The organism is Rummeliibacillus sp. POC4 (assembly GCF_003576525.1).
GTDB lineage: Bacteria > Bacillota > Bacilli > Bacillales_A > Planococcaceae > Rummeliibacillus.
In genome coordinates this window covers 1-47365 of record NZ_QWUA01000031.1, presented here as the reverse complement: position 1 = coordinate 47365, position 47365 = coordinate 1, and the positions used below count along the sequence as shown (strand labels likewise).

Sequence of the window (47365 nt, the reverse complement as noted above, 5' to 3'; positions counted from 1 at the left end):
GCCTAATTTTCTTTATGGACAATTGCCTTACTACTTTAAAATGAAATACAAGAAATGTTTTATTGATTAAATTATCATTCCTCCTTCTTGAGGTCCTCCTGTTTTATCCTATATTAATTCATGCTAAGCAAAAGATGAAAATATAATAATATCAAGATAGATAGCGAGAATTGAATAGAAGGAGGGAAAATACTGAAGTACGATGTAATCATAATAGGTTCGGGTCTTGCAGGTTTAACAGCAGCTAGTGAATTAGTGGATGCTGGAAAGAAGGTGTTATTGGTTGATCAGGAAGGAGAACAATCACTAGGTGGTCAAGCTTTTTGGTCATTTGGGGGATTATTTTTGGTTGATACACCGGAGCAACGCCGATTAGGTGTGAAGGATAGTTTTGAACTTGCTTGGCAAGATTGGCAAGGTACAGCAGGATTTGATCGCTTAGAAGACGAAGATGCTTTTGCATATCGATGGGCAAAAGCATATGTCGAATTTGCAGCAGGTGAAAAGTATAGTTGGCTTAAAGAAAAAGGTATCAAGCTATTTCCAGTCGTTGGTTGGGCAGAAAGAGGAGGTTCCTTTGCAGATGGACATGGAAATTCAGTGCCAAGATTTCATATTACTTGGGGGACAGGTCCAGGATTATTAGAACCTTTTTTAAAGCGAGTACAAAGTGCAAGAGTTGCAGGATTACTCGATTTTAAACCGCGCCATCAAGTAACTGAACTCATTGCAAAGAATGGCACCGTTGTAGGAATAGCAGGTACAATACTAGCTGAAGATAATACCCCACGTGGTCAAGAAACGTCACGAGAGATAGTAGGGGAATTTTATCATTACGCTGATGCTGTGATTGTGGCAAGTGGAGGTATCGGAGCGAACCTAGAACTCGTACGTCAAAATTGGCCCTCACGTCTTAGCTCCCCACCTCAAAATATGATTGCTGGAGTTCCTGCGTTTGTGGATGGGAAAATGTTGGCCGTATCAGAGAAGGTAGGAGGGGCATCGTTAATCGTGATCGCATGTGGCATTATACGGAAGGGTTGAAGAATTGGAATCCAATTTGGAAAAACCATGGTATACGTATATTGCCAGGACCGTCTTCTCTTTGGATTGATGCAAAAGGAAATCGCTTCCATGCTCCTAATTTCCCAGGATTTGATACGTTGAGTACACTAGAAGCAATTCAAAAGACAGGCTATGATTATTCCTGGTTTATCCTAACAGAAAAAATTATTGAAAAGGAATTTGCGTTATCTGGATCTGAACAGAATCCAGACTTAACAAATAAAAGTATTAAGCAGGTATTAAAACGAATATTACCAGGACCACCAGCACCAGTACAAGCGTTTAAAGAACGAGGAGAAGATTTTGTCGTTGCCAATAATGTTAAAGAACTAGTTGAAGGTATGAATAAACTAGTAGGTAATAATCTTCTAGATTTTATCAATATTAAAGAACAGATTATAGCACGTGATAGAGAACTAGATAATCCATTTACAAAAGATGCACAAATCAATGCCATCTTCTGTGCACGTAAATATATAGGAGACAAATTAATACGTGTTTCGAAACCGCACAAACTATTAGATCCTTCTTGTGGACCGTTAATAGCCGTACGACTGAATATTTTAACCCGTAAAACTCTAGGTGGATTGCAAACAGATTTAAATGGGGCAGTACTTAATCATGCAGGAGAACCCATTCCTGGACTATTTGCTGCAGGAGAAGTTGCTGGCTTTGGTGGTGGAGGGGTACATGGATATCGTTCGTTAGAGGGTACTTTCTTAGGTGGATGTCTTTTTACAGGATTGAGAGTAGGAAGGTATTTAGCAAAGTAGATATTTTATAAATAGCTTTGCTATAATAATAAATATATGAAAATAGGTAAGAAAATATAATAAAAGTTATTGGTAAAATACTAGAAAGTAGATGAATATTTTGGAAAATAAATTTCGTGTTAGCCAAATTCTTATTGCAAGAGATACTCAAAAAGTAGAAAAAATTTATGCAGTAAATGAAAAAGGAGAACCATTCGACTTGCTTGAAATTGGGGTTCTAGAGCATTTCCATATCCTTACGAAAGAGCAGCTACAAGAAAAATTAGATCAGTATAATATTGGAGCAACACTTAAGGTGGATGGGTATCGTACACTTTTAACCTTAAATTCAAAACAGGACGCAAATCTCTATATCGAACATATAGGACCTTATTTTAATGAAATATTATTATAACTTTCATATTTAAATCAAATCACTCTATTAAAATATATTGCTGCAAGGAGAGAAAATAGAATTAATGAACCAGCCTCAAGAAAAGCGAACAGATTATAAGATTCAGCCCTTTTTCTCAATTTGGCTTCATCCTAAAAAAACTGCCCAATTCATACTAGAACATAAAAATTGGACATATACAATTGGATTTATTTTATTGGGTGGAATTGCTACGGGAATTTCAGAATTAGAAGATACAAAGCTCTATCCCTCTTTTCAAACATGGTTATTGCTTTTGGCATGTATTATTACAGGACCTTTTATAGGTGCAGTTAGTGTTGCCATTGGTACAGCTGTTACTTGGATCGTAGGTAAAATCTTCGGTGGTAAGGGTAGTTTTGAGGATATTTGGAAAGTAACAAGTGTTTCCTCTATTCCATCAATAGCGATAACTCCATTTCTGATTGTTTGGATGGCAAATTCGCCTCAAACCTTTTTTGATACAAACTATGAATCATCAACGATTATATTAAATATTGCCGCTTTTGCTTCACTTCTAATCAGCACAATTGTTTCAGTCTGGTCATTAGTGATTAATATAGCTGGTATTGCTGTTGCACATCGATTTTCGAATTGGAAAGCATTTTTTACAATTTTTATCCCGACTTTCTTGCTAATAGTAGTAATAGGTATTTTGGGTTTATTGTTGTATAGTGCATTTTCAGGAATATCTATTTAAAGGACCAAAAGAGATATCTCACTATTTATTGAGATATCTTTTTTATTAAAGTTATCAATAACAGTATAACTAGAAATAAATATGAAAATATGAATTTTCAAAAGACATAAAAAATTTACAAATTAACGTCTTTTCAGTATGATTAAATTTGTCTCTAGTAAATTTTTGATACGCTTTTTGTTAAGATGGAGGTATTTTTTTATACATGGAACATATTGAAAAGGGCAATAAATGGGCGTTACTTCCTTTTGTTGTATTTGTACTTTTATTTATAGGAACAGGTATAGTAACAAAAGATTTTACGGCTATGCCATTAAATGTTGCCGTAGGAGTTAGTTGTATACTATCATTTATGATGAATCGTCAAGAGAAGATGACGAAAAAAATTGAAATTTTCACAAAAGGAGCAGGCAATGCAAATGTAATGCTAATGGTCGTTATATTTGTATTAGCAGGAGCCTTTTCAAGCGTAGCTAAAGAAATGGGAGCAGTAGAGTCAACTGTAAATTTAGGGTTGTCATATTTGCCAGAGAACTTCTTATTAGTTGGCTTATTTATCATTGGATGTTTTATCTCACTTTCAATGGGGACATCAATGGGAACAGTAGTTGCATTAGCGCCAATTGGTGTTGGAATTGCTGATGCTACTGGTATATCAATGGGACTAGCTATGGCAACTGTTGTTGGAGGAGCGATGTTTGGCGATAATTTATCCATTATTTCAGACACCACCATTGCTGCAGTTCGTACACAGGGAACAGATATGAAGGATAAATTTAAAGTGAATTTACGTATCGTCCTACCGGCAGCCATGGTTACTGCAATCATAATAGCTTTAATGACTATGGGAAAGAGTCAATCCTTACAAGGAAATTATGATTATTCCATTATTTCTGTCATACCTTACCTGTTTGTATTGATCGTTGCATTAATCGGTGTTGATGTATTAAAAGTTTTAATCGGAGGTATTATCGCTTCAGCTATTGTTGGTTTTATCAATGGTAAGTTAACGTTCCTTTCATTCATCAAAGCAGTAAGTGAGGGAATGATAGGAATGGAGGATATTGCAATTATTGCTATTCTAATTAGTGGTTTAGTTGCATTAATACAACATAATGGTGGTATTCAATATTTACTTTATACGATTTCAACACGTATTCGTTCGAAAAAGGGAGCAGAGTTTGGAATTGCCTCACTGGTTAGTGTGACAGATATTTCAACAGTAAATAATACAATTTCAATCTTAATGACTGGTCCAATTGCCAAAAATATTGCTGATCAATATCAAGTTGATCATCGAAAATCAGCCAGCTTATTAGATATTTTTGCGAGTGTTTGGCAAGGATTTTTACCTTATTCGCCACAATTATTAGCAGCTGCAAGTGTAGCAGGGATTTCAACTATTGATATGTTGCAATATTCATATTATCCAATTTTAATGGGGATTTGCGCAATTGTAGCGATACTAATTGGTTATCCTAAATTCAAAAAATAGTAAAAAGGTCAAGTTACTACTGTATAGTCGTAGTACTTGACCTTTTACTTCCATCATCGGTGTTAATGAAGATATTATGCTCCGAAAATATTGTCTTCAGTGACAACTTCTCTTGAGATAGCTATGGCACCTTTTTTTCTTAAATGCAAGATGCACTCTTCGTTTGATTTTAGAATTTTTTCAAGGTAATATTCCTGCTTTTCAGGAGGAATGTGCATACCATTAAATTCATCTCGAAGTGCAAATTCATATACTGCTAATTCATCTTCAGTTAATTTTCCTGGATTTTTTGCTTCCATATATACAAACTTCCTTTACTTTAAAAACTAATAAGAACTTCTTTTAATTATACACTACAATTTAGTGTATTGAAGATATCAAACTCCTCTTGATAAATCCTACACTTATTTTAAAAGCATTTGAAGCTCAGGCACCACATTTTGCATTTTTCCGTTAATTAAGACCTCTATCGTATTTTCTATAGCTAGTTTTGTCATGGCGTTTCTAGTTTCTTGCGTAGCGGAACCTATATGTGGGGTTGCTGTAAAGTTATCTAATTCAAGCAATGGGTTATCATTGTTTATAGGTTCATGAACAAATACGTCCGAAGCAGCTGCGTAAATATCATGATTTTTTAACGCATTATACAGTGCTTTTTCGTCTACCGTCGCACCTCTTGACATATTAATGAATATCGCTGTTTTTTTCATCTTTTCAAACTTAGAAGCATTCATTAAATTCCTTGTTTCTTCAGTAAGTGGTGTTAGTAGAACAACAAAATCAGATTCTTCTAGAAGTTGATCTAGTGGTTTCCATAAAATATTTTCATTCTCTAATTCACTCTTTTTACGACGATTATAATAACTAACATCCATTGAAAACCCAAGTTTAGCACGTCTAGCTAGTTCTTCACCAATACGTCCCAGTCCAATAATGCCTAATTTTTTGTGGTGTACATCAAGTCCATAATAATTTACATCATCTTTTATAATCCACTTTTTCCTTTTAATAGTAGAGGCAAGTTCACTGATTCTTCTAGAGGTATTTAACATAAGACCAAATGTTAAATCTACCACACAGTCATTTAATACATTAGGTGTATGTGTACCAATTATTCCAGCTTTCTTCATTGCAGCAATATCAAAATTATCATATCCAACACTTATGTTACTAACTAGTTTTAATCGAGGAGCATGTTGAATGAGTTCTTCATCAATTTTAATACCATAATTTAAGATAGCTTGTGCACTTTCTAGTGAAGTTAGAAATTGTTCTCTAGAAAAAGATGGTTGGTAGTCTGTTTCAAAATAATTAGATAAATAATCTAGAAAATGATGGTCTATCTCTCTCATAACTAAAAGTCTTGGTTTCACCCTAAACACTCCTTCAACGCATAATATAAATACATAATTAATAATATATGAAAAATGAGTGAAAAATCCAAATATTCTTATTTTTTATAGTAGTTTATATAAGGTGAAACTAAATACAAGTAAGATACTTGGAAAGTACGATAGCTTCTTTATTTTGATATTTTGATGTGATAACCATTATTTATCACGGTGATTGAATATAATTGCTACAGTTTATAAAATATCAGTAGTGGTATGAATGAGGAACTTTATATAAGTAATAATCGTAAATATTTGAGATTTTTAACAAATACTGAAGTTAATTATCACGAATGGAAGAATAAAATTGATAGCTCAATCGTAAACTGTTTTAGAGTAAGAAAGTATAAATATGTTCCAAAAAACAATAGATTTTCCTTTTCATTTCTGTTGAAAAGAGTAGAATAGTACAAGATAGGATTTTAGAAAGTGGGAGAATAAATGGAAGCAGCATTCCTAGCAAAAATAGCTTCAATTATTTTGTTAGATATCGTTTTGAGTGGGGATAATGCAGTCGTAATTGCACTCGCTTGCCGAAATTTAGCAAAAGAACAACGTAAAAAGGCAATTTTACTTGGTACAGGTGGCGCCATTGGTTTACGGATTGTCTTAACATTTGTAGCCGTTTGGCTTTTACAAATACCGTTAGTAAAAGTAGTCGGTGGCTTATTGCTACTTTACATTGCATTTGACTTATTAAGATCTGGAGATGAAGATCCAGATGTTAAAAGTGGTAATAACTTATTTGCAGCAGTTCGAACAATTATTGTTGCGGACTTTGTGATGAGTTTAGATAATGTACTTGCCATCGCTGGAGTTGCGAATGGTCACATTGGCCTTGTCGCATTAGGATTACTTGTTAGTATTCCTTTAATCGTCTTTGGTAGCCAAATTATTATTAAGTTAATGGAGAAATTTCCAATTCTTATTTGGATTGGTGCATTATTAATTGCTTACACTGCAGGCACAATGGTTGTAGATGATAAGTATGGTCATCAACTTGTTGAAGCTACTTTCCCTATGATGGAACATCTTATACCAATTATTAGTATGGTATTATTAATCATCATCGGTGTATGGACAAAAAATCGTCAAGTTAGAAATATAAGAAGATAAATGTTTGAAAATAGAAAGAGATGGCACCAGTAATTTGGTAGCCATCTCTTTCTGTTTTAATAATTTATAGTAGTGAGTATAATTCTTATTTAGCTTGATGGATTTCCTCTGTCAACGCTTCTAATTGATCAATTAATGAGCCGATAAAGGCAATTGTATCTTGTAGAGGTTTATCGGTTGTAATGTCCACACCAGCCATTTGTGCTAATTCAACAGGTGACTTAGTACCACCAGCTTGTAAGACTTTCAACCAATCATCTACCGCTGGTTGACCTTCATGTAAAATACGTTGTGATACTTGTGTAGAAATTGTTAACCCTGCGCTGTAAGTGTAAGGATATAACCCCATATAATAATGTGGTTGGCGCATCCAAGTTAGTTCAGCCCCCTTATTAAGTTCTACATCGTCTCCCCAGAACTCTTCTAAAACGGAGCGTTTTAAATCGTTTAAAATGGTTGCATTAACACTTTCACCAGCATCCACTAATTCATAAACTTTTCGTTGATATGCAGCTTCTAAAAGGTGAGTAACAAAGTTATGATAGTAAGTACGAGCGACTATGGTTGAAATTACCCAACGTTTAAAACGTGGATCATTCGAATTTTTAAGTAAATAATTGGCCATTAACATTTCATTCATAGTTGATGGTGATTCTACGAAATAAGTAGAAGATTCACTGTTGAAATAAGATTGATGTTTATGCGCATTTTTAAAATGTCCAGCATGGCCTAGTTCATGGGCTAATACAAAAACCTCATTCATACGTTGAGTCCAAGAAATTAAAATATATGAGTGGGATCCATATGGACTAGAACAAAATGCACCAGTAGATTTTCCTTCGTTGTTCGCAAAATCTATCCAGCGATCCTCAAATGCACTATCAATCATTTTTACATAATCTTCTCCCATAACTCCAAGTGCTTTTTTCATATAATCACGTGACTCTGGGATAGTGATAGATGGCTCATAATCAGGATCTAGGGAGATTTTTAAATCAGCAAAAGTCATCTTATCTAAGCCATGTTCTTTTTGTAGAAGTTTTGCATAACGGCGCATATGTGGTGCTAATTCCTTCATAATTACATCAATTTGACGATTGTATAAATCACGATCTACCTCTTGGTCAAATAGGAGATAATCGATTACCGATTCGTAGCCACGTAAATTAGCAATTGTTTTTTCAGTTTGTACATGTGTGTTGTATGCTTTAGCTGTTGTATGTTGATAGTCAGCTAGTTTTTCAGAAAATGCTTTGAATGCTTCACGACGGATATTCTTATCAGACTCTAGTTCCCAATCTCCTTCGAAAAGGTTATAGCTCAGTGGATAACTTTTATCACCAACAGTGAAGTTTTTGAATTTCATATCAACTAGTTTAGTAGTATTGTATATACCATATGCAGCATCAAAAGTAGAACCAAGTGCAGCTAAAGCTTTTTCCGCTTCAGGATGTAATTGATGTTCTTTTTTTGCAATAAGGCGTTTAATATAGTGTGTATAATTTGGTGCTAGTTGAATAGCTTCTTCTAGTAATTCCGTCGGTAAGGCAAGTATTTCACTATCTACAAATGATACTAAACTAGCAATTTGAGATGAAATATTTCCAAAGTTGTTAGCACGCATTTGAGCAAAGTCATTTGTTTGATCTGTTTCAAGATCTAATGACATAAATGCACCATAAGGAATTATAGCTTCTACTAAAGCTTCATAATCGGTAATAACATTAGCTACTTGCTTTGCATCCGTAATATGCCCTTGATATTGAAGATTGAATTTTTTTGCATCTTCAAATACTTTTTTTACACCTTCATTGTATGCTTCTTCATTTGTTACAAGATCCGTTAAATCCCAAGTTTCAGAAACGGGAACATCCTTGCGTTTAAGAATATTATCAATCATTTATAGCACTCCCTTTTATTACGTAATACGAATTATTTTCATTATAAAACGTATATTTAGTAAAGTAAAACATTTCAGAAAAAACAAGAAATTAAAAAACCTAACACTAAGGTTAGGCTACATGTATTATTTGTTTAATATTATCTTGTCTAGTAACAGAGGGGTAATATATTTGGTATCCTGGTAAGCAATAATATTCTGGCCTGAAATTTCATCGATTAAAAGCAAATCACCATTTTGAGTTTCACGGCCAAATTTTAACTTTATCTCATGAAGTTTTAGACCTTTTTTGGCCAATTCAGTTCTTACAAAATTCGAAATATCAATAGAAAGTAATTCTAATGATCGTTCTTCATCTTTGGATAAAATTCCTTTTTCAAATAAAATCGATTTAGCAATAGAATCATTTTGATGTTCATCTTCAAAATATGAAATAGATACAACATCTTCAAGTTCATGACCATCTTGGTCATAATGCCAAAGCGTATTAGCACTTGGAAACTGACATAATACTATAAGGCCATTGCCTATAAGAGTAGTTGGCTTTACAGTAATTGTTGCCTCTTCCATATTTGAAGATAGATAATATGTCGGAATATCGATTGCTTTTAATCTTTTATAAAAGTATGTTGTTAAACTATGACTTGCGTTCATGATTTCAGTAGTTGTTCCAACATTATTGTGACTTGTCACCCCTTGGTCACTTAAAACATGTTTAAATTGTAAAACAAAATGATTTTCATCAATTTTATAAACATCTTTGGTTGTACCTTTATAAATCAGTTCCATTTTCCATACCCCCTTTCATGTTATTGTAAGTTATTGTAATTCATAATAGTAAAAAATAGCCTAAAGAGAGGAGAAAAGTGTTGAAATGGACAAATATGGCGAAAAAAGCAGTAAACCCATTAGGATTTACCGCTTTACTATACTAAAGAGAAAAACATTATTAATGATTAGATAACACCTTGTGCAATCATTGCATCTGCAACTTTTAAGAATCCTGCGATGTTGGCACCGATTAATAAGTTACCTTCATGACCAAATTCTTTTGCAGCTTGGACACTATTTTTGTATATAGATGTCATGATGTCATGCAATTTTTGATCTACTTCTTCAAATGTCCAGAATAGACGCATACTGTTTTGTGCCATTTCAAGAGCAGAAACAGCTACACCACCAGCGTTTGCAGCTTTAGCAGGTGCGAACAATACATTATTTTCAAAGTAAACATCGATGGCTTTAAGAGTAGAAGGCATATTCGCACCTTCACCAACAGCTTTTACGCCATTTTTAACAAGTGTCTTAGCAGATTCCTCATCTATTTCATTTTGTGTTGCACATGGAAGGGCAATATCACATGGAATAGACCAAATACCATGACAATCTTCTGTATAAGTTGCATTTGGGTGAGTTTCAACATATTCTTTAATACGACCATGTCGCACTTCTTTAATTTCTTTAACTGTATCTAAATCGATGCCATTTGAATCAAATATATAACCGTTTGAATCAGAACATGCAACAACTTTTGCACCTAATTGTTGTGCTTTTTCAATCGCATATGTTGAAACATTTCCTGAACCTGAAACGACAACAGTTGCACCATCAAATGTCATGTTTATTTCTTTTAGCATTTCTTGTACGAAGTAAACACATCCATAACCAGTTGCTTCTTTTCGAGCTAAAGAACCTCCAAAACGTGGTAACTTACCAGTAATAACACCTGGTTCATATGCTCCACGGATACGGTTATACTGACCAAATAAGAAACCAATTTCACGAGCTCCTACACCAATATCACCAGCTGGCACGTCAACGTCAGGTCCAATATATTTATGTAATTCGGTCATAAATGCTTGACAAAAACGCATGATTTCAGCATCTGATTTACCTTTTGGATCGAAGTCTGAACCGCCTTTTGCACCACCAATTGGTTGACCTGTTAATGAGTTTTTGAAAATTTGCTCAAAACCTAAGAATTTGATAATACTTTCGTTAACAGATGGATGGAAGCGTAGGCCACCTTTGTAAGGTCCGATTGCTGAGCTATATTGAACTCGATAGCCACGGTTAACTTGAATTTTACCATGATCATCTTCCCAAGATACACGGAATTTTACTACACGTTCTGGTTCAACGATTCTTTCTAAAAGACTTGCTTTCATATACTCAGGACGTTGTGCAAATACGGGTGTTAAAGAATATAGAATTTCTTTAACTGCTTGTAAAAATTCTGGTTCATGCCCGTGTTTTTCTTTAAGGTTGTTATACACTGAATCAATATATTCAGTTGCTACTTTTTGTGAATCTGACATTGTTGTGACCATTTTGAAAACCCCCATGAAGTATTAGTAAAGTATATTTGTATTTTAGACTTAATCATATGAATTTTCAATCACTTAATATTATAAAAATACGAAATTAACTGAATTTTTAACCGGAAAGCGCTAACAATTGTGGCAATTAAGCATTATTATGTACGATTAAATAAGGTAAACTATATATAGGAGGTACGACAAATGTCAAAAATATGTATAGATGCCGATGGGTGTCCTGTCGTTAAAGAGGCCATTCAAATTGCAAAAGAGTTCCAATTAGAAGTAATTATTTTTTGTGATACCTCACATCGATTTGAAATAGAAGGTATTAAAACGGTAATAGTTTCTAAAGGTGCAGATGCAGTTGACTTTGCACTAGTTAATCAACTACAAAAAGGGGATATTTCAATAACACAGGATTATGGTCTTGCCGCTATGGTGTTAGCAAAAGGTGGCTATGTTATGAATCAAAATGGTCTACAATATACGTCTGAAAATATAGATCAACTTCTATATTCGCGTCATATCAACCAAAAAATTCGTCAGGCTGGTGGAAGAACAAAAGGGCCGAAAAAAAGGTCAAAAGAGTCAAATGAAAGATTTATCACTAACTTCCGTAAATTATGTGATTATGTAGTAACCAATATCAAATAGTAAATTTAAAAGACAAAAGAAAACAGACCGGTTAGAGTCAGTTTTCTTTTGTCTTAAAATCTAAGTTATTCAGCGGTTAGTTCCTCAACAGTTTGTTCGACTTCCTTACGCGTCATTTTTTTATTTCCTTTTCGCATTGTGTCGAGTGTTTTATGTGCTAATGCAAGAGGAATTTTACAAAACATTAAAATACTGCGTTTTGAAATACTTTTATTGTATTCATCCGCTTTAGCTAAATTTTCTTCTGCATAATTGAACAAATCTTCTCTTGTCCATCCTTCTGGGACAAAGCTTACTCCACGTTCTTGATCTTCAGATTGATTGCGTAAAATATTGACAGCTTGTAATCCTCGGCCATAGCCTATCGCAAGTTCTCGATTTGTTTCGATACCAGCACCCCAGCACCAAATATCTGATAGCATAACACCAACAAGACCAGCAACATAATAGGTGTATTCATCTAAATCTTCTTTCGTTTTGACAATCCATTCTTTAGACGCCCATTTCGCCATTCCTTCTGCCATTTCACTAGTTGAAGCTGCAACAGTTTCACGAATTTCCTCAGGGCATAGAGTTAACCAATCACTCAGCCGTAATGTTACTTCCGGTAATTGATCTTTGTAAGGTTCTAATAATTTCATGTAAGCATCATTGTCAAAAGGCTTTAACAATAATTTACTTGTTTCGTTTAATAGCTCTGTTTTAATATGGTTAGGCAATTCCTCATGATCTTCTATTTCATCGATGGCTCTCATGCATAAATAAGCTGTTCCTACAGTAGTTTTTAGGTCTTTTTCTAAAAATGTAATGGGGATGAAGAAAGTTCGACTAGTCTTTTTTAAAACTGCCATTGCTTCTTTATAAAGTTCTTTTTGTTGTGTCACTTGCAATTTCCTCCGTTTAATAAATAAAACATTATCTATATCGTATATCAAAATTACTAAAATAGAAAATCAAATCATTATAAAAACTAATTTCTTTTGATAAAAAGACTCAAATGCTCGAATATTTTATGTAATAAAATATGAATTGTTGGCAACAAGTCAGTACAATTTTACATTAATAAAAGCCCGCTCTTATAATGAGGGGCTTTTAATAGGAATAAGAGTGGAAATCAACTATATCATAGGAAATTCGATTAAAATTTCTATTCCTAAATGTTTAATGGTCTTTTCTTGTCCATTTTCTATAATAGTAGATGTTTGAAAATCAGTACCATCTCTACCGAGAATACTTAAGATAATAGCATTGTAACTACGTCTTTCTGACATTAATTGATTAATTTCTTTTGCTGCATTTTCTGGAATGCTGCCGACAATATGAAAACCAGATTTCACTTCAATTTCATCGTGGTGTTTGTTTAACTCTAACTTAGCACCTCTTTGCAGTGTACGAATAATACGTTCATACTTAAAAGTATGTTCTAAGTTAAGACAAAAAACAGTGGATAAATTTTTATTTGCTTTAGAAAGAATTAGTTCCCTTTCTTGAGCAATCCTTTTATACTTTTCTTCGTTTTTTAAGCTATTCTATAGTTGCATTGAAAAAGTTCACCCCAAAAAGAAAATAATTACACATATCTTATTATTCTGCAAAAATAATTAGATGTCTATTATTTTATCATTTACATCTATGAAAGCATTTTCAAAACAAAGCCAATGTGCTATAATAGGTAAATAATTTTGTCTAAAATGTGAATTTTTTATTTGAGAAATAAATTAAACGATAACAGTTTAATGGATGTGTAATGATAGATTTGTTCATTGTTTATAGTTTGATTAGAACAAGAATATTAATTAGAATTTAGAAATTCAAACTATTATTTATAAATGTGTAGATAGAAACTTCTCTTTTAAATAGTAAAAACTATAAATGTAAAATTGACTCAATTAGCATTTTCAATATATAGAATGGTGCATTGCTTAAAAAGTAATAACCGAGTAAAGTATTAATGGGCGATTAAGAAGGGGCAGATTTTGATGACAAATACAATAGGCATTGACGCTGGGGGAACACTTACTAAACTAGCATATATGAACGATCAGCACGAGATTCAATTGCAACATTTCCCATCGAATGATTTACCAAATGTATTAGATTGGATTAACCAACATGATATTGATGAAATTGGTTTAACAGGTGGACGTACAGAACAAGTTAAAGTTCTACTTGATAAGGTCAATTCTATCCATTATATAGTGGAGTTTGAGGCAACATTAAAAGGAGTTCGATATCAATTAGAAAAAGAAGGCTATTCTTTTGATAAAAGTATTATTACGAATATCGGTACAGGAACCTCAATCCATTATATGGATGCTGAAAAACATATGCGAATTGGTGGTACTGGCGTTGGTGGTGGGACACTAATTGGACTTGCATCGCTAACAACAGGCGTTCACAATTATGAGGAAGTTTTGCATCTTGCTAAAAAAGGCAATCGACAAGGGATTGATTTATTAGTTCAAGATATTTACCAGGGGATGGATTCACCAACTGAGCTTCAACCTACTTTAACTGCAAGTAATTTTGGAAAAGTCGGCATTAATGATGAAACAAATTACGAAACAGAAGATGTGTTAGCAACAGTTCAAGGTTTAGTAGGCGAAGTTATTACGACATTAAGTATTCAATTAGCAGAACAAATGGATACAGAACATATAATATATATTGGTACTACACTAGATAACAATGAAAAACTTCGAGATATCATTGCAAATTATACTATTCTAAAAAAGAAAACACCTATTTTCTTACAGGATCATGGATTTAGCGGAGCGATAGGTGCATTAATGAATATTATTGAATAAGTAAAAGGCTTAATAGCTAATGGGCGCTATTAAGTCTTTTTATATCTTATTGCTTTTTCGTTTTTTGAATGCCTTGTCGAGCAAGGGCATCTGCTGCTTTGTTTTGGGAATCAGGTATCCATTTTATAAAGAATAACTCGAATCGCTCTATAAGTGTTAATGCTTGTTGTAAATAGGGCTTATATTCGTCATTCTTTACAAATTCTTTTTCGATTGATGATACAACAATTTTGGAGTCGGAACGCACTGAAATAATGCCTTTAGATAATTTAGCTGCTTCTTGCAATCCTCGGATAAGAGCCATAAATTCAGCTATGTGGTTATTCGTAATACCAACAGACTCACTAATTTTCACTTGGTGACCTTCGCCTTTTATATAAATGCCAATAGCACTAGGTCCGGGATTTCCTGCACTAGCTGCGTCGATATATACTTCTAACATTTTATCACCACTTCCAAGTTCTATACTTGAATATTAACACATAGAAAGTAAAATTGATGTAAATTTGAAAACGGTGCATAGTAATGGCTTACTTGCTTATATTATTTACTATATCACTTGACTTTCAAAATTTCGGTAGTAGAATAGAAAAATACTGCAAAATGAGGTGATTCCATTTGATCGAGCAGAGCACCATAGTAAAAGAAATCGATGAATTATTAGAAAACTATTGCGAAGGCTGTTTAGCAAAAAAACAAATGCGAAAAGAGCGGGGAAAATCCGGTGCTCATAAATTTTGTATTGAATCATGTACTGTTGGCGAACAGTTACAATTTTTAGGTGAAGAATTACTAAAAGTATATACTAAAGCATAATTAATATAAAAATATATGTTGATAAAGACACCATAAGAATGTTAATCTTATGGTGTTTTTATTAAATGGAAAATTGCGTCATTTTAGAATATACAGAACTTTATGTTTTTTATTTAATCAGTTTAATAAGAATTTTTGAAAAAGTATTGACTATTATTAGGATAATTTGTACACTGTGAAAAAACAAATGTTTTTTATAGAAATACAAAAACAAAATTTTTAAATAAATTGTAAGGATCTGATGAGATGAAAGTATGTAAATTTGGTGGGACTTCAGTCGCTAGTGCAGAACAAGTTAAGAAAGTTGCAGCCATCGTGAAATCGGATGCTACACGAAGAATAATAGTTGTTTCTGCTCCCGGCAAACGTTTTAGTAATGATATAAAAGTGACAGATTTACTTATCCAGTTAGCAAATGCAGTAATTGAGGGAAAAGAATATCAAGCTGAATTACAACAGGTAGTTTCTAGATATAAAGAGAATGCAGAAGGTTTGAATCTTGACGACAAAATAACTGAAGCCATTGCTACAGATTTACATGCTCGTATAGAAGAAGCTTCTAAAATTAGTGATGATTTTTTATTGGATACATTAAAAGCAAGTGGTGAAGATAATAACGCGAAGATGATTGCTGCTTACTTTAAAAGCATTGGTATGAATGCAAAATATGTTAATCCAAAAGAAGCAGGTTTAATCGTGAATGATGGTCCAGAACGAGCTATGGCGGTGGCAGAAGCCTATGCGAAATTAAATAGCTTAAAAAATTCAAAAGAAATTATTGTTTTTCCCGGCTTTTTTGGATTTACAAAGGCAGGAGTACTAAGAACTTTTGACCGTGGTGGTTCTGATATTACAGGTTCTATTTTAGCTGCTGCTGTTCAAGCTGATTTGTATGAAAACTTCACAGATGTAGATTGTGTATTTAGTGCAAATCCAAAAGTGGTCAATAACCCAGCAGAAATTCAAGAAATTACATACAGAGAAATGCGAGAGTTATCCTATGCAGGTTTTTCTGTATTTCATGATGAAGCATTAATGCCTGTTGTAAAATTGGGCATTCCAGTGAATATCAAAAATACAAATAATCCGAAGGTGGAGGGTACGAAAATAGTTTCTAAACGTAAGGAGAATCATCGCCCAGTGACAGGGATTTCTGCTGATTCAGGATTTTCAATTTTATATGTAAGTAAATATCTAATGAATAGAGAAATTGGATTTGGACGTAAATTGTTGCAAATTTTAGAAGAAGAGCATATCTCTTATGAACATACACCGTCAGGCTTAGATGATATTTCAGTCATTATTCGCAGTCATCAACTATCGCCAGAAAAGGAAGAGCGTATTATAAAACGTGTTTATGACGAATTACATGCAGATGATGCATATTTCCGTCACGGTTTCTCAATGATTGTTATTGTCGGAGAAGGTATGAATAATAATACTGGTTTGGCAGCTCGAGCAACGAATGCTATAGCAACAACTGGTGCTAATATCGAAATGATTAACCAAGGTTCATCAGAAGTAAGTTTATCCTTCGGCGTACAAGAAAAATTTGAAAATGTAATTTTACAAGCGTTATACCAAGAATTTTTTGCAGTTGCCGCAGTTAGATAAAGGGATGAATACGATAAAGTGAAACAAGCTCTTTTTTGCAGCTTTGCAGTTTAATACAAAATTAATCATAAAACAGCTGGTTTAGAAAACATTTTCCTACCAGTTGTTTTTTTATTTTTACTCTTTTATTCTTTTAATCTTTAAATGTGAAATTATTTATAATTTTTAGTTTAAATTAATAAATTAATAATAGCTTTAATTTGCTTTTTTTATAGGATTTCCTATAAATTTAGAATAGTAAGATAACAGGAGGTGAATTCTCTGCGTTGATCAATATTCAGCGTAGAGAGACCATATTTGGACATTGAGATAGCCAGTAATTTAGTTCTGTTTGTAATTTTAATTGCAATGACTGGATTTTTTGTTGCAACTGAATTTGCTATTGTGAAAGTAAGATCTACACGAGTGGATCAGTTGCTGGCAGAAGGAAATAAAAAGGCGAAGAGGGCCAAAAAGGTAATTACTCATCTAGATGAATATTTATCTGCTTGCCAGCTTGGTATAACAATAACAGCTTTGGGATTAGGGTGGATTGGTGAGCCAACTGCAGAAAAATTATTACATCCAATTTTTGAAGCATTTAATATTGAAGGCAATACAGCTTCTATATTATCGTTTATTGTTGCATTCTCTGTTGTTACCTTTTTACATGTTGTAGTTGGTGAGTTAGCGCCTAAGACGTTAGCTATCCAACAAGCGGAAATGATTACCTTGAATTTTTCAGGTGCCATCATTCTTTTCCATAACATCATGTATCCAGCTATAAAATTATTAAACGGATCAGCAAGAATATTAACAAGTATTTTTGGCTTAAAAATGCAATCTGAAGGAGAAGAAGTTCATAGCGAGGAAGAATTACGAATGATTTTATCTGATAGCTATGAGAATGGTGAAATTAATCCTTCTGAGTATAAATTAGTGAATCGAATCTTTGAATTTGACGAACGGATTGCAAAAGAAATTATGGTGCCTCGTACGGAAATTGTAAGTTTTGATAAGGAAACAACTTTAAGTGAAGTTTTTGAGCTGATGAATGTAGAGCAATATACTCGATATCCAGTTATAGATGGTGATAAAGACCATGTAATTGGAATTGTTAATATGAAACAACTTTTATCAGCATTGATAATAGATGAAAACAGTAAAACAAAAAAAGTTCAAGATTTTATGCAACCCGTAATTCGTATTATTGAAACAGTTCCCATCAGTAGCCTACTCATTAAATTTCAAAAAGAAAGAATTCATATGGCTGTTTTACTCGATGAGTATGGCGGAACATCTGGAATTGTGACAATTGAAGATATTATTGAAGAAATTGTAGGAGAAATACGTGACGAATTTGATGAAGATGAATTACCGGAGATTCAAAAAGTAAGCGAAGGTCATTTTAGTTTTGATGGTAAAGTGTTACTTGATCAAGTAAACAGTATGTTAGGCGTACAAATTGTTGAGGAAGATATTGATACAATTGGTGGATGGTTTATGTCACATCAAGATAATGCAAAAGAGGGAGATTGTTTCGAAAGAGACGGATTTAAGTTTATCGTAAACCAAGTCAATAAACATCAAATTGTCAGGATAGAAGCGATAAGAATAAGTGCATAATATAAAAAAGCTACTCACAGTAAGAGTGAGGAGCTTTACTATTTAAATTTATAATTTAATCACATTGGCAGCCTGAGGTCCGCGATTTCCTTCAATAATATCAAAACTTACATTTTGTCCTTCTTCTAATGTACGAAAACCTTCTTGTTGAATTCCTGTGAAATGGACAAAAACGTCATCACCATTATTGTACTCAATAAAACCATAGCCTTTTTCGTTATCGAACCATTTTACTTTTCCTTGGGGCATTCGCGTTCCTCCCAACAACAAATTAAGTTTTCAGATTTATAAAAAAATAAAGGATGGATAAACTATACATGAATGTATAAAATATGTCAATTGATTGTCGAGGTTTGAATCATATTGATGAAAATTCTATTCTATAGTATGGTTATTGTATCAAAAGAGTGAGTATAGCTTTTACGCTCCTTTTAAATTTTTTAATGAAAGAAGGCTTTACTGTGTCAAAAACTACTCAACCATTATCAGATTTAGAAATTGCTCGAAATGCGACATTGCAACCAATTACAGAAATCGCGGAAGCTGCAGGGATTCCTGAAGAAGCATTGGAACTCTATGGGAAATTTAAAGCTAAAATTGATGTAAATCAATTATCTCACTTAACACCAGATGCAAAAGTGGTCTTAGTTACAGCTATCAATCCAACACCAGCAGGGGAAGGTAAATCTACTGTAACAGTAGGATTATCTGATGCGCTTCATCAATTACATAAAAAAGTGGTTGTAGCTCTTCGTGAACCGTCATTAGGACCTGTAATGGGTATAAAGGGAGGAGCAACTGGTGGTGGATATGCACAAGTATTGCCAATGGATGAAATAAATCTTCACTTTACTGGAGATTTACATGCAATTACAACAGCTAATAATGCTCTTGCTGCTCTAATTGATAATCATATACACCAGGGGAATAAGCTAGGAATCGATCCTCGTCGTATTATCTGGAAAAGAGTTCTAGATATGAATGATCGAGCATTACGTAATATTGTAATCGGTCTAGGCGGCCCAGGACAAGGAACACCTCGTGAAGATGGATTTGATATTACAGTAGCATCAGAAATTATGGCAATTTTCTGTTTAGCTACTGACTTACAAGACCTGAAAAAAAGACTTTCAGATATAGTAATAGGCTATACTTTTGAGAAAGAACCAGTATTTGTTCGTGATTTGGGTGTTGAAGGGGCATTGACATTATTATTGAAGGATGCTTTCAAACCTAATCTTGTTCAAACTATGGAAGGAACTCCAGCAATTATTCATGGAGGACCTTTTGCAAATATTGCACACGGCTGTAACTCTATTCAAGCAACACAAACTGCGCGTAAGTTAGCTGATATTGTCGTTACAGAAGCAGGTTTTGGTGCAGATTTAGGTGCTGAAAAATTCATGGATATTAAAGCAGTACAAGGTGAGTTTAAGCCAAGTGCTGTAGTAATTGTAGCAACTGCAAGAGCATTAAAAATGCATGGTGGAGTAGATAAATCAAGTTTACAACTTGAAAATGTACCTGCTATTAAAAAAGGGATAAAAAATCTCGAAAAACATATAGATACAATCCGTCAATATGGCGTAGAACCTATTGTAGCATTAAACCGATTTATTACAGATACTGAAAAAGAAATCGCAGAGATTATTAGTTGGTGTGACTCTCATCAGGTTAAAATTGCTCGTACAAATGTATGGGAAGATGGTGGAGCAGGTGGTATCGAGCTTGCAAATAAAGTTTTAGAAGTAATCGACAAAGAAAATCATTTTAAACCTATATATGATGTAACTGATTCAATTGAACAAAAAGTACGTTCAATTGTTCAAAAAGTGTATGGTGGACTAGATGTAGAATTTACAGATAAAGCACGTAAACAAATGATTGAAATTGAAAAGTTTGGTTGGGACTCAATGCCGGTTTGTATGGCAAAAACACAATACTCATTGTCAGATCAACCAAAACTATTAGGACGACCAGAAGATTTTACAATTACAGTACGAGAAATCATTCCAAAGTTAGGTGCTAAATTTTTGGTGTGCTTAACAGGTAATATTATGACAATGCCTGGACTCCCTAAAGAACCAGCAGCATTGAAAATGGATGTAGACGAAAATGGTAAAGCAGTAGGATTGTTTTAAGGGAGACATTAAATAGAGTATCGTTTTATCTATAGGATAAAAATAATTTATTTTTAACAAAAAAGAACAAAAAGAGGCTTTCAAAAGTGAGATTGAATTTCCCATTTTGATAGCCTCTTTTTGTATGAATGCATTATTTTTAAAAAACTATAATATTAAAACAGGAATTTTTAAAAATAAATTGAATATATAATAAAATGATTTTTTATAGAATATAAATGTTGTAATGTAGAATATATACGAATAAATGATTTGCTCAAAAATGAATAAGTCAAGAAAAATATTTTTGTGCAAGCGCTTGCATTTATAATTACAAAATATTAAAATTATTCCATAAAGTTCATGTTAGGAGGTGCGTTAATGGTTCCTTTGAGCGAACCTTGGTGGAAAAAAAGTGTTGTTTACCAGATTTATCCGAGAAGTTTTATGGATTCAAATGGGGATGGAATTGGTGATTTACAAGGAATTATTTCCAAGATTCCTTATTTGCAAAAGTTAGGAATAGATGTAATTTGGCTAAGTCCAATTTATGATTCTCCAAATGATGATAATGGTTATGATATTCGAAATTATAGTTCAATTATGAGTGAGTTTGGTACAATGGAAGACTTTGATCAATTGTTAGAAGAGGCCAAAAAAGTAGGGATTCGAATTGTAATGGACCTTGTTGTTAATCATACGTCAGATGAACATCATTGGTTCATAGAATCTCGTTCCTCTAAGGACTCACAATATAGAGATTATTATATTTGGCGTGAAGGAAATGGTGAATTACCACCAAATAATTGGGGATCTGTATTTTCAGGTAGCGCTTGGGAGAAGGAAAAAAACACAAATTCGTATTATCTACACCTTTTTTCAAAAAAACAACCTGATTTAAATTGGGAACATCAACCTCTAAGAGATGACATTTATAAAATGATGTCCTATTGGCTTGATAAAGGAATTGGCGGTTTTCGAATGGATGTGATCAATTTTATCTCAAAGGATAGTAAATTACTAGATGGGAAAGTTTATGCTGGTCAGTTGTATGGAGATGGAAGTCCATATTATATTAATGGGCCTAATATTCATACATATTTACAAGAAATGAATGCTAAGGTATTAAGCCATTATGACGTGATGACAGTAGGTGAAATGCCTGGTACTTCTACAGATGAAGCGAAAATTTATACGGATCCTTCAAATCAAGAAGTTAACATGATCTTTACTTTTGAACATATGGATATCGATCATGGACCTTTTGAAAAATGGGATATTCAACCTTTCAATTTAGTAAAGCTAAAAAAAGTTTTAGAAAAATGGCAAACAGCACTTTATAACAAAGGTTGGAATAGTCTTTATTGGAATAATCATGATCAACCTCGAGTTGTTTCACGTTTTGGATGTGATGACGAAAAGTATCGAGAAAAATCTGCTAAAATGCTAGCAATCTGTCTTCATATGTTACAAGGAACGCCATATATTTATCAGGGCGAAGAATTTGGTATGACGAATGTAAAATTTAAATCGATAGAAGATTATCGTGATATTGAAACTTTGAATATGTATAAGGAAAAAAGCAATCAAGGAATTCCACATAAAGAAATACTAGACAGTATTTACGCAGCAGGTCGTGATAATGCAAGAACTCCGATGCAATGGAGTACAGATGGAGGATTTTCAACAGGAACTCCGTGGATTAACATGAATCCCAACACACCGAAAATCAATGCTGAACTTGCGCTTGAAGACACATCATCTATTTTTTATACGTATCAAAAGCTTATTCAGCTAAGAAAAGAACACGATATTATCACATATGGACGATTTCAATTATTGTTAGCTAATCATGTCAATCTATTTGTCTATAAACGTATTTTTGAAAAGCAAGAGTGGTTAGTCATCAGTAACTTTTCTAAAGAAACTGAATTATTAGACCTGTCATGTTGCAAAATTCAAGATTATAAATTTAAAGTAATTATTGCTAATTATGAGGATATAAAAATTGAAGGAAATACGCTTAAAGTTCGGCCGTATGAAGCGTTTGTTCTTTCTTTTGGGAGGGGATAACTAGAATGAGCCTAGTACTAGGTGTTGATATTGGTGGAACTAAAATACGTATAGGTGTTGTAAGTGAGACTGGTGAAGTTATAGCTGATACGACGATTCCAACAAAATTACCTTTATACCCTTATTTAGAAGAGAAAATTCTCGAGGTACAAAAACAATTTCCTAATTTAATAGGGATTGGTATAGGAACGAGAGGGATGGTAGATAGTGAAGAAGGAATAGTCACTTTTGAAACCGAATTACCCGGCTGGAAAGGGACTCATGTAAAGAAACAATTACAAGCTGCTACAGGAATTCGTGTAGAAATAAATAACGATGCAAATTGTGCAGCACTAGCTGAGTCATATCTTGGCTCTGCAAAGGATTATCGTCGAGTGGTTTGTTTAACAGTAGGAACTAAATTGGGTGGCGGAATAATTATTGATGGAAATGTTATGAATGGTGCGCACGGTGGTGGTGGAGAAATTGGTCATATGATTTTGTATCCTAATGGTATTCTTTGTGGCTGTGGACGATATGGTTGCAGTGAAGAATATGTTTCTGGGACTGCTTTAAGAAGGTTAATATTAAATAATAATGTTATAGATCCCAAAACTGAGGAATTGGTAACTCCACATGAATTATTTAAGATGGCAGCAAATGGCCACAAAGGTGCAATAGCTGTTCGCAATGCTTTCCTTACCGATTTCGCTATTGTCATATCTAATTTACAGGCAATTTTAGATATGGATTGTGTTGTTATAGGTGGAGGAGTTTCTGAATCATCTGATGATTGGTGGAGTTTTCTTCTTACTGAAGTAGAACCATTAAAATTAAAACCTTTAGAAATTAAAAAAGCAGTCTTTGGAAATGAGGCAGGAATGCTTGGTGCTGCATTATTAGTCATTGATCGCTCAAAACTCTTGCAATACAGAAAAGGGAGTGTAAAGACATGGCAACTTTAAAATTAAAAGGAATTTCGAAAATATATGATAATAAGACAAAGCTAAAGGCCGTATCAGATTTTAATCTAGATGTAGAAGATGAAGAATTCATCGTTTTTGTTGGACCATCTGGCTGTGGAAAAAGTACAACTTTAAGAATGATCGCTGGTTTAGAAGAAATCTCAGAAGGAGAGTTTTTAATCGATGGGAAGCGTATGAATGAAGTTCCACCAAAAGATCGTGATATTGCAATGGTATTTCAAAATTATGCTTTATATCCACATTTGACAGTGTTTGATAACATGGCTTTTGGATTGAAAATGCGTAAAGTCCCAAAAAAGGAAATTGAAAAAAGAGTGAAAGAAGTTGCAGCAATTTTAGATTTAGAACCATATTTAAACAGAAAACCAAAAGCATTATCAGGTGGTCAACGTCAGCGTGTTGCATTAGGTCGTGCAATAGCTCGTGATGCTAAAATATTTTTAATGGATGAACCATTATCCAATTTAGATTCAAAATTACGTGTACAAATGCGCACAGAAATTATTAAGCTACATAACCGATTAAAGCCGACAACCATTTATGTTACACATGACCAAACAGAAGCAATGACAATGGCAACAAGAATTGTCATCATGAAGGATGGGGTTATCCAACAAATTGGTACGCCAAAGGAAGTGTATGATGCACCTGCAAATGTTTTTGTCGGAGGATTTATTGGTTCACCTGCTATGAACTTTTTTACAGGAGTTTATCAATCAGGTTCTATTCAAATTGGTGAAAAAACTATACCATTGCCAACAGAATTTCAGTCAATATTACAAAATTACAATGGTGAAGAAGTTTTCATGGGGATTCGTTCAGAACATATAAGCAATGAGAAAAACAACTCTGTAAGTAATGATGATTATATTGTTGAAACACAAATTGAAGTAGCTGAACTAACAGGAGCGGAACAAATGATATATGCAAACTTGGAAGGACAGAATTTTGTAGGAAAAATTGACTCTGCTAAAACAGTTCATCCTGGGGATTATATTAATCTAGTATTCCAACTAAAATATGCACATTTCTTTGATAAAAAAACAGAATTGCGCATAAATTAGATATTGTTATATAAATAGCAATATGTTAGGATTTAAATAATTCATTATGTGCAAACGTTTTCGCATTTTGAATTATTTTTTTATATTAATTATGCAAACGCTTGCAAATGAAAATTTATCACAAAGGGGTAGAGAAAAAGTGAAAAACAAATGGCGTGCAGGGCTCTTAGCTATGTCACTAGGGATTACGGGGATTTTAACGGGGTGTGGTTCTAACGAAGATTCATCAAATGAGGGGACATCAGGATCAAAAAATAAGCAAGTCACGATTGACGTGTTCCAGTTTAAAGTGGAGTTTAAAGATCAATTTGAAAAAGTAGCGAAAGATTATGAAAACGAACATAAAGATGTAAAAATTAACATTACAACTGTTGGTGGAGGAGAGGATTACGGCGCAGCTCTTCGCTCAAAATTTGCTTCGGGTAAGGAACCATCCATTTATAATATCGGTGGACCACAAGATGTGGCAGATTGGCAGGATAAGCTAGCGGATCTATCGGATTCAGGAGCTGCAGGTGCTGCATTAGAAGGAACACTTGATGGAGTAACATTAGATGGGAAAGTGCTAGGTGTTCCATACAATCAAGAAGGTTACGGATTTATATACAATAAAAATATCTTCAAAAAAGCAGGAATTGATCCGACGACAATTACGGATTACGCTTCGTTAGAAAAAGCTGTAAAAGAATTAGATAGCAAGAAAAAAGAATTAGGAATTCAATCTGTATTTGCATTACCTGGTAAAGAAACATGGGTAACGGGTCTACATTTATCAAATACATTTCTTGCTCCGGAGTTCGATAATAATGTTTTAACTGCTTATGATGCTAAAAAGGTTGATTTTAAGTATGGTGATGCATTCAAGAAAATATTAGATTTGCAAAATCAATACTCCGTTCAACCTACTGTAAGCTTGGACTATTCAAAACAAGTTGAAGAATTATTCTCTCTTCAAAAAGTAGCAATTATTCAACAAGGAAACTGGATATATGGATCAATCGCTGGAATCGATGAAGAATTTGCAAACAATGGTATTGGAATTTTACCAATTCCTGTAGAAGGGTATAAAGAAGACAGTATTCCAGTAGGGATTCCAATGTACTGGGGTGTTAACAATAATGCTGAAAAAGAAGTAATCGAGGCATCTAAAGAATTCTTAGATTGGTTATATACTTCTGAAAAAGGTAAAGAAACAGTTATCAATGATTTTAAGTTTATTCCAGCCTATAGTGGATACGATGCTTCTAAAATCTCAGATCCACTATCTAAAGCCGTTTATGAATATGCAAATGAAGGTAAAACAATTGGTTGGACGTTTATGGGTTATCCAACAGGTTGGGGACAAGACGAGTTGGGTGTGCAAATTCAAAAATACTTAAGCAAAAAAGCATCATGGGATGAAGTTGTAAACACAACTAAAAAATCATGGGAAGATAATCGTAAATAAAAAATTATTCAACATTAATAGGTAGTAAAGTCCATTATAGAAATTATCTTTTTGGAAAAGGATGACCTTTCATCAATATTCATTTAGGATGAAAGGTCATTCATTGATATATCGGAGGTGAAAAGATGCGTAAAAAGGACTTAACTTATTGGTTCTTCTTATTCCCAGCGTTACTCGCATTAGCAGTAGTTGTTGTAGCACCGTTAGTCGTAGGCGTTTATTATTCTTTTACAGATTGGAATGGAATACAAGTAAAAGAATATGTAGGATTTAAGCATTACATAGAGCTTTTTCATGATAAAGAATTTATAAATTCTCTTTGGTTTACAACCAAGTTTTCAATTGTTTCAATCATATTAATTAATACGTTTGGTTTATCTTTAGCTCTTATTGTTACAACAAAGTTAAAGACAAATAAAATACTAAGAACTATATTTTTTATGCCAAATCTGATAGGGGGATTAATCCTCGGGTTTATCTGGCAGTTTATTTTCACGAAAGCCTTTGCTAGCTTCGGGTCAATAATCGGCAGTGAAAAATTACAAGGTTGGCTATCAACTCCTGAGACAGGTTTCTGGGGTTTAGTGATTTTAATGAGTTGGCAAATGTCTGGATATATAATGGTTATTTATGTGTCGTATCTAGAGGGTGTGTCAAAAGAATTAGTAGAAGCAGCTGAAATAGATGGTGCTAACGTTTTCCAAAGATTTTGGTATGTTGTTTTCCCATTAGTAGCACCGGCATTCACAGTTAGTTTGTTTTTGACACTATCAAATACGTTTAAACTTTACGATCAAAATCTATCACTCACTGGTGGCGGACCTTACAATTCTACTCAAATGGTCGCTATGGAAATCTTCAATACCGCATTTTCACAATACAATATGGCATATGCTCAAGCTAAAGCAGTTATATTCTTTATCATTGTAGCAGCAATTGCGTTATTGCAAGTATATTTAAACAAGAAACGTGAGGTGGAGATGTGATGAAAAAGGCTTATTTAATACCAATTGAAATATTAGGGATTCTACTGGCGCTAATTTGGTTATCGCCTTTCTATTTGATGATTGTCAACTCATTTAAAACTAAGAAAGAAATATTTTCAGACACATTAAAACCACCAAGCACTTTTTCTTTTGATAATTACATTCAGGCATTTAAGGAATTAGACTTTTTAAGAACATTTGGAAACTCACTGCTAATTACAATTTGTAGTTTAGTAGTAATTATTGTCTTTTCTGCAATGGCTGCCTATGCATTGTCGCGTATGAAAAGTAAGGTTGCAACAGTAATTTTCTTTATTTTTGTAGCAGCTATGTTAATTCCTTTCCAATCTGTTATGATACCACTTGTAACGATTTTCGGAAAATTCGAAATGCTGAATCGTTTCGGAATCATCATTATGTATTTAGGTTTTGGTACAAGTTTATCAATCTTTTTATATCATGGAGCGTTAAATTCTATTCCAAAATCATTAGATGAGGCAGCAACTATTGATGGAGCAAATAGGTTTCAAATTTTTTGGCACATTATTTTCCCAATGCTAAAGCCAATAACAGTTACAGTAGCCATTTTAAATACGATTTGGATTTGGAATGATTATTTATTACCATCATTAGTGATAAACCAACAAGGAATGGAGACGATACCATTGAAGATGTTCTTCTTCTTTGGGGAATATACAAAACAATGGCATTTAGCATTAGCAGGTCTCACTTTAGCCATAATACCGGTAATAGTCGGTTATTTCATAGCACAAAGAGAAATTATTAAAGGAGTTTCAGAAGGTGCAGTTAAGTAATATTGAAAGGAAGATGTTCCATTGGCAGTAACAATTATTGATGTAGCGAAAGAAGCAAATGTCTCGCCTTCTACGGTTTCTCGTGTCATTGCGGATAGTCCAAGGATTAGCGTACAAACAAAACGCAGGGTAAGGGAAGTGATGGAACGCTTAAAGTATTATCCCAACTTTCAAGCAAGAAATTTAGCTGCGAAAAGGACAAATACAATAGGTGTAATTATGTCCCATTCGACATCTCTTGCTTTTCAGAATCCATTCTTCCCAGAAGTAATAAGAGGTATTTGCTCAAGCGCTCATTCAAACCAATATGGAATTTATTTGTCTACTGGTGGTACAGAAGAAGAGATATATAAGGAAGTAGTGTCGATGGTACAAGGGAAAAAAGTAGATGGAATCATCTTGCTCTATTCTCGAGTCAATGATCGTACGATGGCATATTTAAAAGAAGTAAAATTTCCATTCACAATGGTAGGGCGTCCATATGAAAACGAAAAGGAAATTTCATATATAGATAATGATAATAAAACAATCTCCAAGAATATGGTGAATTATCTTGAAAAATTAGGGCACCAACATATTGCATTTGTTGGTGGGGATATCGATTTTGTTGTTTCTTTAGATCGTTTAGAGGGATATAAACAGGGTTTAAAGGAAAAGAATCTATACTTTATTGATGAGTATTTTATTAGAGATGAAGACTTTAAAACAAAAGGCATTAAAAGTATCCAAGAATTAATGAAGCTAGATATGCCACCAACAGCCATTATCGCTCATGATGATTTAGTTGCATATGAAATTATTCGCTATTTAGAGGATTTATCTATAAATGTTCCAGAAGACATTTCAATTGTAAGTTTTAATAACCATGCTCTCTCTGAGTATGTAAAGCCTCCATTAACGACAGTGGATATCTCGATATTTGAATTGGGTTTTGAGGCAGCAAATTATTTATATGAACAAGTTGGATCTGATCAAATAACGATAAAACATCATTTTGTGCCAACAACCCTAATTGAACGTAATTCATGTAAAAGTATTAAGTTTGAAAAATAGACATTAAATGAGGTGACCTATGAAAAGAGCTTGGTGGAAAGAAGCGGTCGCTTATCAAGTATATCCGCGGAGTTTCCAAGATTCGAATAATGATGGCATAGGAGATTTAAGAGGGTTACTTTCAAGACTAGATTACTTACAAGATTTAGGTATAGATGTAATATGGATTTGTCCCGTTTATCAATCTCCAAATGATGATAATGGGTATGATATTAGTAGTTATGTAGATATTATGGAAGAGTACGGAACAATGGAAGACTTTAATAGGTTATTAGATGAAATCCATAAACGTAAGATGAAACTCATTATTGACCTTGTCATTAATCATACAAGCGATGAACATCCCTGGTTTATAGAGTCAAGATCTTCCAAACAAAATGACAAAAGAAATTGGTATATTTGGCGAGATTCAGTTAATGGAAAGGAGCCAAATAACTGGGAGAGTATTTTTGGTGGTTCTGCATGGGAATTCGATCAAAAGACAGAACAATATTATTTACACTTATTTTCTAAAAAACAACCTGACTTAAATTGGGAAAATGAAGATGTCCGACAATCATTGTATACAATGATTAAGTGGTGGCTAGATAGAGGAATCGATGGATTTAGAGTTGATGCGATTAGTCATATCAAAAAGGACACGACTTTCTCTAATATGCCAAATCCAACAAATCTACCTTATGTACCTGCATGGGAAAAATATATGAATGTCGAAGGGATTTTAACATTTCTAAATGAATTAAAGAAAGAAACATTTGCAAAATATGACATTATGACAGTAGCTGAAGCAAATGGAGTAGGTATTGATGAAATCCGTGAATGGGTAGATGAAAATGAAGGGAAATTCAATATGATTTTCCAATTTGAGCATCTCTCACTTTGGGATGCGAATGCTGAAATTCAATTAGATATTCCAGGATTAAAAAGAGTACTGACTAACTGGCAAAAGGCATTAGAAGGTAGTGGCTGGAATGCCTTATTTATAGAAAATCATGATATTGCTAGAAGTGTGTCCACTTGGGGGAATGATCAGGAATATTGGAAGGAAAGTGCTACTTCTATAGCCATTATGTATTTCTTTATGCAGGGAACACCGTTTATATACCAAGGTCAAGAGCTTGGTATGACCAATGTGAAATTTTCATCTATTGAAGAGTATGATGACGTGAAAGATAAAAACTTTTATGCTGAACGTATAGCGATGGGTGATACGCATGAGCAAGTGATGAATATCATTTGGTCATCCAGTCGCGATAACGCTCGTACTCCAATGCAATGGTCAGACAAAGCGAATGCAGGATTTACAGATGGAAAACCATGGATAGGTGTAAATCCAAACTATACCGAAATCAATGTCGAAAAACAGAAGGTAGATCCGAATTCAATCCTCAACTTTTACAAAGAAATGATTCGTTTGCGCAAGGAAAATGAGGTTTTTATATATGGTGAATACAATTTAGTATTGGGTGAACACAAACGTATTTTTGCATATACACGTACGCTCAATAATGAAAAAGTAATGATTGTAAGCAATTTATCACCACAAACAGTTAATACAGATGAAATCGACGGTATTATTTTTGAAAGAAAGAATCTATTGCTATCAAATAAAGAAGTAGAGAATCATGATCCATTAAAAGCCCTAAAATTAAAGCCTTATGAAGCTAGAATTTATCGAATATAAAATAAAACTCATTCATGACGTATTATTTTCATCAATGAGAAATAAAAAAGACGTATTGTCTAAGGACAATACGCCTTTTTATATGTTTTGTAATCCGTTGCCTTTCAGTTAACGCGGATACTAGAATATTAAAAGATCAGCAGACTTAATACACTGGCTTTTTTAACATTTTAAATATATTGGTTTTATATGCTTCTACACCAGGTTGGTCGAAAGGATTAATTTCAAGTAGATAAGCACTATATGCACAAGCCATCATATAAAAGTATAATAGATGACCAATATGCATTTCATCAATTTGGTCGATAGTAATCGTTATATGGGGAACCCCGCCATCTAAATGCGCATTGGCTGTAGCTTCATGGCATACTTTATTAAATGCATGCAAGGATAAGCCACTCAAATAGTTTAACTCATCACCATTATTGTTAGATTCTAAAATTGTTAAATCTTCATCTATATTCTTCACCATTAAAAATGTTTCAAATAAGTTTCTTTGCCCATCTTGAATATATTGCCCTAAAGAGTGTAAGTCTGTTGAGTATTGAACAGATGAAGGAAATATTCCTTTTTTATTTTTTCCTTCACTTTCACCAAATAATTGTTTCCACCATTCTTGTAGATATTTCAATCTTTCCTCAAATGACGCCATAATTTCAATTAAATAGCCATTATCATGCAAGCGCTTGCGCAAAACTGCATACTGAATAGCAGGATTATTATACATGTCAAAGTGACCGAATTGTTCTTCTGCTTTTTTGGCCCCTGCAATAAGCTCAATGATATTGAATCCAGCTGCTGCAATTGGCAATAATCCAACGGCAGTAAAAACAGAATAACGACCACCTATATCATTAGGAACAACAAAACGTTTATAACCTTGCTCAATGGCAAGTGAACGGAGAGCGCCTTTTTCCTGATCTGTTGTTACGATAATTCGTGATGCCGCTGATGACCCATAACGATTTTCCATATACTGACGTAAAAATCGAAACGCAATAGCAGGTTCAGTTGTCGTTCCGGATTTTGAAATAACATTAACTGTTACTTCTTTGCCATCAATGTACTTCAATAATTTTTTTAAGTAACTACCATTGACAGAATGACCGGCAAATATGACTTCTAAGCTATCATTCTTTTCAAATGGAATAGATAGAGCTTCAATGACTGCTTTGGAACCGAGATAGGAGCCTCCAATACCAATTACGATTAAGACATCAGAAGTGGAACGGATATGATTAGCAGTAGTTTTAATTTCTTCTAATAATTCTTGACTTATAGAACTTGGCCAATTTAGCCAACCTAAATAATCTGAACCAAAAGCTGTCTTGGATTTCATGTCGGTATAAATTGTTTCTAATCTTTTTTCAAGTTCTGGTGAAAGAAGTTGTGTATAATCATCTGAAAAACCGATTGTAATATCCATTGAATCCCCCTTTTTAGAAAAATCCTTCTAATGTTATTTTACCATTATTGGCAAAAAAGTCACTATCTATTATTTAGAAAAAAACATCAATATGTAGAAAAAAAACAATTTTAAAAGAATAATATGCATTTTATACATTTTAAATTTTAGCGAGGAGTTTAAGTTAAAATGACAGAAAATGGGAATGATAAACCAAATTCTTATAATTGGCCGTTAAAGAATTCCATCCCTTATAAAGTTTCTCTTAAAATGATTGGATAAAATGATCTGTAAAATAACTATGATACGTGAAATACCGTTATAATAATATCATTGGGCAAAAAAGGAGTTTTTTAGATGAACAAAGTGAAACAATGTGAACAACTTGTAAAATCTATTTATGATCAATTTGACGCAAGTCATGATTATCAACATATTGAACGAGTAATGATGAATGCAAAAACAATTTTAGAAACAGAGCCAACAGCAAATGGAGAATTAGTTCAATTAGCTGTGCTTTTACATGATGTAAGTGATCCTAAGTATACAACTGGTAAAGAAAACGAATCGACCATTCTAAACCAACTTGATTTAAAACAAGATGAAATTCAAAAAATACAAGAAATCATTGCCTCTGTATCTTTTAGAGGAGGAAACGAACTGGAAGCTAAATCTATTGAAGCGAAAATTGTTCGCGATGCAGATCGACTAGATGCTATCGGTGCGGTAGGGATTGCGAGAACATTTGCTTATGGTGGTGCCAAAGGAAGAAAGTTGTATGATGAAAAGGAAGAAGTTCGAGTTCAAATGACGGAGGCAGAATACCGTAAAAAAGAAACAGCTTCTGTAACTCATTTTTATGAAAAGCTATTATTACTAAAAGATTTAATGACCACAACAAAGGGTAAGCAAATGGCTGAAGCTCGCCATCAATTTATGGTAGACTTTTTACAACAATTGAAGTTAGAAAGAGAAGGGAAACTATGAGTCATTTAATCGTTTCGAATTGCACAAAAACTGTTGGCGATAAAACGCTATTTGAAAATATCGAATTTACAATTGTAGAAGGGGAGAGAGCAGGGTTAATCGGGATTAATGGTACAGGAAAATCTACATTAATGTCCATTTTAGCAGGAGAGTTGGAAGCAGATTCACTTGATTTAGACCATCCAAACAAATACCGAATAGCATATCTTCCACAAAATCCGGTTTTCGAACCTGGTGAAACAGTACTACAGGCCGTATTCGCAGGAGACTCACCAATATTACGTTTAAATCGCCAGTATGAAGAAACTGTAGCATTGCTAAGTAGTCAACCAGAGTCTGTAACTTTGCAAGATCAGCTTTTTCGATTACAACAACAAATGGATCAACTACATGCTTGGGATGTCAATGCTCTGGCCAAAACGGCTTTAACAAAGCTAGGTATTGAAACATTTGAAGAACAAGTTGTTAATCTCTCAGGTGGACAGCAAAAACGTGTTGCTTTAGCAAAGGTTTTAATTGAGCCAGCAGATTTATATTTATTAGATGAACCTACCAACCATTTAGATGTACAATCGACAGAATGGCTTCAAGAAATGGTATTACGATTAAAAGGAGCAGTTATTTTTATCACACATGATCGCTACTTCCTTGATGCAGTTTCTACCCATATCTATGAACTAGCAAATCAAACATTGTACAAGCATAATGGTAACTATGCAGCATATCTGGAAGCTAAAGCGATTCGAGAAGAAATGGCAGTAGCAACAATGGCGAAAATGAGAAATCGATATCGTTCTGAACTTAAATGGATTCGTCGTGGTGCACAAGCAAGATCAACAAAACAAAAAGCGCGTATTCAACGTTTTGAAGACCTTGAAGAAAATCTAGAACATAAAACAGATGATACAAATTTAGAACTAGGCTTAGCCACTTCTCGATTAGGCAAAAAAGTTATTGAAGCAAAGGATATTTCCAAGGGATATCAAGATAAGCACCTTATCAAGAACTTCTCTTTTCTATTACAGCAAGGTGATCGAATTGGTATTATTGGTGCAAATGGAGCAGGGAAAAGTACATTATTGAATATACTAGCTGGAGATATCCAACCTGATGAAGGAATAATTGATGTAGGTTCGACTGTTCGTATAGCACATTTCACGCAACATCTTCCGGATATGAATACAAACCAGAGAATGATTGAGTATATACGTGAAACAGCAAATGATATTGAAGATGCTACAGGTGAACATCACTCAGCAGCAAATATGTTAGAACGATTTTTATTTCCGCTACATACTCATGGAACACCTATTGGTAAATTATCTGGTGGAGAAAGAAAACGTTTATATCTTTTGAAATTATTAATGGAACAACCAAATGTTTTATTATTAGACGAACCGACAAATGACTTAGATATTGAAACACTTTCTGTATTGGAAGATTTCATCGAACAATTCCAAGGTGTTGTTGTCACTATTTCTCATGATCGTTTCTTCCTCGACCGAATTGCTAAAAAGTTATGGGTGTTAAATGGACATGGTGGTGTTGAAGAAAGCCTGGACATTTATAGTGATTATCTTGCGAATCATGAACAAACTCAACCTGTATCTACTGTTAAACAAGAAAAAGTAGAAAAAACTATTGAAAAAAAGATGAAACCACAAAAGAAAAAATTATCATTTAAAGAGAAAAAAGAATGGGAAACAATTGAAGCTGATATTGCGAAAGTAGAGGAAGCAATTATGATTGCTGAAGAAGGTATTGCTGGAGCAGGATCTGATTTCACTTTACTACAAAATTTGACTTCCGAATTAGAAGAACTCAATGCAAAATATGAACATCTTATCGAACGTTGGGAATATTTACAAGATATTGTAAATGGGTAAAGCTTTTCTTCTACAATCTCATTTCACAAATTTAGCGATAAATATTAAAAGGGGAAAATTAGATGAAAATTGTTGCAATTGAACCGACTCCAAGTCCAAATACGATGAAGGTAATCCTTGACCAAGAATTACCTTTTGGTACTGCCAATAATTATAATGATAAAAACAAACAAGATGCTCCAAAAGAAATTCAAGAAATTCTTTCCATTGAGGGTGTGAAAGGTGTATATCATGTTGCAGATTTTTTAGCAGTTGAACGCATTTCAAAATATGATTGGGAAAATATTTTAGCAGCTGTTCGTAATGCTTTTGGAGAACAACATGAAGCCTCAGTTGGTGAACAAATAGATGAGCATTATGGCGAAGTTTATGTGCATGTTCAAATGTTCAAAGGTATTCCGCTCCAAGTGAAAATTTTCGATAGCATATCTGAACAACGTTTTGGATTAGAAAAGCGTTTTATAGATGCATTTAACAAAGCTATGCAAGGTGATGAAAACTATATATTACAACGTAAATGGGTAGATTATGGTGTTCGATATGGAGATAAAGAAGAAATTGGAAAGAGTATCGTGGATGAGTTAGAAGCTGCGTATCCAGAAAGTCGATTAGCAGAATTGATAACAGCTAACAACGAGAAAAAGACAGTAGTTGAACAACGTAAACGAAAAGTGAATATAGAAGAATTCGAAAAAGAGGATTGGGAAAAACGTTTCCAATTACTCGATCAAATGGCTGACCCGGAAGTTAGTGATTTACCATTGTTAGAAAAGGCATTAGAAGATGAGAAAATGTCAATTCGTCGTCTTGCAACAGTATATCTTGGAATGATTGAAGATAAAAAAGTTGTACCAAGTTTAGTTCGAGCATTACAAGATAGAAGCGCATCCGTTCGTCGTACTGCTGGTGATTGCATAAGTGACTTAGGATTTGAAGAGTTTGAACCAGCGATGATGGAAGCTCTCAAAGATCGTAACAAACTAGTTCGTTGGAGAGCGGCTATGTTCTTGTATGAAACAGGTACTGAGGCATCTTTGAAAGCTTTAGAGGAAGCAAGTAGTGATTCAGAGTTTGAAGTTAAATTACAAGTGAAGATGGCAATTGCCCGTATTTCTCAAGGCAAAGAAGCAATGGGATCTGTTTGGAAACAAATGACAGAAGCACGTGCTAAAGAAAAAGAGTAATTTATAGAAATCCATATATTATGAACGGGCAACTGATAGTTATTATAATTTTAGTTGCTCGTTCATTATTTTAATAGATATTGCTTTAAAATTTAGAAACGGACGTTGTAATTTTTTTGACGTCTATTTTTTGTTGTAATCATAGTATAGCTTGTGTAAAAAGAAGATACGCTTAATATTCCTAATAACCATCGAATGCCGAGACTATAAATTGGTGCGAAAATTCCAGAAACTAATAATATTAATCCTAAAACAGAAAGAAAAACTCCAGTATTTATGTCCTTCATATAAGTCATCTCCTTATGCTTTGGTAAAACTATTATTTCTATACTTATAACTCAAACCCTCTTTTTTATCTGAATTTTCCCAAAATAATATAATTTTATAGTGATTTAAATTCTATGTTTATGATGCCCGTAAAGAATATTCATATAATTTTATAGAAATAATTTGAAAATGTGTCTATTTTATGTCTATAATTATAGCAATCTTATTTAATATGGTTGCAATATTCGAACAACGTAGGATCGAAATACAAGCAACCTTGGAGGAAGTAGTACTTCAGGGAGGTTTTTAAATGGTATGTATTCGTTTAGTTCCACATGATGTAAGCTATGCTGAAGAAATTTCTAAATTGACGAGTGTCTCGGATGTGCGAAATGCTCTTGGTATGACAAATGTACAATGTTCTGTTCCTGGTACAAGAGATTTTATAAGACTGATGCAATTAGAGGAAAAGTTAGGACATCATATTTCCCGTGTGATTCTTGACGAGGGGAATAATATTATTGGTGTTATTTCATTAAAAAACATAGACGAAATGCAAAAGTCATGTCACGTTGGTACGTGGCTGGGGCGCGAATATTGGGGGAAAGGATACAATGAAATTGCTAAAATAGAAATACTTAAAATAGCATTTGAGAAATTGCACTTAAATTATGTTTTTGCTGGGGCTCGACTTGAAAATATTCGTTCACAAAAAGCTCAAGCAAAATTACCGTACATGACGCTTAATGTTGAACAACAATTCCACTATGAATGGAAAAAACTCGAATGGTTAGAACAGACCCCATGTGTACTAAACATGGTTAGGAAGGAAGATTTTTTAAATTGGTATTATCAAGATATAGCTGTTAGTTAAGCCGATTCGAACAAGTGGAATCGGCTTTTTAAATTAATTTATTACGGAAATGATTTTTAAAACTATTCAAAATTTTTCCTGGATTATGGTAATATAGAAACATATTTGGAATATTAAGAGATGAAGGTATTTACTTTCATTAAATTATACAAAATGTGTAGAATGCTTGGAGGAATCATGAAATACAAAAAACAGATTATGTTAGTTTCATTTATTATATTTATAATTATTGGAACTTTCGCGTTTGAAGGCTTAAAAAAAACATCAAAAACAAATGGAGTAGAGCTATCATTTTCAGAGTTGACACAACCAAATTTTTTGAATCAGCAACTAGCGGTTCTATATGCATCATCTACTACAGATGTGTTACAAAAAGGAAAAGGAAATAGCAAAGCGATATTTATCAATCAAAAAGGAGAATTGCATGCATTAAAACTGTCCGGTTTGGAAAGTGGAAGTACATATTTTAATAAAAAAGTTCTTTTCATTGAGGATTCTAAAAAGGTAATAATGCTAGGGAATTCAGTGGAAAATTATGATATGCTTACAGAAGAATTAAGAGGAATTAGAACCGGATATCTATCTAAAACGAGACAGTTTTATAGCTTATATAATACTGGGTTCAGTAAAAAGGATGATTATATAACGACTATTCGTTACGGCGGAGAGGAAAAAATTCAATCAGCACATATTCCTTTTTTTATATCAACTGTCGGGCAATTATCCGATCGCCTCATTATTGTCACTCAAGATTTAATAACAGGGGAGTTCGCTTTGCGACAAGTACAATTGAAGTCTAAAGTATTGACTAAAAAGCTAATTGATTTGCACTTGGAAAATGCGGGAGAATTAGATGCTATTACACCAGTAGTAGCAGATAATCATAACTTATATTTTGTTATGACACATTATCAATCTGAAAAAAGTGAGGATTTAAATTTAGTTATCGTTAATCGTAGTACGAAAAAAGTAAAGACAATCCCATTCATACAATATCGATCCGAGGATGAAGTTGAGAACGGTCTACCATTTAACTTTAACAATTCAGCTTACATAAAAAATGGCCATTTCTTTTATGTAAACGGTTTAGGTGAAGTTTACGATTATCAAGTTACTTCAGGAGATATTAAGAAAATTGTACAACTTAGCCGTGAAGAGAAAGGAAATAGTCGGCTAGAACAAATAACTTTTAAAAACAATAAAATTTATCATATATATTCAAATGAAGACCAACAATTTTTCCTCGAAACATTTGATTTGTTTTCAAGGGTAAAGGAAAAGACTATAGAAATTAAACATTTAAAATCTATTTTACCGATGGATGATCAGAATTACTATTTATCGAGTTTAGAAATACTACAATAGGTGTGATCCCCCCTAACTATTTTAAAGATAGGGGGGATTTTTTCTTTTAGACATATATTAACGGTATTTTAGTAAAGGTTTTCTAAATCATATGTCGAATTATAATTACGTATGATACTTTGATGGAGGGATGATGAGATGACGAAGAAGATCTTGATATTAACAGGAGATGCAGTTGAGGCATTAGAAGTATATTACCCATATTATCGTTGTTTAGAAGAAGGATTTGATGTAACAATTGCTGCTCCAAGCGTTAAAAAAATTCAAACGGTTGTCCATGATTTTATAGATGGTGTTGATACTTATACTGAAAAGCCTGGTTATGGCTTACAAGCAAACGCTAGTTTTGAAGAGATAAAACCGGAGAAATATGATGGTTTGATCATTCCTGGTGGGCGTGCTCCAGAATATATTCGGTTAAATGAGCATATTCCAGGTATTGTAGCCCATTTCTTTGAAGCAAATAAACCAATCGCTGCAGTTTGTCATGCGGCTCAAATTTTTGCAGTTATACCTGAGGTGATTAAAGGAAGAGAGCTTACCGCATATATAGCTTGCAAACCTGAAGTACAAGTTGCTGGTGGCACATACATCGATGAAACGCTTCATAAAGATGGCAATTTAATAAGTGGTCACGCTTGGCCAGATTTGCCAGGATTGATGAAAGAATTTTTGGTGAAACTACAAGAAGAATCTGTAAAGCTTTCTTAATTTTAAATAGTGAAAGTAAAAACAAGGATGCCATATCAATCGGCATTCTTGTTTTTATTTGCTGAATGATAGGATTTTAACCATTTAATAGAGAAATAGATAATAAAGTATCAATTTATGGGTTCTACTACACTTAATAAATTTATGTATTTTTATACATAGTTGAATTTTTTTAATGATAATTTTTAGAAAATTATAAATATGGGGTGTTCCTTCATGGAAAAAATCGACCAATCATTAGATAAAATACCGATTTCAATATTCGATAATACTGTTCAGCAAGTACATTTAAGGAAAACAATGCGTGATATAGTGTCACTTTCAGGGGTTTTAAATGACTTGCATTCACAACAAATCTATCAAACTCCGATTGAAATTCTTCGTTTCTTAAAAATCCTTAAATTATTAAATGAAGAAGCTTTAGGTTTAACTCGAACAATTGAAACAGAGGAAGAATTATTTTATCGCTATATCCACTATTTTCATGACGGAGAACCTCCATCTTTGGAAAAGGTAATTCAAATTTGCAATACTTTAGCAAAGCATAACTGGATATCTAAGCAGAAGAAAAAGTTAAAGCTGCTTGATAGAGGTAAGCGAATGATTGACATGCTCATAAGAATGGCAAATGATTCTCTGGCCTATCATATGCAAGATGATCTTTTTCGACCATTATTCCAAGCAATCCGTGATGCAGAGTTAAGTGAAGCCTATGATGATTGTGGCATTTCAGGTGAACACAAAATTGCTTCTATGATTAGAAATGTCGAAGTAGCGATCGAACAAATTGAATTACATCAATTAGAGTTATTAGCGGAAAAAAATGCATTACCGAGGATTGAAAAATTGTATTCTTTAATGCGAGAAATAGATGACAAGATGAATGCGCGTTTAAAACAATGTAAGTCAGTTGATGAAGCTATGCAATCTTTAATGAAAAGAGGAGCAGCTGCTTTTACAAAAGGAACAGATTTGAGTTTAGGACTTTTAAACAAATACAATCGTTTTGTTATGATGAAAAATTCACCTATAACGACCAGTATTTCTCCAGAAAAGGTACGGCAATTCATCGTCAATATGTATGAGCCTCCTGTAGATTCAAATATTCCAAATGGACATGAAATTTTTAGCTTTATGGAACAACAAGAATATGATGATGAAGGAATTGATGGACTGTGGATACCTATCAAATTTACATCTCCAATTAGTAGACTAGATATTGAAGAGGGAATTGATTATTTAGAAAACTATGAACCCCAAGCAAATGTGGAAGATATTGAAAAAGTGCCTATCCAGTATGTAGAAGAAATAATTGAAAAAGCCAATGCTCGCGATATATTTTCTGAAGTTTCATGGCAAATGACCAAATCAGATATTAAAACGGAAGAAGTAGAAGAATTTCTGGAAGGAAAAAAGGATGTTGAATTGGAACAGCTAATTGTTCAATCAGGTTCCAATAATTGGGGAGACAGTATTCGAACATTACTAGCGGTATCAGCTTTAATAGGAAATCAGAATGTAGAGGAAAATCGTAAGGAAGATGTACAAACCATCGAAAAAGAGTGGGAGTGGAGCAATGATGATGATAGAAAATATAGTATACGACAACGAACAGCAAAACCTAAATCCTTTGATGGTGATGCAGAATCTTAAAGCTTTTTTATCTACAGAAGAAGAATTAGTCTTCATGCAATTACTCTTCTCTTCTTCATCAGCAATCAAAGGACAGAATTATGGGCTAAAACGAAAAGAAGTAGAAAAACTGTTGAATATTAAAAATGATGAACAGGCATTTTATTCTTATATTAATCGATTGAATCAGGCAATCGCAAGATATTTTAAAGTAATCTACGATGAAAAACGGGATCAACTAATTGTGATGATGAGAGTCCCAGCAAAACAAGCAAAATCGACATTAAACAAAGAAGCATTAGCGATATTATTATACATGTTCTATCAGCAAGAAGTATTGAATCATGAATATACATTGTTACAGCAATTGCTAATGGATTTTGGACATGAAATGCAGCATGCAAGTAGAAAATTACAAAATAATATTGAGATATTAAAGAAAATCGGTGCCGTAGAAGATATTAAACTTTCCCAATCGGAGCAAGCATACAAGATAACTGCGATTGGCGCACATATGTTTTCAAATTCTTTTCTAAGAAGAATGACTGAATTTGCTCAATCGGCACAGTTAAGTAAGGAAGAAGTTGTGAAATTTTTTAAACGCCATAATTTGTATAGGCAGGAGGAAGAACTATGATTCCATATAGCTTACAATTTAGTGGTATTCGAGACTATAAACCAGTGAAACTAACATTTGGAGAAGATGGTGAACATATTTTAATATCAGGGCCAAACGGAGCAGGAAAATCAACAATCACCTTTGCTATTGGAGCAGTTTTGTATTCCGCAAAAGTTGATATTGAAGGTTTACGCTCAGCCAATTTACGCTCTGGTCAAACATGGAATGCCGAAGTGTTCTTAACTTTTCATAATACAGGCGTTTCCAAAATTGATGGCGCTCCTTTTATCGCTTTTCAGCTATTGATTAAAAAAGAACCAAATGAGGTTATTCAACGACAATTTAAGATTTATACAGGAGATTCACCAGATGATTTAAAACAAATTGCAACATATCGTTCAGGTGACCATTTTTCGAATCTTTCGATGTATCGAGATGATTTAATATACAAATATAAAATTCATCCGGATATGTTCTACTTAATTTGGTATCAAAAAGAGGTCAATCAATTCGCTACTATGACACCAGAAGAACGCTTCCGACGTTTTAGCGAAATGTATCATATTGAAGAAATTCAAAAGGAATGGGAAATTAGTGTTGAACATTTAAAAGATTTAGAAGCAGAATTACAAGTTACAAAAAGTAATATCAAGATGATTGAAACGCAGATGAAAATTGCCTACGAAGCATACAATCGTTTCAAAAATAATGAAAGAAGTCTACGTATACATGGGAAAAATCATGTTTGGTTGACTTTAAGCATAAAAGCAAAATTGGAACAAGAACTTAAAAATTTGGAGCTCGAATTCCAAAAGACACAACAACAATTACAAGGATTACAAAATAAGAGTACAGTCATTCTTAATCAAATATCCGAATTAAAAGAACGGAAAAAACAAAAGGAACAACAAAGTCATCAATTAGATAAAGCTATTCGCCAACTAAAACATAAAGAACTAACATTGCACAACCAACACGTTCGATTAAAAGCAGAAATTGAGCATCTCAATAAAAAGCTTGAAAATACCCAAGAACTTCGAAAAAAGATCCAATATAGTGAGGAAGATGCAAGAAAACTTGTAGTTGAAAATACAGTAAAAATGGAAGAATTAAAAAAAGAACTTGAACTATACAAATATAAGATTATAGAAAATTCTAGAAGAATAGAAGAATGGCAATATAAAAAGATAAAAGAAGAATTTGCACTAAATAAGATCATTGCTCAAGAAGATGACTTCAAAAAGCTGTTGTCTATATATACGAGCAGTTATCATGTTGAAAAAAGCTTACAACAAAATAAGCAGGCGTATAATCACCTTGCAAAAAAAATTCCTTTAGCAGAAGAAAAATGCGGACAATTAAAATTAGAAATTACCATGTTACAACAAAACAAGATTATGTCCATCCGCCAAAAAGAGGCAATCCAACATCTAAAAAAGCAAGGAATTCAAGCATATACACTACGCGATTTTGTGGAACTAGAAGCAAGTGCAACGTTCAAGGATGAAAAACGAATAGATCCGATTAAGTATACAATTTTTTATAAAGCCCGTTCATGCGAACCAGCCAATGACCTTTATCATGTGGCATTGTCAGGCATTGTACCGACAAAATTTTTGAATCATTTACCCCAGCTAAAATTAAAAATTAGAGAACAACTATCCGAAGAACAAATAATTTTAGCAACCAAAGTATTGTTTTGGATTGAGCAATTCTTTGAAAAGCAACCAAGACTTGAACAAGGGGTATTAATGGATGAACGAGGAATACGAGGACCACAAGAAAAAGATAGTTTTATATTAAGTAGTCAGGCAGTAGAAAAACGTTTAATACAATTGCAAACAGACCTTTCTGATACTGAAAAACAACTTCAAGAAGATATCCAATCTAATGCTGAATATGAACAGCAAATAAATAGTTTACAAAGTGTGATAAAAGATGTAAAAAAGGCGGAAGCATTTTTATTAGAAATGGATAAAAAGAGCGAGCATACAAAGCTTATCCAACAATTACAAGAAAAAATCTCAGATGTACAACAAGAAAATTTAAATCTTCAAGAACAGTTAATAGAGATCCAAGCACAACAGGCAATGGAACAACTGCAAAAGCAAGTACTGCAAGAACAACTTGAAGTTTATAAAAAATTGGGAGAATTAAAAGCAGAACAACAAAAATTATTGCAATATGAGAAAGAAGAAAAACAACTCATTCACAATATAAGAGACAATGAAAAGACAAAAAGAGAGAAACAACTTCGATTTGACGATATCCAGGATTTACTGAATACTTTATCGCGTAATATTGGGCGATTGGTAAATGACAAAGAAAATAATGAACATGCTATCCAACATATTGATAAAAAACAAATGGAAATTAATGATCAAATACTAACAATCAAAGCAGAAATAACAAGAAATGAAATAATCCTAAAGGATTTAGAAATAGTCATTCCCGAATTATTTGAAGAGGCACTTCAGGAACAAGTTGTTCAAGATGAATCAATGTCGAGCTTACTATCGCAAAATGAACAATCAAAAATTGCCTTTGAAACAGCTAGAAATGCAGGAGTAGATCCACATGCTGAAGAAAATTATAAAATACGTAAATCAGAATATGATAAAAAACAACTCGATATTTGGAAGATTGAAGAACGTTTAGATAAAGTTAAAGATCTTGTTTTAGAAAATGATGATAAATTAGAAACAACGATTAATACGCACGTATTAAAACTTAATAAGCGATTTCAACAATATATGGGGCAATTTAACTTTGAAAGTGAAATTTCATGGGAACGCTTTGAAAATCACCGTGGACAAGTAATCTTCAAGTTATATGTAAAAGTACACAAAGATGGGCATGGTAGCAAATTAGAAGATGTAAGTATAAAAGCAAGAAACGGTAAACATGGGCGAGGAGTATCTGGAGGAGAAGAGTCACTAAGCTCTCTCTTATTTGCACTTGCTTTACTACAGCATTTAGAAACGACACCCGGTTACATTATTTTAGATGAATTCGATAGTGCATTAGATGAAATTCGCAAAGAAAAAGTATTTGAATTATATGCAACCGAACTGAATCGTAAGCTAATTATCTTATCCCCGAAAGCCCATGATGATCAGTACTATGCAAAGTATAGTAAAGTCTTTATCGTCCAACACGATCCAACAAAAGTAGAAAGCACGATTAAAGGTATTCAGATGAAGAATAAGAAAGAGACCTTAGAAATATAATTCAATTAATCTCTCACTAGTTTTTTATTTTACAAAGATTAAATTGTCCTGTATGATAAATGTAAATCAAATAGTTAAACGTAACACATGGTGGAGTCAGTCAACCTGGCCCCACCATGTGTTTTTTTATTTCAAAAAAGGGGGAAATGATTTGTTTATTCTTCAAATTGTAATTATTTTATTGGCCACAAAATTAGCTGGTCACTTAAGTGTTAGGCTTGGTCAGCCATCCGTATTAGGGAAGATTATGATTGGTATCATTTTAGGCCCTGCTTTATTGAATTGGGTACATGATACAGAAATATTACATACTTTTAGTGAAATAGGTGTTCTGTTATTAATGTTTTTAGCGGGGCTTGAAACAAATTTGAATGATTTAAATCGCAATAAAAAGGCAGCACTACTTGTTGCCGTTGGAGGAATTATTGCTCCAGTTGGGCTGGGGTACTTAGGAGCACACTATTATGGCCTTTCTACAGCTGAAGCAATCTTCATCGGGTTGCTACTAGCTGCTACTTCTGTTAGCATTTCAGTTCAAACTTTACGTGAATTAGGTTGGTTGAATAGTAAAGAAGGAGCAACATTACTCGGTGCAGCTGTATTAGATGATATTATCGTTGTAGTTTTATTAGCAATTGCGATGAGTTTCTTTGCTGGTTCTGATGTAAGCATTGCTTTACTAATCGGAAAGAAAATATTATTCTTTGTGGTTCTAATACTGGCATCAAAATGGTTAGTTCCATATTTTTTAAGACTATTTTCTAAAGTAAGAGTAACAGAGCCGTTATTAAGTGGTGCTTTAATCATTTGCTTTGGATTTGCATATTTTGGGGAGATTCTTGGTATTGCAGGAATTATAGGATCATTTTTTGCAGGAATTGCGATAGCACAAACAACATTTAAGAAAGAAATCGAAGAAAAGGTTGAACCAATTGCTAATGGTATTTTTGTTCCATTCTTCTTTGTAAGTATTGGTTTGGCCGTGACCTTTGAAGGTATAAGCAACCAAATTGGCCTGATTGTAGTGTTCTCTTTAATCGCACTACTTTCAAAATTTATCGGTTCTGGTTTGGGGGCAAAATTATCAGGATTCAACTTGCGCTCGTCAATGGGGGTTGGTGCAGGGATGATTTCCCGTGGAGAAGTTGCTCTAATTATTGCTGCTATGGGACTAGATAGCAAACTATTACCAATAGAATATTATACCCCGATGATTATAGTTGTTGTGATTACAACATTAGCAACACCACCTCTATTGAAGTTGATATTTGGAAAAGGAGTAACAGAATAAATGGATTAAGTGGATGGACATAGTTATTGATATGATCTATCCACTTTTTTGATTTTAAAAGCAATGAAACAGTTTTTGACTATAATTTGCTATGTAAATAACTGAATAATTTTTATGCGAATCCCATATATCATTATAAGTAGAATTTGGGGTGAGCAAATGTTGTCGATAGGAATTGTTGGCTTTTTAGCTACAGCAATAGGGATTGGTCTGGGAGGTATTATTGCATTATTTTTGAAGGGTATACAGCAAAAAACACCAACCATTAATGCTTTATGTACAGGCTTAATATTGGGACTAGTTTGTTTGGAGATTGCTCCTGAAAGTATTGAGCTTGGTGGGCTGCTGATTTTTACAATAGGCTCTATAATCGGCATTTTAAGTTTTGTGAAAATACATGAACTTTCACATAGACTGATACCTTCTACAGTAAATCCTCAAAAGGGAAAGTTAATACAAACAGGATTGTTATTAGCCATCAGCATTACCATTCATAATCTTCCACTAGGAATTGCTTTTGGTTCAAGTCAACATTCTGAAATAAGTAAACCGTTATTGCAAATGCTTATTTTACATAACATACCTGAAGGGATAGCAATGTTTGTTCCGTTATTTCTTGCAGGTCTTAGATTTAAAACTTTCCTCTTCATCATCTGTTTTGTATCTTTACCTGTAGCAATAGGTGCAATAATAGGGAATTTCATTGGTATGCAATATCCCTTACTATGGTCATTTATTATTAGTATTGCGTTAGGCATCATTGTTGTCGTTACCATGAAAGAAATCTTTATGGAAGCGGTCAAGCATTCATCTTTTAGCTATGCTATCTCATTGTTTATCATCGGTATTTTGGCTATTTGGATGTATATTAAATTTATCTCTCATTAACCATTTGCTTAAAATCTTCGAAAATAGTTGTACAGTCGTACTTAAAACTAAAAATACAATTTGTAAAAGATGATATCAAATGAATGACTTATTAATAGAATAAAAGTAAAATATAGTTAAATATAAAATAGCTTTCTATTAATCCTAAAA

Annotated in this window: 40 protein-coding genes and 1 pseudogene; 30 read left to right on the top strand and 11 right to left on the bottom strand. The window is 33.4% G+C overall.

All coding sequences use genetic code 11. From position 1 onward, the window contains the following. Positions 1-192 precede the first annotated feature (192 nt). From D1606_RS11220 to D1606_RS11205, 4 genes and pseudogenes are all read left to right on the top strand, one after another. Positions 193-1838 (top strand): annotated as a pseudogene (locus D1606_RS11220) (FAD-binding dehydrogenase). Positions 1839-1938: 100 nt separating this feature from the next. Further along, the gene (locus D1606_RS11215) at positions 1939-2232 is read left to right on the top strand and encodes a hypothetical protein (protein ID WP_119416096.1); all 294 of its coding nucleotides are present in this window, start codon (positions 1939-1941) and stop codon (positions 2230-2232) included. A gap of 64 nt (positions 2233-2296) precedes the next feature. Then, a complete protein-coding gene (locus D1606_RS11210) occupies positions 2297-2950 on the top strand; it encodes a Yip1 family protein (RefSeq protein ID WP_119416095.1) in 654 nt (217 codons plus the stop codon). 205 nt (positions 2951-3155) lie between these two features. After that, complete coding sequence (locus D1606_RS11205) at positions 3156-4445, top strand: Na+/H+ antiporter NhaC family protein (protein WP_119416094.1); 1290 nt, start codon at positions 3156-3158, stop codon at positions 4443-4445. Positions 4446-4519: 74 nt separating this feature from the next. Here the strand turns inward: D1606_RS11205 and D1606_RS11200 are convergent, their stop codons facing one another. After that, positions 4520-4744 (bottom strand): hypothetical protein, encoded by a 225-nt coding sequence (locus D1606_RS11200; RefSeq protein WP_119416093.1) that lies wholly within the window; start codon positions 4742-4744, stop codon positions 4520-4522. A 105-nt stretch (positions 4745-4849) separates the two neighbouring features. Beyond that, positions 4850-5818, bottom strand: coding sequence for a 2-hydroxyacid dehydrogenase (locus D1606_RS11195; RefSeq protein WP_119416092.1), 969 nt, complete (start codon positions 5816-5818; stop codon positions 4850-4852). A gap of 459 nt (positions 5819-6277) precedes the next feature. Between D1606_RS11195 and D1606_RS11190 the strand changes: the two genes are divergently transcribed. Further along, entirely contained in the window at positions 6278-6952 is a 675-nt protein-coding gene (locus D1606_RS11190) for a TerC family protein (RefSeq protein WP_119416091.1), read from the top strand. Positions 6953-7037: 85 nt separating this feature from the next. Here the strand turns inward: D1606_RS11190 and pepF are convergent, their stop codons facing one another. The 3 genes from pepF to gdhA all read right to left on the bottom strand — a co-directional run bounded on the left by pepF (position 7038) and on the right by gdhA (position 11182). Beyond that, entirely contained in the window at positions 7038-8852 is a 1815-nt protein-coding gene (gene pepF, locus D1606_RS11185; RefSeq protein WP_119416090.1) for an oligoendopeptidase F, read from the bottom strand. A 126-nt stretch (positions 8853-8978) separates the two neighbouring features. After that, positions 8979-9641 carry a phosphoribosylaminoimidazolesuccinocarboxamide synthase gene (locus D1606_RS11180; protein ID WP_119416089.1) on the bottom strand — a complete coding sequence of 221 codons (663 nt, stop codon included), beginning with the start codon at positions 9639-9641 and terminating at the stop codon, positions 8979-8981. A gap of 167 nt (positions 9642-9808) precedes the next feature. Then, positions 9809-11182 (bottom strand): NADP-specific glutamate dehydrogenase, encoded by a 1374-nt coding sequence (gdhA, locus tag D1606_RS11175; protein WP_199670739.1) that lies wholly within the window; start codon positions 11180-11182, stop codon positions 9809-9811. A 192-nt stretch (positions 11183-11374) separates the two neighbouring features. On the opposite strand from gdhA, the gene D1606_RS11170 reads away from it, so the two are divergent. Next, positions 11375-11827 (top strand): YaiI/YqxD family protein, encoded by a 453-nt coding sequence (locus D1606_RS11170; protein WP_119416088.1) that lies wholly within the window; start codon positions 11375-11377, stop codon positions 11825-11827. A gap of 65 nt (positions 11828-11892) precedes the next feature. On the opposite strand, the gene D1606_RS11165 is transcribed toward D1606_RS11170, so the two are convergent. Next, complete coding sequence (locus D1606_RS11165) at positions 11893-12711, bottom strand: squalene/phytoene synthase family protein (protein WP_199670738.1); 819 nt, start codon at positions 12709-12711, stop codon at positions 11893-11895. Between the two features lie 234 nt (positions 12712-12945). After that, entirely contained in the window at positions 12946-13164 is a 219-nt protein-coding gene (locus D1606_RS11160; protein ID WP_119416087.1) for a hypothetical protein, read from the bottom strand. Positions 13165-13806: 642 nt separating this feature from the next. On the opposite strand from D1606_RS11160, the gene coaW reads away from it, so the two are divergent. Then, entirely contained in the window at positions 13807-14634 is an 828-nt protein-coding gene (coaW, locus tag D1606_RS11155; RefSeq protein ID WP_119416086.1) for a type II pantothenate kinase, read from the top strand. 46 nt (positions 14635-14680) lie between these two features. Here the strand turns inward: coaW and D1606_RS11150 are convergent, their stop codons facing one another. Continuing rightward, positions 14681-15076 (bottom strand): ribonuclease HI family protein, encoded by a 396-nt coding sequence (locus tag D1606_RS11150; RefSeq protein WP_119416085.1) that lies wholly within the window; start codon positions 15074-15076, stop codon positions 14681-14683. Positions 15077-15255: 179 nt separating this feature from the next. Here D1606_RS11150 and D1606_RS11145 point away from each other — a divergent pair, with 179 nt between their 5' ends. From D1606_RS11145 to D1606_RS11135, 3 genes are all read left to right on the top strand, one after another. Beyond that, positions 15256-15450, top strand: coding sequence for a zinc-finger domain-containing protein (locus tag D1606_RS11145; RefSeq protein WP_119416101.1), 195 nt, complete (start codon positions 15256-15258; stop codon positions 15448-15450). A 246-nt stretch (positions 15451-15696) separates the two neighbouring features. Beyond that, the gene (locus D1606_RS11140; protein ID WP_119416084.1) at positions 15697-17064 is read left to right on the top strand and encodes an aspartate kinase; all 1368 of its coding nucleotides are present in this window, start codon (positions 15697-15699) and stop codon (positions 17062-17064) included. 297 nt (positions 17065-17361) lie between these two features. Further along, a complete protein-coding gene (locus D1606_RS11135) occupies positions 17362-18669 on the top strand; it encodes a hemolysin family protein (protein WP_119416083.1) in 1308 nt (435 codons plus the stop codon). Positions 18670-18717: 48 nt separating this feature from the next. Here the strand turns inward: D1606_RS11135 and D1606_RS11130 are convergent, their stop codons facing one another. Next, the gene (locus tag D1606_RS11130; RefSeq protein WP_119416082.1) at positions 18718-18918 is read right to left on the bottom strand and encodes a cold-shock protein; all 201 of its coding nucleotides are present in this window, start codon (positions 18916-18918) and stop codon (positions 18718-18720) included. Between the two features lie 212 nt (positions 18919-19130). On the opposite strand from D1606_RS11130, the gene D1606_RS11125 reads away from it, so the two are divergent. From D1606_RS11125 to D1606_RS11085, 9 genes are all read left to right on the top strand, one after another. Next, positions 19131-20810 (top strand): formate--tetrahydrofolate ligase, encoded by a 1680-nt coding sequence (locus tag D1606_RS11125; protein WP_233548083.1) that lies wholly within the window; start codon positions 19131-19133, stop codon positions 20808-20810. A gap of 369 nt (positions 20811-21179) precedes the next feature. Then, on the top strand, positions 21180-22862 hold the full coding sequence (locus D1606_RS11120) for a glycoside hydrolase family 13 protein (protein WP_119416100.1): 1683 nt from the start codon (positions 21180-21182) through the stop codon (positions 22860-22862). 5 nt (positions 22863-22867) lie between these two features. Beyond that, the gene (locus D1606_RS11115) at positions 22868-23806 is read left to right on the top strand and encodes an ROK family protein (protein ID WP_119416080.1); all 939 of its coding nucleotides are present in this window, start codon (positions 22868-22870) and stop codon (positions 23804-23806) included. Further along, complete coding sequence (locus tag D1606_RS11110; protein WP_119416079.1) at positions 23794-24891, top strand: ABC transporter ATP-binding protein; 1098 nt, start codon at positions 23794-23796, stop codon at positions 24889-24891. Before D1606_RS11115 ends, D1606_RS11110 begins: the two co-directional genes overlap by 13 nt. 139 nt (positions 24892-25030) lie before the next feature. Then, positions 25031-26338, top strand: a complete 1308-nt coding sequence (locus tag D1606_RS11105; RefSeq protein ID WP_233548082.1) for an ABC transporter substrate-binding protein — start codon at positions 25031-25033, stop codon at positions 26336-26338. A 125-nt stretch (positions 26339-26463) separates the two neighbouring features. Next, positions 26464-27324 (top strand): carbohydrate ABC transporter permease, encoded by an 861-nt coding sequence (locus tag D1606_RS11100; RefSeq protein ID WP_119416078.1) that lies wholly within the window; start codon positions 26464-26466, stop codon positions 27322-27324. Next, positions 27324-28139, top strand: coding sequence for a carbohydrate ABC transporter permease (locus D1606_RS11095; protein WP_119416077.1), 816 nt, complete (start codon positions 27324-27326; stop codon positions 28137-28139). The genes D1606_RS11100 and D1606_RS11095 overlap by 1 nt, the downstream gene beginning before the upstream one ends. A 21-nt stretch (positions 28140-28160) precedes the next feature. After that, positions 28161-29192: a LacI family DNA-binding transcriptional regulator gene (locus D1606_RS11090; protein WP_119416076.1), complete on the top strand. Its 1032-nt coding sequence runs from the start codon at positions 28161-28163 to the stop codon at positions 29190-29192. A 19-nt stretch (positions 29193-29211) separates the two neighbouring features. Beyond that, positions 29212-30876, top strand: a complete 1665-nt coding sequence (locus tag D1606_RS11085; protein WP_119416075.1) for a glycoside hydrolase family 13 protein — start codon at positions 29212-29214, stop codon at positions 30874-30876. A 145-nt stretch (positions 30877-31021) separates the two neighbouring features. Here D1606_RS11085 and D1606_RS11080 read toward each other — a convergent pair whose 3' ends face one another. Continuing rightward, a complete protein-coding gene (locus D1606_RS11080) occupies positions 31022-32302 on the bottom strand; it encodes a glucose-6-phosphate isomerase (protein WP_119416074.1) in 1281 nt (426 codons plus the stop codon). A 336-nt stretch (positions 32303-32638) separates the two neighbouring features. On the opposite strand from D1606_RS11080, the gene D1606_RS11075 reads away from it, so the two are divergent. The 3 genes from D1606_RS11075 to D1606_RS11065 all read left to right on the top strand — a co-directional run bounded on the left by D1606_RS11075 (position 32639) and on the right by D1606_RS11065 (position 36338). After that, complete coding sequence (locus D1606_RS11075; protein WP_119416073.1) at positions 32639-33268, top strand: HD domain-containing protein; 630 nt, start codon at positions 32639-32641, stop codon at positions 33266-33268. Beyond that, positions 33265-35154, top strand: coding sequence for an ABC-F family ATP-binding cassette domain-containing protein (locus D1606_RS11070; RefSeq protein WP_119416072.1), 1890 nt, complete (start codon positions 33265-33267; stop codon positions 35152-35154). The genes D1606_RS11075 and D1606_RS11070 overlap by 4 nt, the downstream gene beginning before the upstream one ends. 62 nt (positions 35155-35216) lie before the next feature. After that, positions 35217-36338 (top strand): conserved virulence factor C family protein, encoded by a 1122-nt coding sequence (locus tag D1606_RS11065; RefSeq protein WP_119416071.1) that lies wholly within the window; start codon positions 35217-35219, stop codon positions 36336-36338. A 92-nt stretch (positions 36339-36430) separates the two neighbouring features. On the opposite strand, the gene D1606_RS11060 is transcribed toward D1606_RS11065, so the two are convergent. Beyond that, positions 36431-36625 (bottom strand): hypothetical protein, encoded by a 195-nt coding sequence (locus tag D1606_RS11060; RefSeq protein WP_119416070.1) that lies wholly within the window; start codon positions 36623-36625, stop codon positions 36431-36433. 290 nt (positions 36626-36915) lie between these two features. Here D1606_RS11060 and D1606_RS11055 point away from each other — a divergent pair, with 290 nt between their 5' ends. From D1606_RS11055 to D1606_RS11020, 8 genes are all read left to right on the top strand, one after another. Next, positions 36916-37479 (top strand): GNAT family N-acetyltransferase, encoded by a 564-nt coding sequence (locus tag D1606_RS11055; RefSeq protein WP_119416069.1) that lies wholly within the window; start codon positions 36916-36918, stop codon positions 37477-37479. Positions 37480-37656: 177 nt separating this feature from the next. Further along, complete coding sequence (locus D1606_RS11050) at positions 37657-38844, top strand: hypothetical protein (protein ID WP_119416068.1); 1188 nt, start codon at positions 37657-37659, stop codon at positions 38842-38844. Between the two features lie 138 nt (positions 38845-38982). After that, positions 38983-39555: a DJ-1/PfpI family protein gene (locus tag D1606_RS11045; protein ID WP_119416067.1), complete on the top strand. Its 573-nt coding sequence runs from the start codon at positions 38983-38985 to the stop codon at positions 39553-39555. 216 nt (positions 39556-39771) lie between these two features. After that, positions 39772-41208, top strand: a complete 1437-nt coding sequence (locus tag D1606_RS11040; protein ID WP_233548081.1) for a hypothetical protein — start codon at positions 39772-39774, stop codon at positions 41206-41208. Next, on the top strand, positions 41138-41824 hold the full coding sequence (locus D1606_RS11035) for a hypothetical protein (RefSeq protein WP_119416097.1): 687 nt from the start codon (positions 41138-41140) through the stop codon (positions 41822-41824). The genes D1606_RS11040 and D1606_RS11035 overlap by 71 nt, the downstream gene beginning before the upstream one ends. After that, the gene (locus tag D1606_RS11030) at positions 41821-45036 is read left to right on the top strand and encodes a coiled-coil domain-containing protein (protein ID WP_119416066.1); all 3216 of its coding nucleotides are present in this window, start codon (positions 41821-41823) and stop codon (positions 45034-45036) included. Before D1606_RS11035 ends, D1606_RS11030 begins: the two co-directional genes overlap by 4 nt. A 151-nt stretch (positions 45037-45187) precedes the next feature. Beyond that, positions 45188-46327 carry a cation:proton antiporter gene (locus D1606_RS11025; RefSeq protein WP_119416065.1) on the top strand — a complete coding sequence of 380 codons (1140 nt, stop codon included), beginning with the start codon at positions 45188-45190 and terminating at the stop codon, positions 46325-46327. A 159-nt stretch (positions 46328-46486) separates the two neighbouring features. Then, positions 46487-47215, top strand: coding sequence for a ZIP family metal transporter (locus D1606_RS11020; RefSeq protein WP_158582361.1), 729 nt, complete (start codon positions 46487-46489; stop codon positions 47213-47215). Positions 47216-47365: the final 150 nt, after the last annotated feature.

What these genes read in the sequence shown, in the direction of transcription:
- D1606_RS11205 (WP_119416094.1), top strand. Translation starts at nt 3,156, where the DNA reads ATGGAACATATTGAAAAGGGCAATAAATGGGCGTTACTTCCTTTTGTT.
- D1606_RS11170 (WP_119416088.1), top strand. Translation starts at nt 11,375, where the DNA reads ATGTCAAAAATATGTATAGATGCCGATGGGTGTCCTGTCGTTAAAGAG.
- D1606_RS11075 (WP_119416073.1), top strand. Translation starts at nt 32,639, where the DNA reads ATGAACAAAGTGAAACAATGTGAACAACTTGTAAAATCTATTTATGAT.
- D1606_RS11065 (WP_119416071.1), top strand. Translation starts at nt 35,217, where the DNA reads ATGAAAATTGTTGCAATTGAACCGACTCCAAGTCCAAATACGATGAAG.
- D1606_RS11180 (WP_119416089.1), bottom strand. Translation starts at nt 9,641, where the DNA reads ATGGAACTGATTTATAAAGGTACAACCAAAGATGTTTATAAAATTGAT.
- D1606_RS11040 (WP_233548081.1), top strand. Translation starts at nt 39,772, where the DNA reads ATGGAAAAAATCGACCAATCATTAGATAAAATACCGATTTCAATATTC.
- D1606_RS11210 (WP_119416095.1), top strand. Translation starts at nt 2,297, where the DNA reads ATGAACCAGCCTCAAGAAAAGCGAACAGATTATAAGATTCAGCCCTTT.
- D1606_RS11140 (WP_119416084.1), top strand. Translation starts at nt 15,697, where the DNA reads ATGAAAGTATGTAAATTTGGTGGGACTTCAGTCGCTAGTGCAGAACAA.
- D1606_RS11150 (WP_119416085.1), bottom strand. Translation starts at nt 15,076, where the DNA reads ATGTTAGAAGTATATATCGACGCAGCTAGTGCAGGAAATCCCGGACCT.
- pepF (WP_119416090.1), bottom strand. Translation starts at nt 8,852, where the DNA reads ATGATTGATAATATTCTTAAACGCAAGGATGTTCCCGTTTCTGAAACT.
- coaW (WP_119416086.1), top strand. Translation starts at nt 13,807, where the DNA reads ATGACAAATACAATAGGCATTGACGCTGGGGGAACACTTACTAAACTA.
- D1606_RS11130 (WP_119416082.1), bottom strand. Translation starts at nt 18,918, where the DNA reads ATGCCCCAAGGAAAAGTAAAATGGTTCGATAACGAAAAAGGCTATGGT.
- D1606_RS11070 (WP_119416072.1), top strand. Translation starts at nt 33,265, where the DNA reads ATGAGTCATTTAATCGTTTCGAATTGCACAAAAACTGTTGGCGATAAA.
- D1606_RS11050 (WP_119416068.1), top strand. Translation starts at nt 37,657, where the DNA reads ATGAAATACAAAAAACAGATTATGTTAGTTTCATTTATTATATTTATA.
- D1606_RS11035 (WP_119416097.1), top strand. Translation starts at nt 41,138, where the DNA reads ATGATAGAAAATATAGTATACGACAACGAACAGCAAAACCTAAATCCT.
- D1606_RS11110 (WP_119416079.1), top strand. Translation starts at nt 23,794, where the DNA reads ATGGCAACTTTAAAATTAAAAGGAATTTCGAAAATATATGATAATAAG.
- D1606_RS11030 (WP_119416066.1), top strand. Translation starts at nt 41,821, where the DNA reads ATGATTCCATATAGCTTACAATTTAGTGGTATTCGAGACTATAAACCA.
- D1606_RS11095 (WP_119416077.1), top strand. Translation starts at nt 27,324, where the DNA reads ATGAAAAAGGCTTATTTAATACCAATTGAAATATTAGGGATTCTACTG.
- D1606_RS11115 (WP_119416080.1), top strand. Translation starts at nt 22,868, where the DNA reads ATGAGCCTAGTACTAGGTGTTGATATTGGTGGAACTAAAATACGTATA.
- D1606_RS11190 (WP_119416091.1), top strand. Translation starts at nt 6,278, where the DNA reads ATGGAAGCAGCATTCCTAGCAAAAATAGCTTCAATTATTTTGTTAGAT.
- D1606_RS11020 (WP_158582361.1), top strand. Translation starts at nt 46,487, where the DNA reads ATGTTGTCGATAGGAATTGTTGGCTTTTTAGCTACAGCAATAGGGATT.
- D1606_RS11080 (WP_119416074.1), bottom strand. Translation starts at nt 32,302, where the DNA reads ATGGATATTACAATCGGTTTTTCAGATGATTATACACAACTTCTTTCA.
- D1606_RS11085 (WP_119416075.1), top strand. Translation starts at nt 29,212, where the DNA reads ATGAAAAGAGCTTGGTGGAAAGAAGCGGTCGCTTATCAAGTATATCCG.
- D1606_RS11200 (WP_119416093.1), bottom strand. Translation starts at nt 4,744, where the DNA reads ATGGAAGCAAAAAATCCAGGAAAATTAACTGAAGATGAATTAGCAGTA.
- D1606_RS11100 (WP_119416078.1), top strand. Translation starts at nt 26,464, where the DNA reads ATGCGTAAAAAGGACTTAACTTATTGGTTCTTCTTATTCCCAGCGTTA.
- D1606_RS11045 (WP_119416067.1), top strand. Translation starts at nt 38,983, where the DNA reads ATGACGAAGAAGATCTTGATATTAACAGGAGATGCAGTTGAGGCATTA.
- D1606_RS11060 (WP_119416070.1), bottom strand. Translation starts at nt 36,625, where the DNA reads ATGAAGGACATAAATACTGGAGTTTTTCTTTCTGTTTTAGGATTAATA.
- D1606_RS11055 (WP_119416069.1), top strand. Translation starts at nt 36,916, where the DNA reads ATGGTATGTATTCGTTTAGTTCCACATGATGTAAGCTATGCTGAAGAA.
- gdhA (WP_199670739.1), bottom strand. Translation starts at nt 11,182, where the DNA reads ATGGTCACAACAATGTCAGATTCACAAAAAGTAGCAACTGAATATATT.